The sequence below is a fragment of the Streptomyces sp. NPDC046900 genome (genome assembly GCF_040644975.1).
Lineage (GTDB): Bacteria > Actinomycetota > Actinomycetes > Streptomycetales > Streptomycetaceae > Streptomyces.
In genome coordinates this window covers 1-56,438 of record NZ_JBEYXD010000040.1, presented here as the reverse complement: position 1 = coordinate 56,438, position 56,438 = coordinate 1, and the positions used below count along the sequence as shown (strand labels likewise).

Below are 56,438 nucleotides of genomic sequence, written 5' to 3'. Positions count from 1 at the left end.
GTACGGGTTGCGCGCCGACTCGTCCGTCCGGTGCGCCCGACCCTTCTTGATCACGGGTTCCACGGGTGCGGATAGCATCCGGCGCATGGAGCCGCAACTGCTGCACCGCGTCACCGACGGGGTCGCGACCGTCGTCATCCACCACCCGGCCAAGCGCAATGCGATGACGGCCGGCATGTGGGAGGCGCTGCCGCCGCTGCTCGAGACGCTGGCCGCCGATGCGGCCGTCCGGGTGCTGGTGCTCACCGGTGAGGGCGGCACGTTCTGCGCGGGCGCCGACATCTCCACGTTGCGGGGATCGCCGCAGCGCGCGCAGACCCTCGCCGTGCTCGCCGAGGAGGCGCTGGCCGCGTTCCCGAAGCCGACCCTGGCGGCGATCCGCGGCCACTGCGTGGGCGGTGGGTCACAGCTCGCCGCCGCCTGCGACCTGCGGTTCGCGGAGGAGGGCGCCCTGTTCGGGGTGACGCCGGCCAAGCTCGGCATCGTGTACCCGGCCTCCTCCACCCGCCGGCTGGTGTCGCTGGTGGGTCCTGGCGCGGCCAAGTACCTCTTGTTCTCCGGTGAGTTGATCGACGTGGCACGGGCACTGCGGACGGGCCTGCTCGACGAGGTGCTGCCCGAGGGCGAACTCGCCAAGCGGGTCTCCGAGTTCACCCGTGTGCTCGCCTCCCGTTCGCAGCTGACGCAGGCAGCGGCCAAGGAGTTCGCGAACGGGCGCACGGACCGGGACGCACACTGGGCCGAGCAGGCACGCGGCAGCGACGACACCGCGGAGGGCGTCGCGGCGTTCCTGGAGCGCAGGCAGCCGCGGTTCACCTGGACTACGTCAGGATGAAGCGGCTCTTCGTACGGAACTCCGCGACGAGGTGCGCGGGCGCCTTGTCCGGGGATCCCGCGTCGTAGGGCGGCTGCGGGTCGTACTCGGTCAGCAGTTGTACGGCCTGGGCGTGCTCGTCGCCCGCGACGCGGCCGAGCAGGGTGAGCCCCATGTCGATGCCGGAGGAGACGCCGGCGGCGGTGACGTACTTGCCGTCGAAGACGACGCGTTCGCCCGTGGGCTGCGCACCGAACTGCGCGAGGAAGTCCAGGGCCAGCCAGTGCGAGGTGGCGCGGCGGCCCCGGAGCAGCCCTGCGGCGGCGAGCAGCAGGGAGCCGGTGCACACGGATGTCGTCCAGGTACTGGTGGCGTCTGCGGAGCGCAACCAGTCGAGGAGTGCCTCGTTCTCCATCTGCGGGGTCTGGCCTGGTCCGCCGGGGACGACGACGATGTCCGGGGCGGGTACCTCGGCCAGGGTCCGGTCGGCGGTGAGCGCGAGGGCGCCGGTGTCGCTGCGCACAGGCCCGGACCGCTCGGCGACGAAGACGGTCTCCGCGTCCGGGAGCCGGCCGAGGGTCTCGTACGGGCCCACGGCGTCGAGGGCCGTGAACCGGTCGAAGAGAACGATCGCGATCTGCATGGGCTTCCTTTCGGTCAGGGGCGGTTGCCGTGTGATCCGAGGTGATCAGTGGGTGGCTGCCGGACGGAAGCGGCGCCGGTACTCCGCCGGGGCCGCGCCGAGTGCCTTCACGAAGGCGCGGCGCATCGCCTCGGGGGTGCCGTAGCCGCTGGCGCGGGAGATCTGTTCGATGCCGTCGGCGGTGTCCTCCAGGAGGCGCCGGGCGTGTTCGAGGCGGACGCGGTCCACGTAGCGGCCCGGCGTCATCCCGGTCTCGGCCTGGAATGCGCGGGCGAAGTGCCGGGGCGAGAGCCGCGCGCGGGTGGCGAGTGTGTCCACGCAGAGGTCGTCGCCCGGGTGCTCGGTGATCCACTGCTGGACTTCGCGCAGGGGTTCGCGCCGCGCCGTCTGGGCGGCGAGCTGGGCGCTGAACTGGGCCTGGTTGCCGGGGCGGCGCAGGAAGACGACGAGGTGGCGGGCGATGGCCAGGGCGGCCTCGCGGCCCAGGTCCTCCTCAACGAGGGCCAGAGCGAGGTCGATGCCCGAGGTGACGCCGGCCGAGGTGGCGACATGACCGTCGCGTACGTAGATGGGGTCGGGGTCGACCTCGATCTCCGGGTGGTTGCGGGCCAGCGTGTCGCAGTAGGCCCAATGGGTGGTCGCACGGCGGCCGTCGAGGAGGCCCGCTCGGGCGAGGAGGATCGCGCCGGTGCAGATGGAGACCAGACGGCCGGCGTGCGGACCGTGCTCCCGCAGCCAGTCCACCAGTCGCGGGTCGGGACTCCGGGTGCCCTGGCCGCCCGGGACGATGAGCGTCTGCGGAGGGGGCGCCTCGGCCAGCGCATGGTCCGGGACGAGTGTGAGGCCGCTCGAGGTGCGGACGGGGGCACCGTCGAGTGAGGCGGTGACGATGCGATACGTGCCGGGAGAGCCGGTCTCGGCACCTGCGAAGACCTCGACCGGACCGGTGACGTCGAGACTCTGCACAGCGTCGAAGAGGACGACCAGGAGGGTGCGCATGACCTCGATTCTTGGCGGAGCCCAGGATGGCCGCAAGGACGAGCAGCCCACCTTTCCTGCCATCGTGATCCCGGCCGTTCCCTGCGTACCGACCAGTCGGTAACGTGCCGGGCATGACCACTCCCCTTCCGGAGCGCGCCGGGCGGCGCTGCCACAACGTGATCAATCCGCTGCACTCGACGCACTACTTCTCACCGGATCTGGACCGGGAACTGACCGCTTTGGGCCTCGCCGACCGGAGGGCTGCCTACTTGGCGGTCAGGGCCGCCGCGATGGGGCCGGTGGGAGCAGGCGTCGTGACGGCGACGTTCTACAACTTCCGGCCCGGGATGGTGGCGCTGCACCTGCCTGCCGTGTGGGAGACGTCCCGGCCAAAGGCGGTGCTCGCCGCCCGCATGCGCGCCGTCGACGCGACACTGCGGCGGCTGCTCGGCGAGGAGTGCGTGGCTTCGAAGGACATGGCGGAGGCCGCGGAACTCGCACTGCGCGCGACAGAGGCCTGCACCGCACACGCCCGCCCGCTGTACGCCGCGCACGCCGACCTGCCCGTGCCCGAGGAGCCGCACCTGGCGTTCTGGCACGCGGCCACGCTCCTGCGGGAGCACCGCGGGGACGGCCATGTGGCGGTGCTGCTGGGCGCGGAACTCGGTCCGGTCGAGGCACTGGTGACGCACGCGGCGACCGGCAAGGGCATGGCCCCGAAGTGGGCCCTGGCCACGCGCGGCTGGAGCAGGGAGGACTGGGACGCGGCGTCCGCGCGGCTGCGCGAGCGCGGGCTGATCGACGCGGACGGCGAGCTGACCGAACACGGCACCGCACTGCGCAAGGAGTTGGAGGTGCAGACCGACCGCCTCGACCGGGCTCCCTACGAACACCTCGGTGCCGCGGGCGTCGAGCGGCTGACGGAGCTGGCGGGCGGGCTGCTCGCCGCGGTCCTGGTGGCCGGGGCCTTTCCCCAGGGCATGACCGGCAAGGGATGAGGTACCCGGACGTCGTATCGGCGGACACGCCGGGACGGCGAAAGGGAGTTCTGTGGTCCGTGCGATCGCAGACGTGCTGCGCCGGACGGTCGATGCCGTCGCCGCCGTGGTGACCCTGCCGTTCCGGGCTCCGGCCCGGCTGTCCTGCGGGGTCCCGGCCACGGCGCGGGGCGGCGCCCGCCGGGTGCGGGGAGCCGGTCGCGCGGGGCGGTCCAGTGGCGGAGACCGCCCCGCGCGACCCGAAACCGCCCGTGTTCCCGCCCTGAGCTCCCGCTGTCGGTGCGACCTGCCACAATTGCCGCGCAACCTCAGTGGAGAAGGCGGTACGGGATCGTGACGACACCCCTCGTAGGGTCCATCGAAGGCAGGATCGCCGAGGAGCTCGGCGTACGGGAGCGGCAGGTGAAGGCCGCGGTCGAGCTGCTCGACGGCGGTTCGACGGTGCCCTTCATCGCCCGCTACCGCAAGGAAGCGACCGAGATGCTCGACGACGCGCAGCTGCGCACGCTCGAGGAGCGGCTGCGCTATCTGCGGGAGCTGGAGGAGCGGCGCACGGCGATCCTGGAGTCGGTGCGCGAGCAGGGCAAGCTCACCGACGAGCTGGAGGCGCAGATCCGGGGCGCCGAGACCAAGGCGCGACTGGAGGACATCTACCTCCCCTACAAGCCGAAGCGGCGCACCAAGGCGCAGATCGCCCGCGAGGCGGGGCTGGAGCCGCTGGCCGAGGGCCTGCTCGGCGACCCGACGGTGGAGCCGCTCGCCGCGGCCGCCGCCTTCGTCGACGCCGACAAGGGGGTGGACGATCCCCAGGCCGCGCTCGACGGCGCACGGGCGATCCTCACCGAGCGCTTCTCGGAGGACGCCGACCTGATCGGCGAGCTGCGTGAGCGGATGTGGGTGCGCGGGCGCCTGGCCGCCAAGGTGCGGGAGGGCAAGGAGGAGGCGGGCGCCAAGTTCGCCGACTACTTCGACTTCGCCGAGCCCTTCACCGAGCTGCCCTCGCACCGCATCCTCGCCATGCTGCGCGGCGAGAAGGAGGAGGTCCTCGACCTCGTCCTCGAGCCCGAGGAGCCGACGGACGGCCCCTCCTCCTACGAGGGGATGGTGGCCCACCGCTTCGAGGTCGCCGACCGCGGCCGCCCCGCCGACAAGTGGCTGCTCGACACGGTCCGCTGGGCCTGGCGCACCCGCATCCTCGTGCACCTCGGCATCGACCTGCGGCTCCGGCTGCGCACGGCCGCCGAGGACGAGGCCGTCACCGTCTTCGCGGCCAACCTGCGCGACCTGCTGCTCGCCGCCCCGGCCGGCACGCGGGCCACGCTGGGCCTGGACCCCGGGTTCCGTACGGGTGTGAAGGTGGCCGTGGTGGACGCGACCGGCAAGGTCGTCGCCACCGACGTCATCCACCCCCACGTACCGGCCAACAGGTGGGACGAGGCGATCGCCAAGCTGGCGCGCCTCGCCAAGGAGCACGCGGTCGAGCTCGTCGCGATCGGCAACGGCACGGCCTCCCGTGAGACCGACAAGCTCGCCGGTGAACTGATCACCAAGCACCCGGAGCTGAAGCTCACCAAGGTGATGGTGTCGGAGGCCGGCGCGTCGGTGTACTCCGCTTCCGCTTTCGCCTCGCAGGAGCTGCCGGACATGGACGTGTCGCTGCGCGGCGCGGTCTCCATCGCCCGCCGCCTGCAGGACCCGCTCGCCGAGCTGGTGAAGATCGACCCCAAGTCCATCGGCGTCGGCCAGTACCAGCACGACCTGTCCGAGGTGAAGCTGTCCCGCTCGCTGGACGCGGTGGTCGAGGACTGTGTGAACGGCGTGGGCGTGGACGTCAACACGGCGTCGGCCCCTTTGCTGGCCCGGGTCTCCGGCATCTCCTCCGGGCTCGCGGAGAACATCGTGGCCCACCGTGACACCAACGGCCCGTTCACCTCGCGCTCGCAGCTGAAGGGCGTGGCGCGGCTCGGCCCCAAGGCGTACGAGCAGTGCGCGGGCTTCCTGCGGATCCGCGACGGCGAGGACCCGCTCGACGCCTCCAGCGTGCACCCGGAGGCGTACCCGGTCGTCCGGCGCATGGTGAAGACCGCGGGTCAGGAAGTGGCCTCGCTGATCGGCAACACGTCGGTGCTGCGCTCGCTCAAGGCGTCCGAATTCGTGGACGAGACGTTCGGTCTGCCGACCGTGACCGACATCCTCAAGGAGCTGGAGAAGCCGGGGCGCGACCCGCGGCCCGCGTTCAAGACGGCCACCTTCAAGGAGGGTGTGGAGAAGATCTCCGACCTGTCCTCCGGCATGATCCTGGAGGGCGTCGTCACGAACGTCGCCGCCTTCGGCGCCTTCGTGGACATCGGCGTCCACCAGGACGGCCTTGTGCACGTCTCCGCGATGTCGAAGACCTTCGTCAAAGACCCGCGGGACGTGGTGAAGCCGGGCGACATCGTCAAGGTGAAGGTGCTGGACGTCGACATCCCGCGCAAGCGGATCTCGCTGACGCTGCGTCTGGAAGACGAGGCGGCTCCTGCCCAGCAGGGCGGCGGCGGGCGCCAGCAGCGTGGCGGGCGTGCCCCGCAGCAGCGGCAGCCCCGCCAGGGCGGCGGATCCCGGCAGGCGCCCCCGCCGGCCAACAGCGCGATGGCCGACGCGCTGCGCCGCGCGGGCCTGCTCGACCCGAAGAACGGCCGCCGCTGAACCCACCGGGCCCGGACCCCTTCCATGAACGGGGTCCGGGCCCCTGGGGCGCCGTCACGCGTCGCGCGGAACGCGTGCACCGCCTGCCGAAGATGCCAGGAACGATGGACTCTTCGTGGGCTCCGCGGACGACCGCATCAGGCTTCGAGGCGGATCTTCACCTGGACCCGCGGGGCATCACAGGACGTCGGCGAGTCGGTCCACCTGCGCCGGGTCGAGGCCGTAGCAGTACAGCATGACCTCATCGGCACCGAGGCCGGAGAAGCCGGCGATCGTGTCGCGGATCTCGGCAGGCGTGGTGAGCATGCCGGCGACCATCCGGTCGGCCATGCCGGTGAAGGTGTAGTACGCGTGCATGGCCGCCCGTGCCTCGTCGATCATCTCCTGCGGACCGAGCGCGACATCGACCTGGGCGACGATGCGGGGCTCGCCCGCACGGCCGTGCTCCCGCCAGTACCGCCGGACGGTGTCGAACAGGCCGTCCGCCCAGGAGAGCGGCGCGGCGGCGAGGAAGCCGTCTCCCCATCGCGCGACGCGTTCGAGGGCGACGGGCTTGAAGCCGCCGAAGAGCACCTCGGGGCCACCGGGACGGGCGGGCAGCGGCCCGATCGGCCCGGCGCCGTCACCGTACGACTCGCCGGACCACAGCCGGCGCAGCACCGCCATCTGCTGGTCGAGGCGCCTGCCCCGGGTACGGATGTCGACGCCTGTGACCTGGTGGTCGTCGTCCCTGCCGCCGATGCCGAGACCGAGCACCAGCCGGCCACCGGTCATCCGGTCCAGGGTGGCCGCCTGCTTGGCGAGCAGGGCGGTGTCGCGCAGCGGGGCGAGCAGCACCTCGGTCTGGACGCGGATGCGGGAGGTGGCACCCGCGAGGACGGCGAGCGCCACCAGGGGTTCGGGGTTGTGGTAGACGAGCCGGTCCAGCAGGCCGAGGGTGCTGAAGCGCCCGGCCTCCGCCTGCCGGGCCCAGGTGAGAAGAGTGGCCGGGTCGCCGATGGGCAGGCCGATTCCGACGTTCATGAAGGAGACCTCCGAGAGGAAGGGTCGACAAAGTAGGCTGCCGCCCCTCCGGCACCTCATCGAGGTGGGACGCTCCCGCTCTGCGGCGTACTTCCGGGGGAACGTCTCGTCGAAGTGAACTCACTCTAGAGCGCTCGGTGTTCGGCGAACAAGCCGATGGGCGACCGCGGCCGCCGACCGACCGGGGTCCCTAGCGCTCCGTCACCTTGCCGTCCGCCACCTCCAGGCGGCGATTCACCCGCACCGCGTCCAGCATCCGGCGGTCGTGGGTGACCAGGAGCAGTGTGCCTTGGTAGGAGTCCAGGGCCGACTCGAGCTGCTCGATGGCCGGGAGGTCGAGGTGGTTGGTCGGCTCGTCGAGGACGAGGAGGTTGACGCCCTGGCCCTGGAGCAGGGCGAGGGCGGCCCTCGTGCGCTCGCCCGGCGAGAGGGTCGCCGCCGGGCGCAGGACGTGGTCGGCCTTCAGCCCGAACTTGGCGAGCAGGGTGCGTACGTCCGCCGGTTCCGTGTCCGGGACCGCGGCGCAGAACGCGTCCAGCAGGGGCTGGGGGCCGTGGAACAGCCCGCGTGCCTGGTCGACCTCGCCGACCAGGACGCCGGAGCCGAGAGTGGCATGGCCGGCGTCCAGGGGGACGCGGCCCAGCAAGGCGCCGAGCAGTGTCGACTTGCCCGCGCCGTTCGCGCCCGTCACCGCGACCCGGTCCGCCCAGTCCAGTTGCAGGGACACCGGACCGAAGGTGAAGTCCCCTCGCCGTACCTCCGCGTCCCTCAGTGTGGCCACGACCGCGCCCGAACGCGGGGCCGCGGCGATCTCCATGCGCAGCTCCCACTCCTTGCGGGGCTCCTCGACCACGTCCAGGCGTTCGATCATGCGCTGGGTCTGCCGGGCCTTGGCCGCCTGCTTCTCGCTGGACTCGCTGCGGAACTTGCGGCCGATCTTGTCGTTGTCGTTGCCCGCCTTGCGCCGGGCGTTCTTCACGCCCTTGTCCATCCAGGAACGCTGCATCTGGGCCCGGTCCTGGAGGGCGGCCTTCTTGTCGGCGTACTCCTCGTAGCCCTCACGGGCGTGCCGACGGGCCGTCTCGCGCTCCTCCAGGTAGGCCTCGTATCCGCCGCCGTACAGGTTGATCTGCCGTTGCGCGAGGTCGAGTTCGAGGACCTTGGTGACCGTGCGGGTGAGGAACTCGCGGTCGTGGCTGACGACCACCGTCCCGGCGCGCAGTCCGCCGACGAAGCGTTCCAGGCGCTCCAGGCCGTCCAGGTCGAGGTCGTTCGTCGGCTCGTCGAGCAGGAACACGTCGTAGCGGGACAGCAGCAGTGAGGCGAGCCCGGCGCGGGCCGCCTGACCGCCGGACAGGGACGTCATCGGCTGGTCGAGACCGACACCGAGGCCGAGCGAGTCGGCGACCTCCTCGGCTCGTTCGTCGAGGTCCGCGCCGCCGAGCCCGAGCCAGCGCTCCAGGCTCACCGCGTAGGCGTCGTCGGCACCGGGCGTGCCGTCGACGAGCCCCTGCGTCGCCTCGTCCATCAGCCGCTGTGCCTCGGCCACCCCCGTACGGCGCGCCAGGAACGCGCGGACCGTCTCGTCCGGCCGCCGCTCCGGCTCCTGCGGCAGATGGCCGACCGTGGCGGTCGGCGGGGACAGGCGCAGCTCGCCGCGCTCCGGGGCGATCAGTCCGGCGAGCATCCGCAGCAGGGTGGACTTGCCGGCCCCGTTGGCTCCGACGAGTCCGATCACGTCACCGGGGGCGACGACGAGGTCGAGCCCGGAGAAGAGCGAGCGGTCGCCGTGCCCGGCGGCGAGGTCCTTGGCGACGAGAGTGGCAGTCATCAGAGAGCCGATCCTAACCAGCGCGGGACGCCCGGCCCAATCACACCGGGCGTCGACCGGCCCGGTGGGACGGCACACCGGTGCCGGTACCGGCGCAGGGCGCCACCGCCGCCGTGGGGCCGGGCGGTCAGGGCCCCGCGGGGCCGAGCCGTGAAGCAGGCGGCCGGGCCCGTGGGCCCGGCCGCCTCTCGTGCCGCCAGTGGTCGGCGTCCGGCAGCCGTCGCTCGATCAGCGGCCGTCTCCCGGAACACGGTGGAGGGTGTCCGGGTGCCGCACGCCGTCCAGGCCGGTGGGCGCGGGAACGGCGGACGAGGAGCCGGAGACCGCGCGGGCGAACGCGGCCGCCCCGCCGACGAGCGGCACGCGGGCCGACGTACGGGCGAGGTCGACGGTCAGCGTGGGGGTGGTGGACGGAGGGTCGATGAGGTCCTTGTCGGTGCCCGCGACGATCAGTGCGAGCCGGTGGCCCTTGGGGACGACATGGTCGGTCGCGGCCAGGTCGAGCGTGATCCGGTACGCCCGGCCCGGGGTGAGCGGTACGCCCTTGCGGTCCGAGGCGTAGTTGCCGAGGTCCGCCCAGCCACGGCTGAACACGGTGAAGCCGACGTCCGCCTTCTTGGCCTCGGTGGCCTTGAAGCAGGCGCTGTCACCGGCCGTGCTCGCGCCTCAGCAGGTGCGGCCGGTGAGCGTGGTGATGCCCTCGCCGGAGTCGGCGTAGTCCCGGATCGTGTCGGGGCCGAGGTCGACCAGCACGGCGGAGAGATGAGCCGTGGAGGTGGTCGGGGTGACGGTGACGGTCACGGTGGAGGAGCCGGACACGCGCAGGTCCCTCGACAGGGGCCGGGTGACGAACCCGGCCTTGCCCGGGGTGGACTCGTCGATGTGCGCGGCCCAGTCGGTCTCGCTCAGCCGCGGGTCGTCGGTGAAGGTCTCGGTGCCCGTGCCGCTGCGCAGGCCGAGCGCGCCGACACCCGCCTGGGAGCCCTGCCCCGGACGCAGGGTCGTCGTCGCCGTGCCCCGCGGCGGCCAGAGGGCGGAGGTGGCCCACTGGTCGGGGTGGCGCTCGATGTCGGCCATGGGCTCGCGGTCGATGCCGTTGTCGTAGCCGAGGAGTTCGTGGTCGAACCAGCGGTGCAGGGTGTCCACCCATGCCCCGCGCCGGTAGTCGAAGGGGTCGACGTGGCCCGTCTGGGACAGCCAGATCTTGCGGTGGACCCCGTTCTTCGCGAGGGCGTTCCACCACTGGCCGAAGTGCTTCGTGCGGACGTTGAGGTCCTGCATGCCGTGCACGAGGAAGACGCTGGCCCGCACCTTGCTCGCGTCCTTGACGTAGTCGCGCTCGGTCCACAGAGGCGTCCAGTCACCGGTGCGGGGCGCCCCGTCGACGAGCTTGTGCTGCACGGCGGCGCACTTGGCGCGGGCGGCGGGGCTGTCGACATAGTCGGAGAGCCAGTCGGGCCCCGAGTCGTACAGGGGCGCGCCCTTGGCGAAGTAGTAGTCGTACCAGGAGGAGATGGCGCTGATCGGCACGATGGTCTTCAGGCCCTTCACGCCGGTGGCGGCGACGCCGTTGGCGATGGTGCCGTCCCAGCTCTTGCCGATCATGCCGGTGTTGCCGTTGGTCCAGGTCGCCTTGGCCCGGGTGGAGCCGGTGCGGGTGGTGTAGCCCTTGGCGCGGCCGTTCAGCCAGTCGATCACGGCCTTGGCGGACTGGATGTCGGAGCGTCCGCCGACGTCCACGCAGCCGTCGGAGCGATTGGTTCCGGCCAGGTCGACGCCGACGAACGCATAGCCGCGCGGAACGAAGTAGTTGTCGTAGAAAAGCGGCATCTGGACGACGTGGCCTGCGGCGTCGTACGTCTTCAACTGGTTCTCGTTGCCGCGCCCGCAGCAGGAGTAGTACGGGCTGGCGTCCATGATCACGGGGATCTTGCGGCCCCGCGCGGCGGGTTCGCGCGGCCGGACGATGTCGACGGCGACCCGGTCGTTCCTCCCGTCGCCGTCGCCGTCCAGCCCGGTGTCGACCCAGACGGACTCACGGACGGCGTTCTCGTACGAGTAGACGGGCCGGCTCTCGCGCGGCGCACCGTGGGCGGCCGACGGGGTGAGGAAGGCGGCCAGCAGGGCGGCCACGGCCGCGGTCGCGAGCTGTCGCCAGATCGTGTGGCGCGTGCGTTTCGGCATGCGCGGGACGGTACAGGTGACAACTCGCGTTCAGAAGAGGGCAACTGACGGCGTGGCGGACGGACGGGACCGTATGGCCGGGAAGGCACTGCGGGACGGTTGCGGTCATGACGGCCGGATGGCGATCGTGTGACAGGGGGCGCCATGGACATGCCTGGTCTCACGGGGACTGAATAGGGTCCGAACTTACCTCGTGCCCCTATGACTTGGAGCTCTCGTGCACCGCAGACTCATCGCCCCGGGCGCGCTCGCGGCGGCTTCCCTGTTGCTGGCGATCCCGGCATCGGCGGTCGGCTTCCAGCCCGGCGCACCGGGTATCGGCGACCCCTACTACCCGTACTACGGCAACGGCGGATACGACGTCTCCCACTACGACCTCCGGCTCACCTACCAGCCGCAGACGGACGACCTGGCGGGCACGGCGACCATTCTCGCCACCACCACGCAGAACCTCTCCCGGTTCGACCTCGACTTCCTGCTGGACGTGAGCGAGGTGCGGGTCAACGGCGCGAAGGCGGCGTTCGCCACCTCCGGCCAGCACGAACTCCAGATCACCCCGGCCACCCCGCTGCCCAAGGGCACGCCGGTCACCGTCGTGGTCCGCTACAGCGGCGTGCCGTCCACCAAGAGCGCGTACGGCTTCACCACCTGGCACCGCACCCCGGACGGCGCGGTGGCGGCGGACGAGCCCGAGTCGGCGTGGTGGTGGTACCCCAGCAACGACCATCCGCTCGACAAGGCGACCTACGACGTGTCGGTGGCCGTGCCGGACGGCACGCAGGCGATCTCCAACGGCACGCTCCAGTCGACGAGTTCGAAGCTCGGCTGGACCCGCTACAACTGGCGGTCCAACAGGCCGCAGGCGACGTATCTCAGCACGCTGGCGATCGGCAGGTTCGACATCACGACCGGGCAGACGTCGGACGGCGTGCCGGTCGTCAACGCCTACAGCAAGGACCTCGGGGACAACGACGGGGCCGCGCGGGCGAGCGTGGAACGGACCGGGGAGATCGTCGACTGGCTGACCGGCTACTTCGGGCCCTACCCCTTCAACTCGGTCGGCGGGTACGTCCCGAACACGACGACCGGGTACGCCCTGGAGACGCAGACCCGCGTGTACTACAGCCCCAAGCAGTTCGCGAACGGCTCGAACACGTCGGTCGTCGTCCACGAGCTGGCGCACCAGTGGTACGGCGACGACGTGTCGTTGAAGGGCTGGAAGGACATCTGGATCAACGAGGGCTTCGCGCGGTACGCGCAGTGGCTGTGGTCGGAGCACGAGGGCGAGGGCACGACGCAGGAGCTGGCGGACTACGTGTACGCCTCCCATCCGGCCGACGACGCGTTCTGGACGGTCAAGCCGGGTGACCCGGGCCCGGACAACCAGTTCGACACGGCGGTCTACGACCGGGGCGCGCTCGCCATCCAGGCGCTGCGCAACGAGGTCGGCGACGACGCGTTCTTCGCCATCCTGAAGGGCTGGCCGAGGCAGCACCCGTACGGCAACGCCTCGGTCGCCGACTTCCAGGCGTACGCGGAGAAGGTGTCCGGAAAGCCGCTGGCCGCACTCTTCGACACCTGGCTGTTCCAGCCGTCGAAGCCGTCCGCATCGGCGGCACGGACGGCGGCCGTGACACGAGCGGCCACCGCTCCCGTCGCACCGAAGTCGTGGAAGAAGATCGAGACGACGAACGACGTGCACGGCGGCTGACCAGCCGCGTTCCGCCGGAGTCCGGGCCGGACACCCATGGTCCTACCGGTCCGGCCCGGGGTCCGGTTCCGCGCCCACGCCGCGGAGCCGGACCCCGGGGCGGCCAGAGGATGCCTGCCGTCAGCCGTCGAGGTCGTAGACCGTCACGCGTATCCCCCGCTTCACCAGCCGCTCGACGACGAGCGGCTCCACACGGGCCCAGCTGCCACCCGCCAGCCCGCACCCGATACGCGGCATATGGACGGACGCACCGAGTTCCACCGCCTTGCCGGCCAGCGCCCCGAGCGCCGTGTCGATCGCCTCGTACCGCACGGGCACGCCTTTGCCGCCCCTTCGAATCCCCCGCTGCCCGATCATGTTGGCGACCCATACGTCCGGCTCGACCCGGACGAACTGGACCGCGCCCAGGCCGAAGTCGTTCGCCGCACGGTCTCGGTGCCAGGCTCGGTACGCCTCCTCCGGCTCGGGCCAGCGGTGCGACAGGGCGAGGACGAAACCCCTTCCCCAGCCCCCGATGTCGTTGCAGACGTGGGCGATCAGCCTGACGCCCCCGCCGGACGGCGCGGTGGCGTCACCCCGGACATAGGTGATATCCGACATGACGCCACCGTAGGGGCCGCCACTGACAGCGGCCCGTCAGCCGTTACTTCGTGAAGTCGGACAGTTCCCGGTCCGCGGCGTCCGAGATCCTGCGGCGGAGTGCGAACCAGCCGCCGACGAGCAGAACGGCGATCACGGGGATGAGCATCAGCGTCTTGCGGCCGACCTCGGGGTCGTTCCACATCAGGCCGAGCACGGCCAGCAGGAAGGCGATCGTGACGATCTCCGTGACCGGGCTGCCGGGCAGCCGGAAGGACGGCCGGGCGACGAGACCCGCCTTGGCACGGCGGACGAAGACCAGGTGGCAGACCATGATGATCACCCAGGTGCTGACGATCCCGAGGGACGCCACGTTCAGCACGATCTCGAATGCCTGGCTCGGCAAGCGGTAGTTCAGCACGACGCCGAGCACGCACACGGCACAGGTCAGCAGGATGCCGCCGTAGGGGACCTGGCTGCGGTTCATCCGGGCCGTGAACTTGGGCGCGGAGCCGGCCATGGCCATGGAGCGCAGGATGCGGCCCGTGGAGTACAGGCCGGAGTTCAGCGAGGACATCGCGGCGGTCAGGACGACCAGGTTCATCACGTCGCCCGCCCCCTGGACGCCGATCTTCGACAGCACCGTGACGAAGGGGCTCTCGTCGGCGGAGTACACCGAGCCCGGCAGCAGCAGCGCCAGCAGGACCACCGAGCCGACGTAGAACAGGCCCACACGCCACATGATCGAGTTCACCGCGCGCGGGACGACCTTCTGCGGCTCGGCGGTCTCGCCCGCCGCGACGCCGACCAGCTCGAGGGCCGCGTACGCGAAGATCACGCCCTGCATCACCAGGACGACGGGCATCAGGCCGTGCGGCAGGATCCCGCCGTGGCCGGTGATCACGCTCAGACCCGGCGTCTCGCCCCCGACCTTGTGCTGCGTGGCCAGCAGGAAGATGCCGACGAACATGAAGCTCACCAGCGTGGCGACCTTGATGATCGCGAACCAGAACTCCATCTCGCCGAAGATCTTCACCGAGATCAGGTTCACGGCCAGGACGACCGCGAGGGCGATCAGGGCGAGCACCCACTGCGGGACGGAGGTGAAGAAACTCCAGTAGTGGGTGTAGAGCGCGATGGCGGTGATGTCGGCGATACCGGTCGTCGACCAGTTGAGGAAGTACATCCAGCCGGCGACGTAGGCGCCCTTCTCACCGAGGAACTCACGGGCGTACGACACGAAGGAACCGGACGACGGCCGGTACAGGACCAGCTCGCCGAGGGCGCGGACGACGAAGAAGGCGAAGACGCCGCAGACCAGGTAGGCGACGGCCAGTGCGGGACCGGCGTTGTGCAGTCTGCCGCCGGCGCCCAGGAACAGACCGGTGCCTATGGCGCCACCGATCGCGATCATGTTGACGTGGCGGGCCTTGAGGTCCTTGCTGTAGCCGGCGTCGCCTGCATCCGCGGGCGTCCGGGCGGCATCGGTGCGGGATGCGGCCACGGCCGTGTTCACGGCGTCCTTGCTCACGAGTGGATCTACTCTCTGGTGCGCCCGGCGCAGGGATGGTGCGCGGGTGTCCGGATCGGGGCATGGTCCGGCCACCCCTGACGTGGCACAGACCAAGGCGTCACCTTCCCGCAGAGATCGCCCCGCACGCGGTGGCGGACCTCACAGAGCGGCACATCTCACGTGATCGTTACCTGAACATCACCCGCCGGCCATATTGCATTCGACTGTTCGCCATGTGGTCGTGATCGGGCCCTACTGGTGTCACAGTTCTGGTGAGACAGCGATACTGCTGTACATGACGACCGAGACCGAGGAGCAGACGCTCACCGTCGACGAGCTCGCCGCGCGCGCGGGCGTCACGGTCCGCACCGTCCGCTTCTACAGCGCCAAAGGGCTCCTCCCACCGCCCGTGATCGGCCCGCGGCGCGTGGGTCACTACGGTCCCGGGCATCTGGCCCGGCTGGCGCTCATCGAGGAGCTGCAGCACCAGGGCATGACCCTGGCGGCGATCGAGCGCCATCTGCAGCAGTTGCCGGCGGACGTGAGCGCCCGGGACCTCGCCCTCCACCGCGCCGTCGTGGCGTCCTGGGGGCCGGACACGGTGGAGACCCTGCCCCGCGAGGAGCTGGAACGGCGAGCGGGGCGGCCGCTCGGCGCGGAGGACCTCGAACTGCTCACGGCGATGAACGCGGCCGTACCGGACGAGGACGGTACGTATCGCGTGGACCCGGGCCTGCTCCGGCTCGGGGTCGAACTCCTCGATGTTCCCTTCGGCCTGGAGACGATCCTCGCGGCCCGGGCCGCGCTCATCGAGCATTCGCGCGCGGCGGCACGCGAGCTGTCGCACCTGTTCCGCGACGCGGTCGCCGAGCGCGACTCCACCGCCGTGAAGTCCCTGTCCGCGCACATGCACCCGCTGGTGGTCCAGGCCCTGCTCACCAGCTTCCAGCGCTCCCTGAAGGAGGAGCTGCGGGAGTGGCTCACGGACGGAGGACCCGCGGGAGACTCCTGATCCCCGCGGGTCCCCGAGCCGCACCGGCCCGCGTCAGCGCGCGTCGGTGAAGCGCTCCCCCTTCTCCGCCTTCTCCACCAGCAGCGCGGGCGGCGTGAACCGCTCGCCGTACCGCTCCGCGAGTTCCCGCGCGCGGGCCACGAAGCCCGGCAGGCCGCTCTCGTAGCCGTTGATGTACTGCAGGACGCCACCGGTCCAGCCGGGGAAGCCGATGCCGAAGATCGAACCGATGTTGGCGTCGGCGACGGAGGTGAGCACGCCCTCCTCAAGGAGTCGGACGGTGTCCAGCGCCTCGGAGAACAGCATGCGCTCCTGCATGTCCTCGAAGGGGATCGTGTGGCCCGGCTTGGTGAAGTGCTCCCGCAGCCCGGGCCACAGCCGGCCGCGCTTGCCGTCCTCGCCGTACTCGTAGAAGCCGGCGCCGCCGCTGCGCCCGGTGCGGCCGAACTCGTCGACCATGCGGTCGATGACGGCCTCGGCCGGGTGCGGGGTGTAGGTGCCGCCCGCCTCCTGGACCGAGCGCTTCGACTCGTTGCGGATCTTCCGCGGCAGGGTGAGCGTCAGCTCGTCCATCAGGGAGAGGACCTTGGCCGGGTAGCCGGCCTGGGCCGCCGCTTGCTCGATGGACGCGGGCTCGATGCCCTCGCCGACCATCGCGACGCCCTCGTTGATGAAGTGGCCGATCACCCGGGAGGTGAAGAAGCCGCGCGAGTCATTGACGACGATCGGCGTCTTGTTGATCTGCCGGACCAGGTCGAAGGCGCGTGCCAGCGCCTCGTCGCCGGTCCGCTTCCCCTTGATGATCTCGACGAGCGGCATCTTGTCGACGGGCGAGAAGAAGTGCAGTCCGATGAAGTCGGCCTGCCGCTCCACACCGTCGGCGAGTGCGGTGATCGGCAGGGTCGAGGTGTTGGAGCACAGCAGCGCGTCGGGCTCGACGATGTTCTCGATCTCCTGGAACACCTTGTGCTTGAGCGCCGGGTCCTCGAAGACCGCCTCGATGACCGCGTCGCAGCCCGCGAGGTCGGCGGCCTCGGCGGTGGGCGTGATGCGGGCGAGCAGCGCGTCCGCCTTCTCCTGGGTCGTACGGCCCTTGGCGACCGCCTTCGCGCACAGCTTCTCGGAGTAGCCCTTGCCCTTGACGGCCGCCTCCAGGGCGACGTCCTTGAGGACGACCTCGATACCCGCGCGGGCGCAGGAGTAGGCGATGCCCGCGCCCATCATCCCGGCGCCGAGGACGGCGACCTTGCGGACCTGTCGGGGCTCGATGCCCTGCGGGCGGTTGGCGCCGGAGTTGACGGCCTGAAGATCGAAGAAGAACGCCTGGATCATGTTCTTCGCGGTCTGCCCCGTGACCAGCTCCGTGAAGTACCGCGCCTCGATGGTCAGGGCGGTCTCGAAGTCGACCTGGGAGCCCTCGACGGCGGCCGCGAGGATGTTGCGCGGGGCCGGGTAGGGGGCGCCGTTCAGCTGCTTCTTCAGGTTGGCTGGGAAGGCGGGCAGGTTGGCGGCGAACTTCGGGTTGGACGGCGTACCGCCCGGGATCTTGTACCCCGGCTTGTCCCAGGGCTGCTGGGACTCGGGGTTGGCGTCGATGAAGGCGCGGGCCTTGTCCAGCATCTCCTCGCGCGTGGCGGCCACCTCGTGGACCAGGCCGTTCTCCAGGGCACGCGCCGGCGAGTACTGGGTGCCCTGGAGCAGCACCTTCAGCAGGGCGTCGGTGATGCCCATCAGGCGGACGGTGCGGGTGACTCCGCCGCCCGCGGGGAGCAGACCGAGGGTGACCTCGGGCAGGCCGATCTTGGAGCCGGGGGCGTCCAGGGCGATGCGGTGGTGGGAGGCGAGGGCGATCTCGTAGCCGCCGCCCAGGGCCGCGCCGTTGATCGCCGCGACGACCGGCTTGCCGAGGGTCTCGATGCGGCGCAGGGACTTCTTGATCGCGACACCCATGTCGAACGCCTGCTGGGCGTCCTCCGGGCCGGCCTTCATCATGTCCTTCAGGTCGCCGCCCGCGAAGAAGGTCTTCTTGGCGGAGGCGTAGATGATGCCGCGGATGGAGTCCTTCTCGGCCTCGGCGCGCTCGGCGACCGCGGCGATGGACTCCTTGAACGCCTGGTTCATGGTGTTCGCGGACTGGTTGGGGTCGTCGAGGACGAGGGTGACGATGCCGGTGTCGTCCTGTTCCCAGCGGATGGTGGTGGACTCAGTGCTCATCAGGGGTGCTCCGTAAGATCCGTTCGATCCGTTGGGGGTGGTCAGACGCGCTCGACGACGGTGGCGATGCCCATGCCGCCGCCCACGCACAGCGTGGCCAGCCCGTACCGCTTGTCCTGCCGCTCCAGCTCGTCCACCAGCGTGCCGAGGATCATCGCGCCGGTCGCGCCCAGCGGGTGGCCCAGGGCGATGGCGCCCCCGTTGACGTTGACCTTGTCCAGCGAGATCCCCATGTCCTTGACGAAGCGCAGCACGACCGCGGCGAACGCCTCGTTGATCTCGATCAGGTCGATGTCGTCGATCGTCAGTCCGGCCTTGGCGAGCGCCTTGCGGGTGGCGGGCGCGGGACCGGTCAGCATGATGGTCGGCTCGGAGCCGGAGACCGCCGCGGAGACGATCCGGGCGCGCGGGCGCAGCCCGTACCGCTCGCCGACCTCCTTGGAGCCGATGGCGACGAGCGCCGCGCCGTCGACGATGCCGGAGGAGTTGCCCGCGTGGTGGACGTGGTCGATCTGCTCGACCCAGTGGTACTTCTGCAGCGCCACCGCGTCGAAGCCGCCCAGCTCGCCGATGTCCGCGAACGACGGCTTGAGCTTGGCGAGGGAGTCGGCGGTGGTGCCGGGCCGCATGTGCTCGTCGTGGTCGAGGACGACGAGCCCGCTGCGGTCCTTCACGGGCACCACGGACTTCTCGAAGCGGCTGTCCTTCCAGGCGGCCGCGGCCCGCTCCTGGGACAGCGCCGCGTACTCGTCGACGTCCCGGCGGGAGAAGCCCTCGATGGTGGCGATGAGGTCGGCGCCGATGCCCTGCGGCACGAAGTTGGTGGCCATGTTGGTCATGGGGTCGGCGAACCAGGCGCCGCCGTCCGAGGCCATCGGCACCCGCGACATCGACTCGACGCCGCCGGCGAGCACCAGGTCCTCCCAGCCGGAGCGGATCTTCGCCGCCGCCAGGTTCACGGCTTCGAGGCCGGAGGCACAGAAGCGGTTCTCCTGGACGCCGGCGACGGTGTCCGGCAGTCCGGCGGCGATCGCCGCGATCCGGGCGATGTCGGAGCCCTGGTCGCCGACGGGGCCCACGACACCGAGCACGACGTCGTCGATCGCGGCCGGGTCGAGGTCCGGGAAACGCCGCCGGACCTCGTGGATGAGTCCGGTCACCAGGTCGATGGGCTTGGTCCCGTGCAGGGCGCCATTGGCCTTGCCGCGTCCGCGCGGGGTGCGGATCGCGTCGTACACATACGCTTCGGTGCTCACTGGTCAAGCCTTTCGGGGAGGGTCAGCCGAGCAGGGAACGACCGATGATCTCCTTCATGATCTCGGTGGTCCCGCCGTAGATGGTCTGGATGCGGCCGTCGGTGAAGGCCCTGGCCACGCGGTGCTCCGTCATGTATCCGTAGCCGCCGTGCAGTTGCAGACAGCGGTCCGCGACCCGCTTCTGCAGTTCGGTCGCCCACCACTTGGCCATGGAGGCGTGCACGGCATCGAGTTCCCCCTCCGCGTGGTCGGCGATGCAGCGGTCCAGGAAGGTGCGGGTGACGGCGCACTCGGTCGCCATCTCCGCTATCTCGAAGCGGATGTGCTGCAGCCTGCCGAGCGGACGTCCGAAGGCCTCGCGTTCCTTGACGTACTCGGTGGTGATCTCCAGCACGTGCTCGGCCGCGGCGATCCCGGCGACGGCGATGTTCAGCCGCTCCTGGACCAGGTTCGTCATCAGGTGCCCGAAGGCGCCGTTGAGGTCGCCGAGCAGGTTGTCCTTGGGCACCCGCACATCGTGGAAGAACAACTCGGCCGTGTCCTGCGCCTTCTGCCCGATCTTGTCGAGGTTACGGCCGCGCTCGAAGCCCTCCATGCCACGCTCGACCACGAGCAGCGAGAGGCCGTGCGCCCCGCCCTCGGGGGTCGTGCGGGCCACGACGATCACCAGGTCGGCGAGGATGCCGTTGGAGATGAAGGTCTTGGAGCCGTTGAGGAGCCAGTGGTCGCCCTTGTCCTCGGCACGTGTCCTGATGCCCTGCAGGTCGGAGCCGGCGCCGGGTTCGGTCATGGCGATGGCGGTGATGAGCGAGCCGTCGCAGAAGCCGGGCAGCCAGCGCCGCCTCTGCTCCTCGGTGGCCAGGCCCGTCAGATACGGGCCGATGATGTCGTTGTGCAGTCCGACCGCGAGCCCGGACGCCCCGGCCCGGGTGAACTCCTCCACGAGCACGGCGCTGTAGCGGAAGTCGTCCGTCCCGCCGCCCCCGTACTCCTCGGGCACCGCGAGTCCCAGCAGTCCCTGCTTGCCGGCCGCCCGCCAGGCGGCACGGGAGACGATGCCGTCCTTTTCCCACTGGTCGTAGTGGGACAGCACCTCCCTGGCCAGGAAGGCACGCACGGTCTCGCGGAACGCCTCGTGCTCGGCCCCGTAGATCTGCCGCTTCATCCGGCGTACGCCCTCCTCACAGCCAGCCCTTGACGGTCTCCATCAGCCGGGCCGGATCCGGGCCGACCGGCGTGACGTTCAGCATGTCGACCCCCGCTGCGCGGAAAGCCCCGACACGCGGCGACCCGGACGGCGTCCACGCCGGCCGACTCCAGCACCGCGGCGTCGTCGGCCGCCCGCCGGGGGTCGGACGCGTAGTCGAGCGGGATCGAGAGCTCCATCAGTCGCCGTCCTGGAGTAGCCGGGGTACGTCCCAGTCGCGTGCCACGTCCGCGGTGTCGGCGCCGGGTTGCGCGGGTCCGCTGCGCACGGAGGTATGGGTCACCGAGAAGCGGGGCGCGGGCGCCGGCTGGGTGAGCCCGCCGTGGTCCGTGAAGGTGCCGCGGGCGGCGAGATGGGGGTGCGCGGGGGCCTCGCGCAGCGAGAGGACCGGGGCCACGCACGCGTCGGAGCCCTCGAAGACCGCGGTCCACTCGTCGCGTGTACGGGTCTTGAAGCGGGCCGCGACCACCTCCCGCAGCTCGCCCCAGTGGGCGACGTCCTTGCGGGCGGAGGCCTGGTCCTCGACGCCGAGCAGCTGCACGAACTCCTCGTAGAACTGCTGCTCGAGTGCGCCGACGGCCATGTACTGCCCGTCGGCGGTCTCGTAGGTGCCGTAGAAGGGGCAGCCGCCGTCCAGGAGGTTGGCGCGGCGGCGGTCCTGCCAGGATCCGGCGGCGAGCATGCCGTGGATCATCGAGGCCAGATGCGCGGCGCCGTCGACGATGGCCGCGTCCACCACCTGTCCGACGCCCGTCGCGCGCGCGTGGTGGAGGGCGGCGAGGATGCCCACGACCAGGTAGAGGGAGCCGCCCGCGTAGTCACCGACGAGGTTGGCCGGGATCGCGGGCGGCGCGTCCGGGTCACCGATCATGCCGAGGGTGCCGGTGAGCGCGATGTACGCGATGTCGTGTCCGGCGCGCGGGGCCAGCGGGCCCTCCTGGCCCCAGCCGGTCATACGGCCGTAGACGAGCGCGGGGTTGCGCGCGTGGCAGGTCTCGGGGCCGACGCCGAGGCGTTCGGCGACGCCGGGGCGGTAGCCCTCGATGAGGACGTCCGCGCGGTCGACGAGGTCCAGGACGCGGGCCGGGCCGTCCTCGGCCTTCAGGTCGACGATCACCGAGCGCTTGTTGCGGTTGGTGACGTCGTACTCGGGGTTGATGGCGAGCCCCGATCCGTGCGGGCGGTCCACACGGACCACGTCGGCGCCGAGGTCGGCGAGGAGCATGCCGGCGAACGGGCCCGGGCCGATGCCCGCGAGCTCGACCACGCGCACGCCGGCCAGGGGGCCGTGCCCCGGCGTCCTTGCCACTGCCATCAAGCCCCCAGCTCCGTGACACAACCGATGTGACACCGACGATGTTAAGAACGTGTTGCAGTCTCGGCAATACTCACACGAGCAAGCGCTTAGTCAAATTCGCCACACCACCCACCGGCGGCCCGCGCACCCCGACCTCGTCGACCGGCCGGTCGCGTCTCACGCTAGCCTCGGCCACCGACAACGGCGCGGGCTGAGAGGTGTCATGGGCAGGCTGAAAACGGATCGCACGTACGACATCGTGCTGTTCGGAGCCACCGGTTTCGTGGGTGTGCTCACCGCGGAGTACCTTGCCGAGCACGCGCCCGAGGGGCTGCGCTGGGCGGTGGCCGGGCGCAGCACCGAGAAGCTGGAGCGGCTGTGCGAACGGCTCCCTGGCGGCACCGCTCCCGGAGTACTCCAGGCGGATGTATCGGATCCGGAGTCACTGCGCGAACTGGCCGGTCACACGCGCGTGCTCGCCACCACGGTGGGGCCCTATCTGGAGTACGGCGAGGAGCTGGTGGCGGCCTGCGCCGACGCGGGCACCGACTACCTGGACCTGTCCGGCGAGGCCGAGTTCGTCGACCTCATGTATGTGCGGCACGACGCACGCGCGCGGGAGACCGGGGCCCGGCTCGTGCACTCCTGCGGGTTCGACTCCGTTCCGCACGACCTCGGGGCCTTCTTCACCGTGCGGCAGCTCCCCGAGGGCGTGCCGCTTGCCGTCGACGGATTCGTCCGCTCGCAGGCGATGTTCTCGGGCGGCACGTTCGCCTCCGCGCTGGGCCAGATGGCGCGCGGCCCCCAGATGCTTGCCGCGGCCAGGGAGCGCGGGCGCCACGAGCCCCGCCTGCTGGGGCGCCGGGCACAGGCGCCGCTGGGAGCCCCGCGGTTCGCCAAGGAGGTCGGGGCGTGGGCGCTGCCGCTGCCCACGATCGACGCACAGGTGGTGCGCAGGTCGGCCCGGGCGCTGCAGCGGTACGGGCCCGACTTCCGCTACCGGCACTACGCCGCCGTCGAGACCCTGCCGTACGCCCTGGGCGGTGTCGCGGCCGTGAGCAGCCTGTTCGCCGCCGCCCAAGTGCCGCCCGCCCGCCGATGGCTGTCGGGGCGGATCCGCCCCGGGGACGGGCCGAGCCCGCAGCGGCGGGCGAAGAGCTGGTTCTCGGTGCGGTTCGTGGGCGAGGGCGGCGGACGGCGCGTGTACACCGAGGTCGCGGGCGGCGATCCGGGGTACGACGAGACGGCGAAGATGTTCGCAGAGTCGGCCCTGAGCCTCGCCCTCGACGACCTGCCGTGCACGTCGGGGCAGGTCACGACCGTCGAGGCCATGGGTGACGCGCTCATCGACCGCCTCCGCGCGAGCGGCATCACCTTCCGCACGGCGGCCCTGCGGTAGGGCTCGCTCCCAGGGGCTGTTCGCACGTCCTGGTCTGCGCTGTCACCACGGTCACGCAGTTCCTCCGATACCGGGGTGCGTCCACCACCCGTGGGGCATGATCGGGGCCATGGAGCATCCGCATCCGGCGAGCACCGAGGCCGCTGTCATGGCGATCCGTGAGATCGCGCGGGAGTACAACCTGGCGATCACCGTGACCGACGACATCGGCGCGGACCAGACGTCCCGCCGTACCTCGGCGGGGGTGTTCACGGTCCTCGACCCGGACGGCTCGCTGCCGCACGAGGCCTTCGTCGAGCTGGGGGCTCTCCTGCCATGACCGTCCGGATCTTCCCGGAGGGCGACGCGAAGATCACCGTCGACGGCGTGGACTTCGAGGACGTGCCCCGGGACTCCGTCCCGGCGTTCCTGCGGTCCGTCCACGGCGGTCTTGCCTACGTGAAGGGGAGACTCTTCCCGCCCGGCAGTTGGCTGATCGTCCCCTTGCCCGGTGATGAGACCTACAAAGAGCTGATCTTGCGCAGCACGCTGAGCCCCTGGCTCGCGCGCAGCGTCAGCGGCTAGGGATTTCCCGCTACGACATGCCGTTGCGGACCCGGGGCGCCTGCCGTCGATCAGCTGCCCCCTGGTCCGCGCCGCGGTCGGCCGTGCCGCTCGCCCGCCCTTCGGCGCACGCCCTAGAAGGGCCACTCCAGAAGGGTGTAGATCATCCCCCCGATCCAGGCGAGTCCGGCGAGGGCCGCGAGCAGCAGTGAGACCGTCACGGCGCGCTCGACGGCCTCGACGGGATGACTCGCGGACTTGGGGGCACGGTGCGTTGTCATGGCCCCAGCCTGCCGAGCGATGTGATCCGGCCACATCCGTGCGCGTACTCAGTCGCCGTACTCAGTCGGCGTGCGCGCCGGATCGGGCGACCGCCTCCTTCAGGGCCGCGCGGCACAGGGCGTCGGCCCGACGGGTCGACTCCGGGACGCGGAACCTCGGGGCGAGCGCGAGGGTGTGGGCGCAGGCGTTCTGGAGGCTCACCCGGTGGCCCACGGAGACGAACACCGGCTTGACGCCCCGCTGCGTGCGCAGGGCCCGGCCGACCTCCTCGCCGTCCGCGAGCAGCGGGCTCGTGCTGCCGCGCGCGGCGGCCGGCTCCGCGTAGGTGAAGGTGAAGGGGTTCTTGGCCACGCCGATCGTGGGCAGTCCCGTGAGGACCCCGAGGTGGCTCGCCAGGCCGAAGCGGCGTGGATGGGCGAGACCGTAGCCGTCGCAGACGACGAGCCCGGGATCGCCGCCCAGGGCCCGCAGTGCCGCCAGGACCGTCGGGATCTCGCGGAAGGCCAGCAGACCCGGGACATAGGGGAACGACACCTCGCCGACGGCTGTGGCCTCGGCCACCACGGCGAGCGTCGCCGCGTCCAGGGCCACGGCCGCCGCCGCGACCACTCCGCGTTCGTCGTCGTAGGCGACGTCGACCCCCGTCACACGGCCGGTACCGGGCGCCGGCCCCGGTTCGTCGAGCACCACCCGGCCCCGCAACTCGTCCTGCACGGCACGGGCTTCGGCTTCGGTCGCGGGCCAGCCCGCGGGGATGCGCACGGTCGTCATGGTGCTGTCGAGCGTACGACCCCGCGGTCCGCCGTCACTTGCGGCCCAGAGCCCGCTGCAGCTCGCTCTTGTTCATGTCGGAACGGCCGCGGATGCCTCGCTGTTTCGCCTCCTCGTACAGCTGGTCGTACGTGGGCCCCTGCGAGCCCTGGCCCGAGCGCAGACCGCCGCGTCTGCCGGACGACATGTCCTCGGTCGACGTGCGGCTCGCGGTCCTGGACTCGCCGGAGCGGGCGCGCTCCTTGTTCACGGTCCGGGCCGCGATCTCCTTGGCGCGCTGCTCGCTCTCCCCGCGGTCGCGCGCGCTTTCCTTGATGTGCTCGTACTGGCGTTCCCGCTTGGCGCTGGAGCCGCGTGGCATGACCTCACTTCCCTTCCGGATCCGGGTCCCGCCGAGTACCCGTTCTCACCGGAATCACGGTCAGGGCTCGAGCCGGGCCACGCGTCCCTTCTCGCCGGAGGCCCAGCACCCCCGGTCCGGGGCGCAGTCCACGGTGTCGTACGACCCCGTGTCCACGGTTTTCCAGGTGCGGCCGCCGTCCGTCGTGACGTCCGTGCCGGTCGGGCCCACGGCGAGCGCGGCCGTTCGGCTGTGCGGGAGCCAGGTGACGCCGGAGCGGTAGGCGGGCGGCGGCTCGGTGGCGGGCTTCCATGTGCGGCCGCCGTCGCCGCTCACGGATGCCGCCTGTGGTGACGGCTGGTCGGCGCGGTAGTCGCCGCCGACCGCGATGCCGTGAGCGCGGTCACGGAAGGCGAGGGCGAAGACGCCGCGCGCCGGATCGCCCGCCGGGACCGGTGTCTCGGCGGCCGTCCAGGTCAGTCCGCGGTCGGCGGAGTGCAGCACACGCGCGCGTGCGCCGCCGCCCGTGGCGAGCCACACGTCGTGCTGGCCGGAGGCGACCAGACACTGGCCACTGGCCGCGAATCCGGCCTCCCCGTCCTGGGCTTCGGGCATCCCGGCAGCGGGCAGGACCGTCCAGGAACGGCCACCGTCACCGGTGGACAGGATGCGGAACTTCCCGTCGACCGGGTCGCTCATGGCGAGGCCATGACGGCGGTCGAAGAAGGTGAGGCAGTCGTAGAAGGCCCTCGTGTCAGTGTTGCGGAAGGCCTCGGTCCAGGTCGCCCCGCCGTCTTCGGTGCGCAGGATCCGGGATGCCTCGGCCTCGCCGATGGCCAGGACCACCGCGCGCCGCGCGTCGAACGCCTCGACGTCCCGGAACTCCAGGTCCGCGGCGCCCGGCGGGGAGACGTTCCGCCAGTGAGTGCCGCCGTCGGTGGTGCGCAGCACGGTGCCCTTGGATCCGGCCAGCCAGGCGGTGTCCCGGCCGACCGCGGACAGGCCGCGCAGGCGCACGTCCGTGCCGGTGTCCTTGAGTTGCCAGTGCGGCGCCGGCCGCTGCCCTCCGTGCGCCTGCGCGGGTGCCACCCCCAGTGCGGCGAGCGCCGCCGCGGCGAGTCCCACGGCCACCGTCCAACCCCAACGCCTCATGTTCCCCATGCCCGTCATGGCGCGCGAAGCTAGTCCACTCCCCCGGCGCCGTCCAGATGGCCCGCGACGGGAACCGTGCCGACGCACCGGGTGTCCTCCCGAATACCCCCGCGGAGCGCGGGACACCGCATCGAACCCCTGTGGATCACCTCACGGGCATGGACCCGGTGACAGAGGTCACTCGCATTTCATGTGCACGGATTGGCTCATTCCATCGTCTCTTCAAATGCCGTGCACCATCCGCCCGAAGTCCGTCCAGCCGTCACAAGGGAGCAAGGTGTTGTCCACCGTCATCGAGCAGCCCGTGGAGGCCCGTCTCGTCGCCGCCGCACCGCGGATGCCGAGCATTCCGGCCACGCTCCATTACGACCGGCGCGACCCGTTCGCCGTCCGGATGACGTTCCCCGCCCCGGCCACCCTGGAGGGCGTCGAGGTCTGCTGGACCTTCGCCCGCGAGCTCCTCAGCGCCGGCCTGGAGGGCCCGGAGGGCCACGGCGACGTCCGGGTGCGGCCGTACGGCTACGACCGCACCGTCCTGGAGTTCCACGCCCCGGAGGGCACCGCCGTGGTGCACATCCACTCGAGCGACGTACGGGACTTTCTGCAGCGGAGCACCGAGCTGGTGCCCGTCGGCCTGGAACACCTCCAGGTGGACCTGGACCACGACCTCGCGGAGCTGATGCGGGACGCCTGCTGAACCCGGCGCAGTCCGGCCAGGCGCGCATCCGGCCGGCGCCGGCGGTTCGGCGACCGCGTGCACCCGGCCGACGTGGCCGCGCCGCGACGTCCGTCGTATCCCCCGCACTCGCCCCTCAGGTGTCGCCGCGAACGGCCGCAGGCACACCCGGCGAATTCAACGACCCCTGCCCAGCAGTGCGTTGAGCTCCTCGTAGCCGCTCCCACCGGCCAGTTCCCCGTACGTCCCCGCGTCCAGCAGCTCCCGCGCGGCGCGGTGGACCAGTCCGTGCACGGCCTGCGCGAGTGCCGACCCGGCGCTGACCCGGGCGACGCCGAGCGCGGCCAGTTCACCGACGGCGGGTGCGCCGGGTCCGACCAGCACGTTCAGCGGACCGTCGATGCCCTCGGCGAGCGCTTTCACGATCCCCGGGTCGACGGCCCCGGGCACGAAGACGCCGTCCGCCCCGGCGGCAAGGTAGGCGGCGGCCCGCTCCAGTGTCTCCGACAGTTCCCCGGCGCCCCGCAGATAGGTGTCCACGCGGGCGTTGACGAACAGCGGCACGCCGGCCGCGTCGGCGGCCTGCCTCGCTGTGGCGATACGTTCCGCCTGCTCGGCGGCCGGCCGCAGCGGGGCGTCGCCGCCGTACAGACCGTCCTCGATGTTCACACCGACGGCGCCCGCGGCGAGCACCGCCCTGATGGTGTCGCCGACGCCCGCGGCGTCGTCCGCGTAGCCGGTCTCGATGTCGGCGCTGACGGGCACGGCCACCGTGCTTGCGATCCGCGCGATCGCCGCGAGGGCGTCGTCACGGGACAGCCGGTCGCCGTCGGCGGCGCCGAGTGCCCAGGCGAGCCCGGCGCTCGTGGTGGCGACGGCGGTCGCGCCCGCCTGTTCGACGAGCCGCGCACTGGCCGTGTCCCAGGCGTTCGCCAGGACGATCGGACGGCCGGGCACGTGGCGGGCGCGGAAGGCGAGAGCCTGCTCTCGCAGAAGGTCATGACGGTTCATGGAGCCCAGCCAACCACTGGGCGCGGCGCCGTGGCTGGCAGAGATCCGACGTGTACGCGCGGCGCAGCGCCTCAGGTGCCCACGCCCGTGGCAGCGGCTGCCGTCACCGCCACGATCATCGCCGAGCGCACCTCCCGGACGATCTGCCGCAGCGCGGGCGCCGCGGCCCCGCTGCGCTCGGTCAGCGCCTCGATGCGCTCCCTGCGGCGCTTCTGGTCCTCGGGGGTCACCACCGTGCGCAGTCCGGCCGCGGCGGCCAGGGCCGCGAGGGCCGCGTCCCGGTCGGACACCTCCGCGACGGGCACCGGGCCCGCGATCACCTGCCGCACCTCCTGCTGCAACGCCTCCGCCACCTGCACCCCTTCCAGGGCGTACTCCACGGACGGGAAGAGGCCGAGCACCCTCTTCTTGCCGGCGCGCAGCAGGCCGTCGGCGGCGAGCTGGGCGCGCACCGCGTCGAGGGTGACCCTGGCGTACTGGGTCACCCAGGTCTTCCACGGGCGGGGCATGGACTCCTCGACGAGTTCGAGGAGGCCGTCGAGGGCGAGGTCGCCGGTGCGGGCGTCGAGGTCGGCGGGCGTCGCGATGCCCTCCACGTCGACCAGCAGTTCCCGCTGGGCCAACTCGGTGAGGGCACCCGCCCGCACCAGGTGCGCGAGCCGGGCCGCGCCGGTGAGCCTGAGCTTGGTGGTGTCCCAGGCCAGCAGGTACAGCCGGGCGGGCAGCGAGGTGGAGCCGTCGGGCACGGGGCCTCCTTGCGCACGGTGCGGCGGACGCGGCCGGTCCGGTCACGGGCCGCACGGCGGTCGCGGACCCGGGGGTGGTCCGTTATTCCGTTGACACCTCAGGTACCCGTTCCTACGGTGTTCAGCGGTCCTGTTGCCGCCGATTGGAGAAGGACGTTGCTCGTCTGAGGTCCTGAGACACCGCTCACTGGACGCTTTTCCGCGTCCGTGTGTCGCGTGCGACCTCGGCATTCGAGCCGTCCGTCCTGCGGAGCAGGGCCCTGCCTGTTCGTGGCCCCTCGCCCTCGCGGTGTCTCTCACGCGTTGCCCCCATCCCTTCCGAGCGACCGCGAGGCCCTTATGTCACACATCCCTTTCCTCTCCTGTACGTCCCTGTCCTTCTCCTGGCCCGACGGAACCGCCGTCTTCGAGGAGCTCCACACCGCGTTCGGGGCCGGCCGGACCGGGCTCGTCGGGGTCAACGGGTCGGGGAAGTCCACCCTGCTCAAGCTGATCGCCGGTGAGCTGGCGCCCTCCTCGGGGACCGTGCACGTCACCGGCGAGGTCGGCCACCTCCCGCAGAACGTCACGCTGGACACCTCCCTGCGTGTGGACGAGGCGCTCGGCATCGCCTCGACCCGCGCCGCGCTGCACGCCATCGAGGCGGGCGACGCCGCCGAGGAGCACTTCGCCGCCGTCGGCGACGACTGGGACGTGGAGGAGCGCGCCGAGGCGATGCTCGGCGAACTCGGACTCGGCCACATCGGTCTCGACCGCACCATCGGCGAGGTCTCCGGCGGCGAGTCCGTTCTGCTGCGGCTGGCAGCCCTGCTGCTGCGCCGCCCGGACGTGCTGCTGCTGGACGAGCCCACCAACAACCTGGACCTCTACGCGCGCCGCAGGCTGTACGCCGCCGTCGAGGCCTGGTCGGGGGTCATGGTCGTGGTCAGCCACGACCGGGAACTGCTCGAACTGGTTGACCAGATCGCCGATCTGCGTTCCGGGGAGGTGACCTGGTTCGGCGGCAACCTCTCCGCGTACGAGGAGGCGCTGGCCGTCGAGCAGGAGGCGGCGGAGCGCATGGTGCGCGTCGCCGAGGCGGACTTCCGCAAGCAGAAGCGCGAACTGGCCGACGCCCGGACCAAGCTGGCCCGGCGCAGGAAGTACGGCCAGAAGATGTGGGACCAGAAACGCGAACCGAAGATCGTGATGGGGGCGCGCAAGCGGGCCGCTCAGGAGTCCGCGGGCAAGCACCGCATCCTGCACGAGGAGCGGCTCGCCGAGGCCCGGGAGCGGCTGGACGAGGCGGCCCTGGCGGTACGGGACGACGACGAGATCCGCATCGACCTGCCGCACACGGCGGTGCCCTACGGACGATCCGTGCTGACGCTCCGGGAGCTCGAGCTGACGTACGGGGCGCGTGTGGAGGGTGCCTTCGAGCTGCACGGCCCCGAGCGGATCGCGCTGATCGGGCGCAACGGCGCGGGCAAGTCGACCCTGCTGCGCACCATCGCGGGCGAACTGGAACCGGTCGGCGGGGAGGCGACGGCGCATGTGCCGCTGCGTTTCCTGCCGCAACGGCTGGACGTCCTCGACGACGGTCTGACGGTCGTGGAGAACGTGGCCCGGTTCGCGCCGGACGCCACCGGCAACCGGATCCGGGCGCGCCTGGCCCGCTTCCTGTTCCGGGGGGCACGGGCCGACCAGCCGGCCGGGACCCTGTCGGGCGGCGAGCGGTTCCGCGCCGCGCTGGCCGCGCTGATGCTCGCCGAACCGGCGCCGCAGCTGCTGATGCTCGACGAGCCCACGAACAACCTCGACATGGCGAGCGTCCGGCAGCTGACCACGGCCCTGGAGTCGTACGAGGGGGCGCTGATCGTGGCGAGCCACGACGTGCCGTTCCTGGAGTCGATCGGGATCACACGCTGGCTGCTGCTGGACGGGGTTCTCACGGAGACCGAGCCGGAGGCCCTCACAGATCCCGCCTGACGCCCGCGGACGCGAAGGGCGGTCGCACCGCAGTCGGCCCCCGGGGCTTTGTCCCCGGGGGCCGGGCCTGCATGATGGCGGGCGAAACCATCAGCCGAGACGGAGTTGCACGTGCCCAGCAAGAAGGCCCTCATCCGCCGACCGAGCCAGCGCCTCTCCGAGGGGCTGGTGACGCATATCGAGCGGGAGAAGGTGGACGTCGACCTCGCGCTCGAGCAATGGGAGGCGTACGCGGAGGCATTGCGTACACACGGCTGGGAGACGATCGAGGTGGACCCGGCCGACGACTGCCCGGACTCGGTGTTCGTCGAGGACGCGGTGGTGATGTACAAGAACGTCGCGCTGATCGCCCGGCCGGGCGCGGAATCCCGGCGCGAGGAGACCGCGGGCGTCGAGGAGGCCGTGGCCCGGCTGGGCTGTTCGGTGAACTGGATCTGGGAGCCGGGCACCCTCGACGGCGGCGACGTCCTCAAGGTCGGCGACACGATCTATGTGGGCCGCAGCGGGCGCACCAACGCGGCCGCGATCCAGCAGCTGCGCGCCGTCTTCGAACCGTTGGGCGCCCGCGTGGTCGCGGTGCCCGTCACACGGGTGCTGCATCTGAAGTCGGCGGTCACCGCGCTGCCCGACGGCACCGTCATCGGCCATGTGCCGCTGGTGGACAAGCCGGCGCTGTTCCCCGGTTTCCTGCCGGTCCCGGAGCAGTCCGGCGCGCACGTCGTGCTGCTCGGCGGCGGCAAGCTGCTCATGGCGGCAAGCGCCCCCAAGACGGCCGAACTGCTCACCGACCTCGGCCATGAACCGGTGCTCGTGGACATCGGCGAGTTCGAGAAGCTCGAGGGCTGTGTGACATGCCTCTCCGTGCGTATGCGGGAGTTGTACGTCTGACGGGATGACACCTCACCCCCGCCGTGTGGACCCCTCCGGTCCACAGGGACTTGGGCATGCCCGGGACCAGCCATGGCGCCTGCCCGTCGTTCCGCGCCGGGCAGCGGCTGAGCAGTGCCTTTACAGCGCACTTAACCTACGGGTTCGTAACCTACGGCTACGTAGCCTACGATCCCGTAAGTTCCGGCAGTCCTCGCCGGTTTGCTCAGCGTCCCCCTGGAGTTCCTGTGACGATCACCTCTCCCCACCTCGGCAGCCCCTCCGTCTGGACCGACGCCCGGCTGCTGTACGCGCTGGAGGAAGTGGTCGAAAACGAACTGAACCGGCATCTCAAGGCCGCCAAGGACTGGATGCCGCACGAGTACGTGCCCTGGACCGAGGGACGCAACTTCCCCGGCTTCTTCGAGGACGGGGTGACCTGGGACAAGGAGCAGTCGAAGGTCACCGAGATCGGCCGTATCGCGCTGGTGGTGAACCTCCTTACGGAGGACAACCTCCCGAGCTACCACCACGAGATCGCCACGCTCTTCGGCCGCGACGGCGCCTGGGGCACCTGGGTGCACCGCTGGACCGCCGAGGAGGGCCGGCACGGCATCGTGATGCGCGACTACCTGCTCGCCTCGCGCGCGGTCGACCCGGACAAACTGGAACAGTTCCGTATGGCCCACATGAGCGAGGGCTTCGAGTCGGACAACGGGCACTCGATGCTGCACTCCGTCGCGTACGTCGCCTTCCAGGAGCTGGCCACCCGCATCTCGCACCGCAACACCGGCCACCAGTCGGGAGACCCGGTCTGCGACCGGATGCTGGCCCGTATCGCGACCGACGAGAACCTGCACATGGTCTTCTACCGGAATCTGCTGAAGGCCGCGTTCGAGATGGCACCCGACCCGACCATGCAGGCGGTCCGGGACGTCGTGGTGAACTTCCGTATGCCCGGCCACGGGATTCCGGGTTTCGAGCGCGCCGCCGCGCAGATGGCGATCGGCGAGGTCTACAACCTGCGCATCCACCACGACGACGTGCTCCAGCCGGTGCTGCGCTTCCTGAAGGTCATGGAGATCGACGGCCTCGGCCCCGAGGGCCGCAGGACCCAGGAGGAGCTGGGCCTGTTCATGGGCGGGCTGAACGCCGAGGCCACGAAGTTCGACGAGAGGCTCGCCGCCCGCAAGGCCCGGCAGGCGGCACGCAAGGAGGCGTAGCCCGCGGCCCGGCCGCGAACGGCACGGCGGGGAACGCCGCTTGAGCGACGTCTCGGTGGGGCGGGGATCGGGGCGCAGGTACGCATGGTCGGTCCACCGGAGCGCGGTCGGCCATCCGGCGGTTGACGGCCGGATGGCTGACGCCGCAACAGGGCAGAACGTTTCCGCAGTAATCGCCACGTCGCGCCACCCTTTCGGCGGGGTAGAAATATCTACCACCATGAATATGCCGGGTTGGCGTTCCCCGCGGGCGCCCGCACGGCACAGTCCCTGTCGTACGCCTGGTCGCCGGGTGGCGCCCTTGGAGCGGGTCATGATGAATGCGATGTGGATGCAGGGCGTGGAGTGGCTGGCTGCCGCCGCGTCGGACCCTGAGGCGTGCAAGCGGGAGTGGGAGCTCGGGGACGGCACTGTGCTGCTGGAGGCCGGACGCCGCTGGGACGTGGTGAGCGTCCCCCGGCAACTCGGCCTGCTGACCCTGGACATCCTGTGGTACGACCCGGTGCGGACGCCCGGACCTACGCTGGTGGACTCGGCCGCGCACCGGCTGGGTTTCTTCGTGCCGCCGGATCCGGCGGGCCACTGGGTGGGGACCGGGATCCGCCATGTGAGCAAGGGGTCCTGGGTCGCCGTGCCTCCCCCGTACCGGCCGGCGGGCTCGGTGGAGTGGATCGTCCCGCCCGACGGAAGCGGGATGCTGCACCCGCCGCTCGCACTGGAGGTCGCGCTGCGCCGAGCCCAGGAGACGCTGGCCGTACTGGCACCCGTCAGCGCGGACTAGGCGGCGCCGGGCCGCCGGCCCGGCCTCCGGTCGGCCACCGCAACAATCCAGCCGCGCGCACGCAGCGTCGCGCTCCTACGCGGCCTCGTAGGAGCCTGCCCAGACCTGCCCTAGGCCGCCTCGTAGTGGTGCGCGTCCGCGCCTCGCCATTTCACCCACGCCGGGTCGTCGAGCACGTCCTCGTCATCGGGCAGGCCCGCCCGCCCGAGGAACTCGATCAGATCTTCGTCGGAGAACGCGATCCCCAGACTCTCCCCGCGCGTGGTCACCCGGCGACCGCCGGTGCCCGACGGCGGGTGAACGGTGACAGGAGCCCGTCCGGACATGTCTCCAGCATCGTCCTGTGCGCCCCATGGCGCATCCGGACGGGCCGTTCCGTCTCTTCCGTGCTCGTCCGAGCGCCGTAGCTGCATCCGCTCCTTCTCGGACAGCCCGCCCCAGACGCCGAACCGCTCGTCGTGGGCGAGCGCGTATTCGAGGCATGTGGAGCGGATCTCGCACAACCCGCAGATCCGCTTCGCCTCGCGCACCGAGCTGCCCGGCTCGGGAAAGAAGAAATCGGCCCCCGTCTGCGCACACAGCGCCTGGTCCTGCCAGGCGATGTCGGTCGCAGTGATTGCTTCGATGTGCATGACCTGAGCGTGTCGCGCGGCGACAAACGTTCGATCAACGCGGGATCAACGGCCCCTCCGGGTGCCCCGCCGTACAGCGCTCGATGATGTCGCCGCGGCGGGGGCGGCGCACGGCGGCGCGCGGAGAAACATGCGGGAAAGGCACCACCATAGCGGTCGCCACCCGCGCCCGGGCGCGTCCCGTCACTCCCGCAGCGAGTGTCGGTGGGCGGTGCAAGACTCGGCAGTGCAGACAACGGGAACCCTTGAAGGGGGAGTCATGCTCACCACCCGTTTCGTCAACGGCGCCCCGAACTGGCTGGATGTCGGCACCCCCGACATCGACGGAGCCATCTCCTTCTACGGCGGTCTCTTCGGCTGGCAGTTCCAGTCGGCGGGGCCGGACGCCGGGGGCTACGGCTTCTTCCAGCTCGCCGGCAGGACCGCCGCCGGCGGTATGCAGACCACGCCCGAGCAGGGCCCGCCGTCCTGGTCCGTCTACTTCCAGAGCCCCGACGCGGAGGCCACCGCGAAGGCGGCCGAGCAGGCGGGCGGCAGTGTGCTCGTCCGGCCCATGGACGTCATGGGCCAGGGCCATATGGCCATCCTCGCCGACACGGCCGGCGCGCCCTTCGGCATCTGGCAGCCGGGCCTGACCAAGGGCATCGACGTGGCCGGCGATCCGGGCTCGCTGTGCTGGGCCGAGCTGTACACCCCGGACGTCGCCCGCGCCGCCGCGTTCTACAACCAGGTGCTCGGCTGGGAGGTCGAGGGCGTGCCCTTCCCCGGCGGCACGTACACATGCATCAGCCCCGAGGGCGGCGGCCCGGACGCCATGTTCGGCGGGCTGGTCTCGACCGCCGACGATCCCGCGGAGGCGAAGTCGGGCCCGCACTGGCTGGCGTACTTCGAGGTGACGGACACGGACGCCTCGGTGAGCAGCGCTCAGGAGCTCGGCGGCACCGTCCGGATGCCCGCCACAGACGTGGCGGGTGTGGGCCGCATCGCGCGACTCGCCGATCCGTACGGGGCACGCTTCGCGCTCATCAAGAGTGCACCGCAGCAGTCCTAGCGGGGCCGGCGCCGTAAGGGCGGCGCGAGGCGCGCGGAGCCGGGCATCCGATCCTCGCCCTTGGTGCCGCCCGCGGCGCCGGACCGGCCAGCTGACGGTCCGGCGCTTTCGCACCGTCAGCCCTCCCGCGGCTACGCGGAGACCCGCCGCACCAAGGTCGTCGGCAGCACCACGCTGGACAACACACCGCTCATACCGGACCCGCCGTCCGCGTCGGGCGTGGCGCCCCGCCGGTCGAGGGAGCGCACCAGCAGCCGGGCCATCAGACGGCCCATCTCCTCGATGTCCTGACGGATCGTCGTCAGCGGCGGGTCGGTCTGCTCGGCGACCGGCAGCATGTCGTCGAAGCCGATGACGGCGACATCCTCCGGCACCCGGCGTCCCTGCGCACGCAGCACCCGCAGGGCGCCGGAGGCGGAAAGGTCGTTGGCGGCGAAGAGCGCGTCCAGATCGGGGCACCGCTCCAGCAGCTCCCGCATCGCGCGTTCGCCGCCGGCCGGGGTGAAGTCTCCTTCGGCGACGATCCCCGGATCGGCATCGACCATGACGTCCCGGAACCCGTCGAGCCGGTCGACGGCGGAGGTCTGGTCCAGGGCGCCGGTGATGTGCGCGATGCGGCGGCGGCCGAGCCCCACGAGGTGGCGTACGGCCTCACGGGCCCCGCCGCGGTTGTCGCTGTCCACATAGACCGTGCTCCGGGTGCCCTCGCGCCAGCCGGGCCGCCCGCCGAACACCGTCGGCACCCCGGCCCGCTGGACCAGTTCCGGCAGCGGATCGTCGAGGTGCAGGGAGAAGACGAGGGCGCCGTCGACATGCCCGCCTGCGAGGTAGCGGCCGACCCGGGCGTGGTCGGCGCGGCCCTCCGTCAGGAGCAGCACGAGCTGGGAGTCATGGGCCGTCAACTCCTTGCTGATGCCGCGCAGTTGCAGGGCGAAGAAGGGGTCGGCGAAGACCCGGGTCTCCGGCTCGGCGATCACCACGGCGACGGCGTCGTGCCGCCTGGTCACCAGGCTGCGCGCGGCCTGGTTGGGCACATACCCGAGTTCCTCGACGGCACGGCGCACCCGCTCGATGAGAGGCTCGCGTACTCCGTCGCCACCGTTGACGACCCTGGACGCGGTGGCCCGCGAGACCCCGGCCCGGGCAGCGACGGCCTCCAGCGTGGGACGCGGAGCGCTCTCGGTCACTTCGGGACTCCTCCTCGGCGGGTGCCGATCAGGATAGCCCGGGCAGTCCAGGGGGCTGAGAGCGCTCACCGGCCGAGAGGGAGCCGCCCACGCGGCGGTGCTCGAGGCGCCGGCGACTAGTGCTGGTGCGGTTCGTACCTGGGGACACTCCCGTCCGGTTCCCGCACGATGAACAACCCGGCCATGCCGTGGTCGGCGTGCCGCTGTACATGGCAGTGGTACATCCATGCGCCCGGTCCGCTGCCCTCGCCCGCGATCACCTGGAAGCCGAAGGAGTCCCCAGGTCCCACGATCCGGTTGTCGATGATCTGACTCGGATCGTCGGGTCCGGTGAGGAGGCCCGTACGGTTGTGCGCCCAGCGGTGACCGTGCAGATGGAACGTGTGGTAGAGGTCGCCATGCGTGATCATCACGAACTCCACGCGCTCCCCGACGGTCGCCAACAGGTCGGGGCCGGCATGCTCCATCTGATTGATCATCATTTCGTTGAAGACGATGGTGTGGATCCTGTCGGGGAGGAGATCACCCTCGCGACGTACGATCACCGGTCCGTACAGGCCCTTGCGAATGCCCAGCGTGCCGTGGTCCGTGCCGACCACGTGGTCGTGGTAGTGCCAGTAACCGGCGCTGCCCTCCCGCCAGGTGCCGTCCTCGCGACGGCCGGGGCGGTGGGTGCGCCAGGTGTAGGTGCGCTTGCCACCCGGCTTCACACTGCTCCTGGTGGTCTTCGTGCCGTCCTCGAAGATGTCGTAGTCCAGACCGTGCACATGCAGGCTCGCCTCGACGTCCATCGTGTTCTCGAACTCGATGTGCAGCGTGTCGCCCTCGTTGATCTCGATCAGCGGCCCCGGGACGGTCGCACGGCCCCTCGTCAGGCCGTAGCCCATCCCGCCGCCCTTGAGCTTCTCGGCGAACATCTTGATGTACCGGACGTCACCGCCGTCGCGCGCGGTCTTCGCCCGCTTGACGGTACCGACGGCCTCGGGGCCCAGCGAGAACGTCGTCGCCACGGTCGCACTGCCCAGCAGCATCCGCCGATTGAAGCTGCGTCTGTCCATACCGGGGTTCCCCTCCTGCACGGAATTCACGGAGACGAGCCGCCAGGACGAACAGGAAGGACAGTAGCGGCACCCGGTGATTTTATGCATATGAAGGATAAATCATCGGTATCTCAGTCATATCGGCGCGTTAAGGGCTCCGCTGTCCGGTGATCCGCCGTCAGCAGGGAGCGGCATGGCGTGCGGTGTCCCGGCGACGCCGCGTCAGGGGCCGATGGCGTCCGCCGGGTCGGGGATGGGTGGCGTCCAGTGGGTCAGAGGGCGGGGGGTGTCTCGGGACTGCCCTGTGTGCCTTCTTTGCGGGCCCGGCTGGGCTGCACCCGCTTGGGCTCGCCCGGCATCTTCGGGTACTCGGGCGGATAGGGCAGGTCCCCGAGGCCGTGGTCGTGCTCGTCGCGGCGGGCCAGTTCGAGGAGCGCCTCGAGGGAGAAGGCGTGGTCGTCCATGTCCGCGTGGACGTCACCCAGTTCGGCGAACCGGCCGGGCATGGTGGCCAGGTCGAAGTCGTTCGGCGCCACGTCGTCGACCTCGTCCCAGCGCAGCGGCGCGGACACCGGGGCGTTCGGCCTGGGGCGGACGGAGTAGGCGGAGGCGATGGTGCGGTCGCGCGCCGTCTGGTTGTAGTCGACGAAGATCTTCTCGCCGCGCTCCTCCTTCCACCACGCGATGGTCACGTGCTCGGGCATCCGCCGCTCCAGTTCGCGTCCGACGGCGATCGCGGCCCGGCGCACCTGGGTGAAGGTCCAGTGCGGCTGAAGGGGCACGAAGACGTGCAGCCCCCGGCCGCCGGAGGTCTTGGGCCAGCCCCGCAGTCCGCCGAACTCGTCGAGCACGGCGCGCAGTTCGTGTGCGGCGCGTACCGCGTCGCCGAAGTCGGTGCCGGGCTGCGGGTCGAGGTCGATGCGGAGTTCGTCCGGGTGGTCGACGTCGCCCTGGCGCACCGGCCACGGATGGAACGTCAGTGTCCCGAACTGCGCGGCCCAGACGACGGCGGCGACCTCGGTGGGGCACATCTCGTCGGCGCTGCGGCCACTCGGGAAGGTGATGTGGGCGGTGGGGATCCAGGCGGGCATGTGTTTGGGCGCCCGCTTCTGGAAGAAGGACTCGCCCGTCACGCCGTCCGGATAGCGCTCCAGGGTGGTGGGCCGATTGCGCAGGGCGCGCAGGATGCCGGGCCCCACGGCCATGTAGTACTGCGCGAGGTCTAGCTTGGTGAAGCCGCGCTCCGGAAAGAAGACCTTGTCCGGACTGGACAGCCGAACCGCCCTGCCCCCCACGTCGAGCTCCACCGCATCACCCATGGGAGCCACGGTAGGCGCAGCGACCCCGCCCTGCACACTGGGCGAACCGCACCATGTGGCAGCAGAATCGGAGGCATGGATCTGCCGGTGATGCCACCTGTGAAACCGATGCTCGCCAAGTCCGTGGCGACGATCCCCCCGAACATGCAGTACGAGGCGAAGTGGGACGGGTTCCGGGCGATCGTGTTCCGCGACGGCCCCGAGGTCGAGCTCGGCAGCCGTACCGGAAAGCCCTTGACCAGGTACTTCCCCGAACTGGTAGAGGCGCTGCGGGAGCGCCTGCCCGAGCGCTGTGTGATGGACGGCGAGATCGTGATCGCACGCGAGGGGCACCTCGACTTCGACGCGCTGACCGAGCGGATCCATCCGGCCGACTCCCGGGTGCGGATGCTCGCGGAGAAGACCCCGGCCTCCTTCGTGGCGTTCGATCTGCTGGCGCTGGACGACTCCTCGTTGCTCGGCGTGCCGCTGAGCGACCGGCGCCCCCTGCTGGAGCGGGCGCTGTCCGGGGTGACGCCGCCCGTGCACCTCGCGCCGGCGACGACGGACCGCGCGGTGGCGGAGCAGTGGTTCCAGCAGTACGAGGGCGCGGGCCTGGACGGAGTGATCGCAAAGCCGCTCACCCTGCCCTACCGGCCGGACGAACGTGTGATGTTCAAGGTCAAGCACGAGCGCACGGCCGACGTGGTGGTCGCGGGCTACCGCTTCCACAAGAGCGGCCCTGTCGTCGGTTCGCTGCTGCTCGGCCTCCACGACGACCAGGGCACCCTCCAGCATGTGGGGGTGTCCGCCGCGTTTCCCATGAAGCGGCGCGCGGAGCTGGTGCAGGAGCTGGAGTCGTTGCGGATGGACGATGTCTCGGGGCATCCGTGGGCGGCCTGGTCGGACGAGGTGGCGCACGAGACGGCCCGGCTGCCGGGCGCCCCCAGCCGCTGGTCGGGCAAGAAGGACCTGTCCTGGGTGCCGCTGCGGCCCGAGCGGGTGGCGGAGGTGGCGTACGACCACATGGAGAACGGCGTGCGCTTCCGGCACACCGCGCGATTCCGCCGCTGGCGCCCCGACCGCACTCCCGAGAGCTGTACGTACACGCAGTTGGAGGAACCGGTGCGCTACGACCTCGCGGAAATCCTCGGCACCCCTCGCTGACGCTCTCCGCCCGGCCGTTCCTCGTCCGGGCGGTCATCCACGCCACAGTTCTTCGTTGTCCTCTCGCCGTTCCGTCCCCGAGGCGTACGCTGCACGCGCCCCTTCGCACGATCGGTGCAGAACGGGTATGAGCACTATTGAACTTATAAACGCATAATCGATGCACAGGCTTTCGTGGGCGGTGGGCATGCGGCGGACAGCGCGGACACGGCACGGCGTGGCGGCGGTACTGCTGACGGTCGCCATGACGGGCTCCCTCCTGACGGCGTGCGATTCGGGCGGCGGCAAGGGCGGAAGCGCCGAGAGCGAGCCCCCGCAGGGGCAGCACCAGCAGGGCGGCGGCCGGACCCCCGCGGGACCTGAGGGCCCGGTGCTCGCCGTGAAGATCGACAATGTGTCCGCGGCCCGGCCGCAGACGGGCCTGGACCAGGCGGATCTCGTCTACGCGGAGCAGGTCGAGGGCGGTCTCAGCCGGCTGATGGCGGTGTTCGCGACCAAGCTGCCGGCGGTGGTCGGCCCGGTGCGCAGCGCACGCGAGTCGGACCTGGAACTGCTGGGGCAGTTCCACGACCCGACGCTCGCGTTCTCCGGTGCGCAGCACAAGCTCCTTCCCCTCATCGACAAGGCCCCGCTGAACCCCGAGCCGCCCGACAAGAACTCGAGTGCCTACTTCCGGGACAACGGCAAGGCGGCACCGCACAACCTCTATCTGCGGCCGCAGAAGCTGATGGGGACCGCACCGGGCGCCGCCGCTCTGACGACCGGGTTCCACTTCGGTGCCGCACCGTCCGGCGGAACTCCGGTGACCGGCCGCACGGTCCGCTTCCCCTCCGCCCGCTTCACGTTCACCTGGTCCGAGCAGCTGCACCGCTGGCTGGTGGCGATGGACGGGACGCCGACGGTCACGACGGACGGCAAGCGGGTGGCTCCGGCGACGGTGGTGGTGCAGTACGTGCGGGTGCGTGAATCCCAGTTCCACGACGTGCTCGGCAACTACTCGCCGTACTCGGAGACCGTGGGCTCGGGGAAGGCCCAAGTGCTGCGCGACGGGCGGGTGTTCGACGCCGACTGGAAGCGGCCGTCCGCGCCGGAGGGCACCCGGTTCACGACGGCGGACGGCAAGCCGGTGAACTTCGCGCAGGGCCAGGTCTGGGTGGTGCTCGCGGCGGAGTGAGCCGATGTCCGGACGACCGGACCGGGCCGGCCGGGACCGCACCGTCGAGTCATGGCGACCGGGCCCCGCACGGCCGGACCACGGCGACCCGCCAGTGACCCTCGTCCACCACCGCCGAACCGAGCGGTCCTACGCCCGGCGCCCCACGCGGCGTTCGAGCGCCGTGCCCGCGTCGGCGCGGGCGGCGGCGAGCCCCTCGCGGGCCTCCTCGGCAGAGTCGAATCCCAGGGCGGCCGCGATCGCCTCCCAGGCGACGCCGCCCCCGAGCAACGCCTCCACGGCCGCACCGACGGCGACCACCGTCTCCCGGCGGGCCCGGTCGAGTTCGGCGAGCGTACGCAGCAGGTCCGGTGCCGTCGCGGCGTCCGCGAGCCCGCCCTGCGCCGCGTGCCGTGCCTGGTCGGCCGTGACCCACCAGTCCGCTGCGGTGTGCGGGGAACGGGTGACGACGGTGCGGTCCACGGTGGTGCCGCCTTCCTTCCGGGGTACGCATACAGCGCCTGCCGAGGCCCCCCAGTCTAGGTCGGCGATCCGCCCAGTGACGCTTCCGGTCCGCTGAACGGACCAACGGAAGGGTCCGCGCCCGTCGCTCCAGTCCCGGTCACCCTTCGAAGGGCAGCCCCACCCGCACCAGCTCACGCGCCGCCGCGGTCAGTCCGTCCGCGAAGCGCCGTATGCGCTCGTCGGTGAACCGGGTGCTCGGCCCGCCGAAGGAGAGAGCCGCGGTCACCGCTCCGGCGCGCCCCCTCACCGGCACAGCCACCGCCGACAGCCCCTCCTCGCGTTCTCCGTGACTGGTGGCGTAGCCGAGCGTCCGCGCCTCCTCGATCCAGGCGCGCAACGTGTCCAGATGGGCTGCCCCGTACGGCGAGGACTCCGCGACGCGGCGCAGCAGGGCCTCCGGGGCGTCCAGCAGCAGCGCCCTGGAGACGCCGCCCGCCCACAGCGGAAGCTCGTCCCCGACCCGTACGACCTGCCGCAGGGACTGGGGCCCCTCCTCCTGCGCGATGCAGACCCGGCGGATGTCGCGGCGGACGTACAGATGCACCGTCTCCCGGTGCTCCGCGGCCAGTTCACGCAGTATCACCGCCGCCGCAGGCGGCAGTCGCCAGGCTTGTTCGGCGAGCCGGGCCCAGCGCAGCAGGGCGGGGCCCGCGATATGGCGGCCGTGTTCGTCGACCCAGAGCAGACCGTTGAGCCGGAGGGTGCCCAGCAGGCGCAGCACGGTCGTCTTGGGCAGACCGGACGCGGCGACGATCTCGCGGATGGACAGCGCGGGACGGCTCTCTTCGAGGAGACCCAGGATGTCGATCGCCCGCTGGACGGTGCGCATGCCCGCGGGTTCGGCCTCGGCTGCCATCGCTGATCCTCTCCGCCCTGGACCGCGGCACGGCCCGGCTGACGCCCTCGCATCTGCACAGTACTGCGAGCGGGTCCGCTGGGCGGACCTCCTCAGGCCTGGGTGGCCGGGAGGGGAGGCGCCGGGTTGCGCAGGCTCTCGGCGGCCTCCGAGACCCGCCGGATGAGGTCGAAGAACTGGGACTGCTCCTCGGCGGACAGCGGAGCCAGGAAGACCTGGTTCATCCGGGCCGTGCGCACCGTCAGCCTGCGGTGCGTGCGCAGTCCCTCGTCCGTGAGGCGCAGCAGGAAGCGACGGCCGTCCTGCGGGTCGCGGACCTTGTCGAGGAGGCCCCGGCGGCCGAGCCGGCTGATCACCTCGGCGATGGTGGACCGGTCGAGGCCCACCCGCTCCCCCACGGTGCGCTGGTCGAGCCCGGGCTCGGCGACGAGCGCGTTGAGGACCGCGAACTGCGGCGAGGTGATCTCCTCCGAGACCATCGTGTTCCACAGCAGGTAGTGCGCCTGCTGCAACCGCCGGGCCAGGTGCCCCGGGTGCGTCGAGAGGTCCACGGCGGCCATGCGCGCTCCCTGGTCATTTTTGTAGGTGCACTGAACGATACCGCCAAGGACACGACTCTCCATGAACGACGCTCCCGCCAGGCGTCGGGACACACGGGGCCTTGACGCCCTATCTCGACAGTGGCAGCGTGAGAGCAACCTCGCAGAAATACTCAGTGCCCTGATTAATTGTTGATCGGGACGCCACGAAGAGATGGGGCTTCACGGATGGACAAGGTGGTCGCCTCTGCCCTGGAGGCGGTGGCCGATGTGCCGGACGGCGCATCGCTGGCGGTCGGCGGGTTCGGATTGAGCGGTGTGCCGAACGTGCTGATCGAGGCGCTCTTCGAGCGGGGGGTCGCCGGGCTGAGCGTGGTGTCGAACAACTGCGGGGCGATGGAGTCGGGGCTCGCGGTGCTGCTGGCGGCGGGCCGGATCGCCCGGGTGACCGGTTCCTACATCGGGGCCAACAAGGAGTTCGCCCGCCAGTACCTGGCCGGGGAGCTGGAGGTCGAGATGATCCCGCAGGGCACGCTGGCCGAGAGGCTGCGGGCCGGCGGTGCCGGAATCCCCGCTTTCTACACCCCCGCCGGGGTCGGCACCCAGGTCGCCGACGGCGGGCTGCCCTGGCGCTACGACGGCTCGGGCGGGGTGGCACTGGCGTCTCCGGCCAAGGAGGTCCGCGCGTTCGACGGAGTGGACCACGTGCTGGAGCGCTGCATCCGCACCGACTTCTCCCTGGTCCGTGCCGCGCGGGGCGACCGGCACGGCAACCTCGTGTTCAACAAGTCCGCCCGCAACTTCAACCCCCTGGCGGCCATGGCCGGCAAGGTCACCGTCGCCGAGGTCGAGGAACTGGTGGAGCCCGGCGCGATCGACCCGGACGCGGTGCATCTGCCGGGCATCTTCGTACAGCGGGTGGTGGCCCTCACCCCGGAGCAGGCCGCCGACAAGAGGATCGAGCGGCGCACGGTGTCCGCGCCTCCGGCGCCCGGGACGGTGCGCGGCTGATGGCCTGGACGCGCGAACAGATGGCCGCCCGGGCCGCACGCGAGCTGAAGGACGGCCAGTACGTCAATCTCGGCATCGGGCTGCCGACGCTGATCCCCAACCACCTTCCCGACGACGTCGAGGTCGTCCTCGAATCCGAGAACGGCATCCTGGGCACCGGCCCCTATCCCACCGACGACCTGGTCGACCCCGACCTGATCAACGCCGGGAAGGAGACCGTGACGGTCCTGCCCGGTGCCTCCTTCTTCGATTCGGCGCTGTCCTTCTCGATGATCCGCGGCGGTCACATCGACGTCGCCGTCCTGGGCGCCATGCAGGTCTCCGCGAAGGGCGACCTGGCCAACTGGGCCGTGCCCGGCAGGATGATCACGGGGATCGGCGGGGCGATGGACCTGGTGCACGGCGCCCGGACCGTCATCGTCGTCATGAGCCACACCGCCAAGGACGGTTCACCGAAGATCCTCGAGGAGTGCACGCTGCCGCTGACCGGCAGGGCCTGCGTGGACCGGATCATCACCGACCTCGGCGTCCTCGACGTGACCGGCGCCGGGCTGGTCCTCGTGGAGACCGCACCCCAGGTGGCGGTCGAGGAGATCATCGCCAGGACCGACGCCGCCCTGACCGTCGCCAAGGGCCTTGAGTGAACACGTCCGTGCATCGGCGTGGGCCCGTACCGCCCGTACCCCGCCCCCGCCCCCGCCCCCGCCCTCGAACGCTAGGAACCCCCATGGCTCTCACCCAGCACGACATAGACCTGGAGATCGCGGCCGAACACGCCGCCTACGAGAAGCGGGTCGCCGACGGCGCACCCCTCGAGCACCACCCGCGCCGGGACTACGCCCCCTACCGTTCCTCCACGCTGCGCCACCCCAAGCAGCCGCCGATCGCCGTCGACGTCACCAAGGACCCGGAACTGGTCGAGCTGTCCTCACCGGCCTTCGGCGAGCGCGACATCACCGAGATCGACAACGACCTCACCAGGCACCACCGGGGTGAGCCGATCGGTGAGCGGATCACCGTCTCCGGGCGCCTGCTCGACCGGGACGGGCGTCCGGTGCGCGGTCAGCTCGTCGAGATCTGGCAGGCCAACTCGGCCGGCCGCTACGCCCACCAGCGAGAGCAGCACGAGGCACCGCTGGACCCCAACTTCACCGGTGTGGGCCGCACGCTCTCCGACGCCGACGGCTTCTACCGCTTCACCACCGTCCAGCCGGGCCCGTACCCGTGGCGCAACCACGTGGGCGCCTGGCGCCCGGCCCACATCCACTTCTCGGTCTTCGGGACGGCGTTCACCCAGCGGCTGGTGACACAGATGTACTTCCCGAACGACCCCCTCTTCCCGTACGACCCGATCCTCCAGTCCGTGACGGACGACGCCGCCCGGCAGCGCCTGGTCGCCACCTACGACCACAGCCTGTCCGTGCCGGAGTTCTCGCTGGGCTACCACTGGGACATCGTGCTCGACGGCCCGAACGCCACCTGGATCGAAGAAGGACGCTGACCCACCATGACGAAGATCGACACAAGCAGCCCCGAGAGCGTGCTGCCGACACCGTCGCACACCGTCGGCCCCTTCTACGGCTACGCCCTGCCCTTCCCTGGGGGCTCCGACATCGCCCCGCTCGGGCACCGGGACCAGATCACCCTTCACGGGCACGTGTACGACGGCGAGGGCGAGCCGCTGCCCGACGCCTTCCTCGAGCTGTGGGGCCCCGACCCGGACGGCAACGTGCCGCAGGTGGACGGCTCGATCCGGCGCGATCCCGCCACCGGCGGCTATCTGGGCCGCAACGGCGTGGAGTTCACCGGCTGGGGGCGCGTCCAGACGGACGCCAACGGCCACTGGTACGCCCGTACGCTGCGGCCCGGAGCGCGCGGGCTGAGCGCGCCGTACATCAGCGTCTGCGTCTTCGCCCGGGGCCTGCTCATGCACCTGTTCACCCGGATCTACCTGCCGGTCGACGAGGCGGCGCTCGCCGCCGATCCGCTGCTGGGACGGCTGGAGGAGGACCGCCGGGACACGCTGATCGCCGTGGCCGAGGACAACGGCACCCACCGGTTCGACATCCGCCTTCAGGGCGAGGGCGAGACGGTCTTCCTGGAGTTCCAGTGACGCCGGGGCCCTTCGGCCGGGAGGTGCCCCCGGCAGAGCCCGACGCCGGTCTGCTCGCCCCCGGGTGGACCGACTCCCCCGCCGCGTCCGCGACGAGCGACCTCGCCTGTCTGCGGGCGATGCTCGACGCCGAAGCCGCGCTGACCCGGGCCCAGGCCGCCCTGGACCTGGCCCCGCGGGCTGCCGCGACGGCGGTGACCGAGGCGGCCCGTGCGGACCGCTTCGACGTTCGCTCCCTCGCCCGGCGCGCCCGCGGAGGCGGGAACCCGGTCATCCCCCTGGTCGCCGATCTGACCGAGGCGGTCGGCGCGGAGTACGGACCGTACGTCCACCGGGGCGCGACCAGCCAGGACATCATGGACACAGCGACGATACTGGTCGCCGTGCGCACCCTCGACCTGGTGCTGTCCGACCTGGAACGTACGCAGCGGGCGCTGGCCAGGCTCGCCGCGGACCACCGGGACACCGTCATGCCCGGCCGGACGCTCACCCAGCACGCCGTGCCCACCACGTTCGGGCTGAAGGCGGCGGGCTGGCGGGCGCTGGTGCTCGACGCACGGGACCGCGTACGGACCGTACGGGAGCAACTGCCCGCGCAACTGGGCGGCGCGGCAGGCACCTTGGCGGCGTTCACCGCGTACGGCGCCCGTGACCCCCGGGCACTCACCGCCGCCTACGCGCGGGAACTGGGTCTCGCCGAACCAGAGTTGCCCTGGCACACCCTGCGCACCCCGATCGCCGACCTGGCCGGCGGACTCGCCTTCACGGCCGGAGCGCTGGGCAAGATGGCCGCGGACGTGCTGACGCTCTCCCGTACCGAGGTCGCCGAGGTCGCCGAAGGCGCGGGCGGCGGCTCCTCCGCGATGCCGCACAAGGCGAACCCCGTACGGGCGACGCTGATCGCGGCGGCCGCCCGGCGGGCCCCGCAACTCGCCGCCACGCTGTACGGATCCCTGGCCGCGGAGGACGAACGCCCCGCCGGGGCCTGGCACGCCGAGTGGGAGCCGCTGCGCGATCTGCTGCGGCTGGCCGGCGGCGCCGCGCGTGACGCCGTGGAACTGGCCGAGGGGCTTCGCGTGCACACGGACGCCATGCGCGCACACCTCGGCCTCACCCACGGGCTGATCGTCTCCGAGCGGCTGGCGGCTGAGCTGGCCCCGGTGGTGGGCCGCGCCCGTGCCAAGGAGCTGCTCACCGAGGCCGCCCGGCGGGCCCGCACCGAGGGCCGCCGTCTCGCCGAAATCCTCGCCGACGAACCGGAGTTGAAGGACCTCGACGTGGAGGTCCTCACCGATCCGGCCCGTTACACCGGGGCCGCCCCGGCCCTCACCGACCGTGCCCTGGAGCGCTCGTGACCGCCAAGCTTCCCTACCACCACGCCGAGGGCGCCCCCACCGCTCCCCCGCTGCTCCTCGGACCGTCCCTGGGCACCTCCTGCGCCCTGTGGGACAAGGTCGCACCCGAGTTGTCGGCCGACCACCGAGTGGTCCGCTGGGATCTGCCGGGCCACGGCGGTTCCGCCCCGGACCTCATCGGCCCGGGCGCCACCGTCGCCGATCTGGCCGGGCTGGTGCTGGGACTCGCCGACGCGCTCGGCGTGGACCGCTTCGCGTACGCCGGGGTGTCGCTCGGCGGAGCGGTGGGGCTGCATCTCGCCGTGCACCACCCCGAGCGGATCTCCTCGCTCGCCGTCGTCTGCTCCTCCGCGCACTTCAACGGCGCGGGTCCGTGGCAGGAACGGGCCGCGCTGGTCCGCCGGGAGGGGATGGCGCCGGTGGCGGCGACCGCCGACGCACGCTGGTTCACGGCCGGGTTCACGGTGCCCCGGCTCGTCCAGGACCACCGGAAGGCGGACCCCGCCGCGTACGCCGCCTGCTGCGACGCGCTCGCCGCGTTCGACATCCGTGACCGGCTGCCGTCGATCACCGTGCCGACGCTGCTGATCGCGGGCCGCGAGGACCCGGCGACTCCCCCGGCGCATCTGCGGGAGATCGCGGACGCGGTGCCCGGCTCTGCCCTGGTGGAGATCCCGGGCGCCTCGCACCTGGCGCCGGCGCAGTGCCCGGAAGCCGTCCTCACGGCCCTGCGGGCGCACTTCTCCGGCACTCCCCGGCGGGGCATGGCGGTGCGCCGCGAAGTCCTCGGCGACGCGCACGTGGACCGGGCGCAGACGCGCCAGACCCCCTTCACCGCCCGGTTCCAGGACTTCATCTCGCGCTACGCCTGGGGCGAGATCTGGACCGACCCCACGCTGTCCCGCCGCGAGCGCAGCATGATCACGCTGACGGCGCTCGTCGCGTACGGCCATCACGACGAGCTGGCCCTGCACGTCCGGGCGGCCAGACGCAACGGGCTCACTCCCGAGGAGATCGGCGCGGTGCTGCTGCATACGGCGGTGTACTGCGGCGTCCCGGCGGCGAACTCCGCCTTCGCGGTGGCGCAGCGGGTGCTCGCCGAGGAGGAAACCGCCCAAGGGTGACCCTGCTGGTCGTAGCTTCAGCAGCACCCCCATGCCGCCCGGACGCGTGCCTAGGGTGGGGGCATGCCGACTGTTCTGATCACCGGCGCCACCTCCGGTCTCGGCCGCTACATCGCCTTCGAGCTGGCCCGCTCGGGACACCTGGTCCTCGCCCACGGGCGCGATGCGGGCCGCACCGACCAACTCGTCGCGGAGCTGCGCACCGAGGGCGAGGCCGAGGGGTTCGTCGCCGATCTGGCCTCGCTCGCCCAGGTGCGGCGGCTCGGCGAGGAGGTCGCCGCCGCACATCCCCGCCTCGAGGCCCTGATCAACAACGCGGGTGTGGGCGGCGGTCCGCGCGGGTCCGGCCGTGAGGTCAGCGCCGACGGGCACGAGCTCCGGCTCGCGGTCAACTATCTGGCGCCGGTCGCCCTCACCCGCGCCCTGCTGCCACAGCTGAAGGCGGGCGCTCCCGCACGGATCGTCAACGTCGGCTCGGCGGGCCAGGAGCCCCCGGACTTCGACGACCCGGAGCTGACACGCGGCTACAGCGGCATGTCCGCGTACTGCCGCAGCAAGTTCGCCCTCGCAGCGCACACCTTCGCGCTGGCCGAGGAGCTCGGGGACAGTGGTGTCTCCGTGAACGTGCTGCACCCCGCCACCTACATGGACACCGCCATGGTCCGCGAGGGCGGCATCGCCCCGTGGAACACGGTGGCCGACGGTGCGCCCGGGGTGCTGGCCCTGGCGACCCGGGACCTGGGCACCGGCGGCTACTTCGACGGCACCCGTCCGGCACGGGCGCACGAGCAGGCGTACGACCGGGAGGTGCAGCGGCGGCTGGCGGCGGTCACCGGCCAACTGCTCGCGCTGTAACGGGACTTCAGCGCAGCCCCCGGCCGTTGTCGAGCACCTCCTGCGCCCGGGCCGCCAGTCCGTCGGCGCCGCACGACCGCGCCAGCGTCAGACCCCGGCTCAGTTCCGCCACGGAGCGCGCCGCGATGCCGTACTCCACACGCGCCGCCGCGTGCCCATAGGCACAGGGCGAGGACTCCAGGTAGGTCACCGCCTGGGCGTGCAGCGTGACGGAGCGCTGGCCCGTCTCCAGAGCGGCGGCGACGCGCAGGGCCTCGCCGATCGCCGTGTCGGTGCCCAGCAGTTCGGCCTGACGGCGGACGGTCGCGGCAAGCTCGGCGGCACGGCGCGGGTCCTCGGTGGCGAGCGCGCGGGCGAGGTCGCCGGCCCAGGGCGCCAGCACGGTGTTGTGGCCGCGTCCGGCGCACGCCTTCTCGGCGGCCTCCAGTTCGTTGACGCCCTCCTTGGTCCGGCCGACGGCGATCAGGAGCCGGCCGCGCACGGACCGGGTGTCGGGCAGCACGATCGTGGACGGATAGGGCGGTGCGAAGCCGTACCGATCCGCGATCGACCAGGCCTCCTCGACATGCCCGCGGGCGAGCAGGGTGTCGACGAGCCCGCAGGTCGCGGACCAGTACAGGGGCAGCCCGCGGCCGACACGCTCGGCCAGGCGCAGGGATTCGCGCAGGGAGGTCTCCGCGTCCCTGAGGCGGCCCCGTCTGCGGTGGGCGAGTCCGACGTAGGCGTGCGCGAGGGAGAGGTGGCCGCCGCTCCAGCCCGCGGACTCATAGGCGCGCAGGGCCTCGCTGAACAGGCTCTCGGCCCGGTCGAGTCGGTCCGTGTAGGCGTAGGCGCTGCCCAGCATCAGCAGCAGTTCGATGCCCCACTCGGTATCGGTCCAGCCGAGTCCCGGGGCGAGGCGGCCGTTGACGAGGGCGCGGTCGCACAGGTCCACGACCTCCTCGGCGTTCTCACCGTGGGTCATCGCGTCGAAGCCGCGCAGGATGAGGAGCGCGCGCTCGGAATTGTCCCGCCCTGTGCAGGTGCGGGCCAGGTCGGCCAGCTCCCGGGAGCGGGCCGGGGAGTCCTCCTCGGCCGCGTGGATCCCTTCCCACATGTAGTGGACGGCCTGGAGACGCATGCGTGAGGGGCCGGGTTCGAGCCGGGCGGCCTCGGCGTCGACGGTGCGGACCGCCTCGTTCAGCTGGTCGTTGTGCAGCAGGGCCTGGGAAAGCCGGTAGACGGCGCTCACCCGGTCCTCGCCCTCGAGGCCGGACATCGCGAGCGCCGCCTGGAGGTAGTCGATGGTCGTGGCGGGCGAGGTCAGCAGCGTGGCGCAGCCCAGTTCGTAGAGGACGTGCGGGTGCACCTGGGGCAGCGGCGGTTCCACCAGGGCGCGCTCCAGGCAGCGGCGGGCGGCGTCGGGCGCGCCGACCGCGAGGTGTTCACGGGCGGCCTCGCGCATCTGCTCGACGAGTTCCTCGTCGTCGTCCGGGTGGACCTCGAGGAGATGGCGGGAGGCGGCCGCCGCGCCGAGCCCGGAGTCGGTGACGACCTGTGCGGCGATGCCGTGCATCGCGGTGCGCAGTCCGTCGGGGATCGAGCGGTAGACGGCGCTGGCGATCAGCGGATGGACGAACTCCAGCTCGCCGCCGTCCGCCTGACGGACCGCCGGGTCGGGTTCGCTGAGGATGCGGGCCGCGCTGAGGAGTTCGGCGCAGCGCCCCGCCTCCGTCGGGCTCATGGTGGCGAGCCGGGCCACCAGTTCCACGGTGATGCCGGTGCCCAGGATGGCCGCCGCCCAGGCGAACCGGGTGGCCTCGATACCGAGGCCTTCGAGGCGGGCCACGAGTCCGTGGCCCCGGGCCGAGCGGTTCAGGGCGCGCAGTTCTGCGGCGGAGGACTCGACCGGTTCGAGCTGGCTGTCCTGCACCTTGGCGAGGAGTTCGACGGTCTCGTACGGGTTGCCGCCGGTCACGGCCCACACCTCGCGGCAGAACGGGGCGTCGGCGTGCGCACCGAGGGTGGCCCGGGTGAGTCCGGCGGCCGCATCGGGGGTGAGCGCGGTCAGGGTGCGGACCGGGCGGCGCGCGGCCGCGGCGACCAGGTCCAGATGGCGTGAGCCGTCACCGGCGACCTCGCCGGGGCGCAGCGCGACCACGACGAGCACGCGCAGTTCGTCGAGGCGTTCGCAGAAGGCGGCCAGCCAGTGCAGGGTCTCCTGGTCGGCCCAGTGCGCGTCGTCGACGATCAGGACCAGCGGCCACTCCCGTTTGGCGAGCCGGGAGACGGCCGCGACCAGGCCGTCGCACACGCCCTGCGGGTCGGCCTGGCGGTCACCGGGTTCGGCTATCCCGAGGGCCGGGCCCGCGACGTCGTACCAGTCACCGAGGTACTCGCGCGCCTCCTCCGGCATCAGTGACAAAAGCGCGGGCTGGAGCAACTGCCGTACGACATTGAAGGGGACGGACGTGACGGTCTCGCCGCCGCGTGCCGACCAGACCGTGCAGCCGCGCCTCTCCGCGATACGGCGCGTCTCCGCGAGGATCGCCGTCTTGCCGATGCCCGCCTCCCCGTCGAACACCAGCAGGCTCCCCGACTGCGTGGGCGCGGCGTCGTCACGAAGCGCGTCGACCGCCTCGGTGACGACGGCGAGTTCCGCGTCGCGTTCCCACAGGGAAGCCGTGGCGGCCCCGCCGGGCCGTGCCTCCGTCATCCCGGTACCTCCCCAGGTCGCCCAAACGACGTACAGGCATTGAGCCTAGTCGCCCCCGGGCCCAGGCGGAGGCAGGTCGGAGCACCTGTTGCCGTCATGGGTGACGCAGGGTGTTCCGGGGCGACGCGACGGCCCGCCGACCAGCCGTGGTGAAAGTAAATGTCAGTAAAGTCCCCTGAAAATGAAGCAAACTTTCCGGGGCCAAGGGGGCTCGTGGGGTGTCGCGGCCGGGGCTCTCATCCCTCTTTCACGCATGGCTTCTACGGTGGAGCCATGACGCAGGTGACTCCTCCCGGGTGGTACCCCGACCCGGGGCAGACAAGTGACGGGCCCGCCACCGAGCGCTGGTGGGACGGCGGGGCATGGACGGATCGGATCCGCCCCGCGGAGCCGGCCGCAGCGTGGGGTCCACCGGCGCAGCCGCAGGCCGGCGCAGCCGGGCGAACCGAGCCGTACGCCCTCGTCCCCCATCCGGGAGCCCCGCCGGCCCCGGCGAGGCGCGGCGTGCGCACCGGGCTGGCCGTCGCGGTGGCGGTACTGGTCCTCGCGGGAATCGGCGGTGGCGTCTACACGCTCACCGCGAACGACGGCAACGGCGGCAACTCCGCGCGTGCTCAGGGCCCGGGCGGCTCCGGCGGCCAGGAGGGTCAGGGCGACCCGGGTGGGCAAGGGGGCCAGGACGGTGGTCCCTTCGGCGGCCAGGGCCGCGGTCCCTTCGGGGGCCAGGGCGGATCCGGCGGTTCGGACGGTGCGACTCCCGCACCCGGTGAGTCCGGTCAGCCGCGGACCGAGGACGGGTACGCCACCGACCCGTTCAACGGCATCAGCATCCCGGTGCCGGACGGCTGGAGCGGCGGAACCATCGAGGGCGGGGCCTCGATCCAGTCGAAGGTCGAGTACAAGTGCCCGGGTGACACGTCGCAGAGCTGCAACACCGGTGGGGCGTACTCGGCGTCCGCCCGGGCCCAGGGTCTGACCGCCGGCACGGCGGAGGCGGCGGCGAAGCAGGACATAGCCAAGAACGCCCAGGAATCGTACGGTTCGTCCTACGGCGGGATCACCTCGCACGAGGTGCTGGCCTCCAAGGCGGTGACCGTGGCCGGGCAGCAGGGCTACATGGTCCGCTGGAAGGCGATCACCAGTAAGGGCGCCGACGGCTATGTCGAGTCGCTGGTCTTCCCCTCGCCCGCGGGCACCGGCCGGCTCGTGGTCGTCCGCTTCGGCATCGACGTCGGGGCGAACGCGCCGAAGCCCTCGGTGCTGGACCGGATCACCGCGGGGATCAAGGCCGTGTCGAGCGGCAACGGACAGAGCGCCTAACCGCCGTCACCCGGGCCCGGCCGGAAAAGATGCGGCCGGGCGGGGCTCCTCTCCGCTCCGGAGGAACCCCACCCGGCCAGGTGCGCCGCCCCCGTCCCCACGGTGCGGCGCGAGCGGGCCGCCGTCCTGTCATCCCTCGGACGGCGGCCCGGGTCTCATGTCAGTCCGAGCATCGGCAGCAGTACCGACTCGACGAAACGCACGAGGTAGTCCTCGTCCGCGTACCGCCCCTCGAGAAGCGGACGGACTCGCAGGACGCCCAGCAGCTGTGCGGGCACGTACGGGAGCGCCGGGTGGTCGGCGGGCACCTCCCCGCGCTCGACGCCACGCCGGACGATCTCCTGCAGTGCCTTGATCTCGGGCTCGATCAGGGCTTCGCGCAGCGCCTTCGCCAGTTCCTTGTCCTGCATGACGGCGTGTCCGAGGGCCTGGAACAGCCTGGTGTCGCGCGCGGACCAGTCGGCCGCGGTCCGGGCGGCGGCCCGCAGATCCCCGGCGAGCGAACCGGTGTCGACGCCGATGAACCGCGGGCAGCCGTTCGCCCTGATCGCCGCCGCCACGAACTGGGGCTTGGTCTTCCACTGCCGGTACAACGTGGACTTGCTGCAGCGGGCGCTGGCGGCGACGCCCTCCATGGTGACCGCCTCATAGCCGCACTCGCGGATCTGGTCGAGCACGGCGTCGAAGAACTCCTGCTCGCGCTCGGCCGTGAGCTTGGAGCGGCGCGAGGCGGCAACCGTCTCCGGTGCCTCCGCTGCCTGCGACGTCATGACTTCGCTCCTCGGTCGTGGCCCCGGCCCGTGGGCCGCTTCACACCAGTATATCGATACGCCAGTGTACCGGTACGCGAGCGTATCGGTACACTGGCGTATCGATGAGCCTTGGACAGGACCCACTCGTCTGTCGAGTGGACCCTTTCCTGGGCTCACCACGCACCACCCCACGCACGTCAGCAAAGGGGCCGGGGGATGGATTCCCGTACCGAGCCTGAAAGAGGAGAGGCGGCCGCGATACACCGGCCGCCTCTCACCCGCGAGCTCCTGCTGGTCGCAGGTCTCTTCCTCGTCTACAAATTCGGCCGGCAGCTCGCGAACGGGCACACCGCCGAGGCCTTCCGCAACGCACACCGGGTCTGGGACTGGGAGCGCTCCCTCCATCTGCCGGGCGAGGGCGCCATGCAGTCCGCACTGCTGCACAGCACCGCCCTCGTCCGCACGGCGAACATCTACTACGTCGCCGTCCACTTCACGGCCACCATCGCCTTCCTGGTCTGGCTCTACATACGGCGCCCCGACCACTACCTGTGGGCCCGCCGGGTCCTCGCGCTGCTCACCGGCGCCGCGCTGGTGCTGCATCTCACATTTCCGCTCGCGCCGCCGCGGATGCTCGACGTGGCCCACCTGGTGGACACCGGGCAGACGTACGGGCCGACGGTGTACGGGGCCAGGCCCGCGACCGACTCGATGGCCAACCAGTTCGCCGCCATGCCCTCGCTGCACTTCGGCTGGGCACTGATGGTCGCGATCGGCCTGATCGCGGCGACCCGGTCGCGGTGGCGGTGGCTGTGGCTGCTGCATCCCCTGCTGACCCTCACCGTGATCGTCGGCACGGCCAACCACTACTGGCTGGACGCGATCGTCGCCGCCCTCCTGCTCTGCGTGGCACTGGCCCTGGTGCACGCGCCGTCGCCGGCCTCCCGGGGCAAAGCCACTCCGGTGGCGGGGTACGTGCCGTCGCCGAGGCGGGCCCAACCCGCGAGGGCGAACCGCTCCGCACTGGTGGGAGCCGGCCAATGAGCGCCACCGTCCTCGCCCTCGTCCTGTCACTGGTATCCGCCGTCGCGTACGCGGCCGCGGCGGTGGCCCAGGAGCGGCTCGCGGCCCGGACCTCGGGCACCGGTGTGCTGCGGCTGCTGACGCACGGCGCCTGGTGGTGGTCGGTCGTCCTGAACGCCTCCGCCGCGCTGCTGCACGTGGCCGCCCTCAAGTTCGGCACGCTGACCCTGGTGCAGCCGCTCGGCGCGCTCACGCTGGTGGCGGCGGTACCGCTCGGGGCGCGGGCGGCCGGACGCCGGGTCAGCCCGGTGGAGTGGCGGGGCACCGTCCTCACGCTGCTGGGTCTGAGCGCGCTGCTGGTGACCGCCTCCGGACCGGAGCCCGACCACATACTGAGCCTCCCGCAGGCGCTGGCCGTGGCCGGCGTCACCACCGCGGCGATCGGAGTGCTGTCCGCTCCCCGCTCCGCGGGCGCCCGACCGGGCCTGCGGCACGCGACCTCGTCCGGCTTCGCCTCCGGGGTGGCCTCGGCGCTCACCCAGACGGTGACGGTGGCGGCGACGGACCGTTCGGGACCGCTGCTCGACACACAGGTCGTGGTGGTGGCGCTGCTGGTGGCGGCCTTCGCGACGGCCGGTCTGCTGCTGTCGCAGGCGGCGTACCGCGACGGCCTCGGCGCACCGCTCGCGGTGGTGACCCTCGCCAACCCGGTCGCCGCTGCGGTGATCGGCCTCTCCCTGCTGGGCGAGCGACTCCAGGGCGGCGCGGCGGGCCTGCTCCTCGCGGCCGCCGGGGCGGCGCTGGCCTCCTGGGGTGTGGTGACGCTGTCGCGGTCGGCGCCCACGCTCGTCCCGCCTCCGGCGGGCGGTGGCCAGACGGTCGTGCCGGTCCTCGAACTGAAGCCCCGGCCGGTCCCCTACGAGCCGACGTTGCTGCCCCAGCAGCCGGCGTCCGCACCGCCGGAGCACCTCACAGCGCTGTGAACGAACGGACGGCGGGGGGGGGCGCGGGGGGGTAGCGGGCCCCCCCCGC

The 56,438-nt window shown here is 71.7% G+C and carries 48 protein-coding genes and 4 pseudogenes; 26 read left to right on the top strand and 26 right to left on the bottom strand.

Annotated features, from left to right (window positions below; genetic code table 11):
- The first annotated feature begins 85 nt into the window (after nt 1-85).
- Nucleotides 86-835, top strand: a complete 750-nt coding sequence (locus ABZ904_RS30690; RefSeq protein WP_361826864.1) for an enoyl-CoA hydratase-related protein — start codon at nt 86-88, stop codon at nt 833-835.
- On the opposite strand, the gene ABZ904_RS30685 is transcribed toward ABZ904_RS30690, so the two are convergent.
- Together ABZ904_RS30685 and ABZ904_RS30680 are read right to left on the bottom strand one after the other, a co-directional pair.
- Nucleotides 822-1,457: a DJ-1/PfpI family protein gene (locus ABZ904_RS30685; protein ID WP_361826861.1), complete on the bottom strand. Its 636-nt coding sequence runs from the start codon at nt 1,455-1,457 to the stop codon at nt 822-824. The genes ABZ904_RS30690 and ABZ904_RS30685 overlap by 14 nt on opposite strands.
- Before the next feature lie 45 nt (nt 1,458-1,502).
- Nucleotides 1,503-2,456 (bottom strand): GlxA family transcriptional regulator, encoded by a 954-nt coding sequence (locus ABZ904_RS30680; protein WP_361826858.1) that lies wholly within the window; start codon nt 2,454-2,456, stop codon nt 1,503-1,505.
- Nucleotides 2,457-2,569: 113 nt separating this feature from the next.
- Here ABZ904_RS30680 and ABZ904_RS30675 point away from each other — a divergent pair, with 113 nt between their 5' ends.
- The 3 genes and pseudogenes from ABZ904_RS30675 (at nt 2,570) to ABZ904_RS30665 (ending at nt 6,124) form a co-directional block, all read left to right on the top strand.
- The gene (locus tag ABZ904_RS30675; RefSeq protein ID WP_359399428.1) at nt 2,570-3,436 is read left to right on the top strand and encodes a hypothetical protein; all 867 of its coding nucleotides are present in this window, start codon (nt 2,570-2,572) and stop codon (nt 3,434-3,436) included.
- A 52-nt stretch (nt 3,437-3,488) separates the two neighbouring features.
- Nucleotides 3,489-3,608: pseudogene (locus ABZ904_RS30670) on the top strand (LPFR motif small protein); the annotation flags it as partial.
- A gap of 161 nt (nt 3,609-3,769) precedes the next feature.
- Nucleotides 3,770-6,124 carry a Tex family protein gene (locus ABZ904_RS30665; protein ID WP_359399430.1) on the top strand — a complete coding sequence of 785 codons (2,355 nt, stop codon included), beginning with the start codon at nt 3,770-3,772 and terminating at the stop codon, nt 6,122-6,124.
- Nucleotides 6,125-6,301: 177 nt separating this feature from the next.
- Here ABZ904_RS30665 and ABZ904_RS30660 read toward each other — a convergent pair whose 3' ends face one another.
- From ABZ904_RS30660 to ABZ904_RS30650, 3 genes and pseudogenes are all read right to left on the bottom strand, one after another.
- The gene (locus tag ABZ904_RS30660; protein ID WP_360998940.1) at nt 6,302-7,147 is read right to left on the bottom strand and encodes an LLM class flavin-dependent oxidoreductase; all 846 of its coding nucleotides are present in this window, start codon (nt 7,145-7,147) and stop codon (nt 6,302-6,304) included.
- A 190-nt stretch (nt 7,148-7,337) separates the two neighbouring features.
- Complete coding sequence (locus tag ABZ904_RS30655; RefSeq protein WP_360998938.1) at nt 7,338-8,978, bottom strand: ABC-F family ATP-binding cassette domain-containing protein; 1,641 nt, start codon at nt 8,976-8,978, stop codon at nt 7,338-7,340.
- Nucleotides 8,979-9,206: 228 nt separating this feature from the next.
- Nucleotides 9,207-11,162 (bottom strand): annotated as a pseudogene (locus tag ABZ904_RS30650) (Xaa-Pro dipeptidyl-peptidase).
- Between the two features lie 217 nt (nt 11,163-11,379).
- On the opposite strand from ABZ904_RS30650, the gene ABZ904_RS30645 reads away from it, so the two are divergent.
- Nucleotides 11,380-12,873, top strand: a complete 1,494-nt coding sequence (locus ABZ904_RS30645; protein ID WP_360998935.1) for a M1 family metallopeptidase — start codon at nt 11,380-11,382, stop codon at nt 12,871-12,873.
- Nucleotides 12,874-12,993: 120 nt separating this feature from the next.
- Here ABZ904_RS30645 and ABZ904_RS30640 read toward each other — a convergent pair whose 3' ends face one another.
- Nucleotides 12,994-13,473 (bottom strand): macro domain-containing protein, encoded by a 480-nt coding sequence (locus ABZ904_RS30640; RefSeq protein WP_361826852.1) that lies wholly within the window; start codon nt 13,471-13,473, stop codon nt 12,994-12,996.
- A gap of 43 nt (nt 13,474-13,516) precedes the next feature.
- Nucleotides 13,517-14,983 carry an amino acid permease gene (locus ABZ904_RS30635; protein ID WP_360998933.1) on the bottom strand — a complete coding sequence of 489 codons (1,467 nt, stop codon included), beginning with the start codon at nt 14,981-14,983 and terminating at the stop codon, nt 13,517-13,519.
- A 277-nt stretch (nt 14,984-15,260) separates the two neighbouring features.
- Between ABZ904_RS30635 and ABZ904_RS30630 the strand changes: the two genes are divergently transcribed.
- Nucleotides 15,261-15,977, top strand: a complete 717-nt coding sequence (locus tag ABZ904_RS30630; RefSeq protein WP_360998931.1) for a MerR family transcriptional regulator — start codon at nt 15,261-15,263, stop codon at nt 15,975-15,977.
- A 33-nt stretch (nt 15,978-16,010) separates the two neighbouring features.
- Here ABZ904_RS30630 and ABZ904_RS30625 read toward each other — a convergent pair whose 3' ends face one another.
- The 4 genes from ABZ904_RS30625 to ABZ904_RS30610 all read right to left on the bottom strand — a co-directional run bounded on the left by ABZ904_RS30625 (nt 16,011) and on the right by ABZ904_RS30610 (nt 21,969).
- Entirely contained in the window at nt 16,011-18,191 is a 2,181-nt protein-coding gene (locus tag ABZ904_RS30625; protein WP_360998929.1) for a 3-hydroxyacyl-CoA dehydrogenase NAD-binding domain-containing protein, read from the bottom strand.
- Between the two features lie 41 nt (nt 18,192-18,232).
- Nucleotides 18,233-19,447: an acetyl-CoA C-acetyltransferase gene (locus ABZ904_RS30620; RefSeq protein WP_359399446.1), complete on the bottom strand. Its 1,215-nt coding sequence runs from the start codon at nt 19,445-19,447 to the stop codon at nt 18,233-18,235.
- Nucleotides 19,448-19,469: 22 nt separating this feature from the next.
- On the bottom strand, nt 19,470-20,612 hold the full coding sequence (locus ABZ904_RS30615) for an acyl-CoA dehydrogenase family protein (protein ID WP_360998927.1): 1,143 nt from the start codon (nt 20,610-20,612) through the stop codon (nt 19,470-19,472).
- A 220-nt stretch (nt 20,613-20,832) separates the two neighbouring features.
- A complete protein-coding gene (locus ABZ904_RS30610; RefSeq protein ID WP_360998925.1) occupies nt 20,833-21,969 on the bottom strand; it encodes a CaiB/BaiF CoA-transferase family protein in 1,137 nt (378 codons plus the stop codon).
- A gap of 205 nt (nt 21,970-22,174) precedes the next feature.
- Between ABZ904_RS30610 and ABZ904_RS30605 the strand changes: the two genes are divergently transcribed.
- Nucleotides 22,175-23,350, top strand: a complete 1,176-nt coding sequence (locus tag ABZ904_RS30605) for a saccharopine dehydrogenase NADP-binding domain-containing protein (RefSeq protein WP_360998923.1) — start codon at nt 22,175-22,177, stop codon at nt 23,348-23,350.
- A 109-nt stretch (nt 23,351-23,459) separates the two neighbouring features.
- Nucleotides 23,460-23,914 (top strand): annotated as a pseudogene (locus ABZ904_RS30600) (hypothetical protein).
- Nucleotides 23,915-24,027: 113 nt separating this feature from the next.
- On the opposite strand, the gene ABZ904_RS30595 reads toward ABZ904_RS30600, so the two are convergent.
- The 4 genes from ABZ904_RS30595 to ABZ904_RS30580 all read right to left on the bottom strand — a co-directional run bounded on the left by ABZ904_RS30595 (nt 24,028) and on the right by ABZ904_RS30580 (nt 26,456).
- Nucleotides 24,028-24,174, bottom strand: a complete 147-nt coding sequence (locus tag ABZ904_RS30595; RefSeq protein WP_359399454.1) for a hypothetical protein — start codon at nt 24,172-24,174, stop codon at nt 24,028-24,030.
- Between the two features lie 61 nt (nt 24,175-24,235).
- Nucleotides 24,236-24,946: an endonuclease V gene (locus ABZ904_RS30590; protein ID WP_359399456.1), complete on the bottom strand. Its 711-nt coding sequence runs from the start codon at nt 24,944-24,946 to the stop codon at nt 24,236-24,238.
- Nucleotides 24,947-24,980: 34 nt separating this feature from the next.
- Nucleotides 24,981-25,307 (bottom strand): plasmid stabilization protein, encoded by a 327-nt coding sequence (locus tag ABZ904_RS30585; protein ID WP_361001004.1) that lies wholly within the window; start codon nt 25,305-25,307, stop codon nt 24,981-24,983.
- A 60-nt stretch (nt 25,308-25,367) separates the two neighbouring features.
- Nucleotides 25,368-26,456 carry an oxidoreductase gene (locus ABZ904_RS30580; RefSeq protein WP_361826844.1) on the bottom strand — a complete coding sequence of 363 codons (1,089 nt, stop codon included), beginning with the start codon at nt 26,454-26,456 and terminating at the stop codon, nt 25,368-25,370.
- A 262-nt stretch (nt 26,457-26,718) separates the two neighbouring features.
- On the opposite strand from ABZ904_RS30580, the gene ABZ904_RS30575 reads away from it, so the two are divergent.
- Nucleotides 26,719-27,135 (top strand): SsgA family sporulation/cell division regulator, encoded by a 417-nt coding sequence (locus ABZ904_RS30575; RefSeq protein WP_361001007.1) that lies wholly within the window; start codon nt 26,719-26,721, stop codon nt 27,133-27,135.
- Nucleotides 27,136-27,291: 156 nt separating this feature from the next.
- Here the strand turns inward: ABZ904_RS30575 and ABZ904_RS30570 are convergent, their stop codons facing one another.
- Together ABZ904_RS30570 and ABZ904_RS30565 are read right to left on the bottom strand one after the other, a co-directional pair.
- On the bottom strand, nt 27,292-28,125 hold the full coding sequence (locus ABZ904_RS30570; protein ID WP_361826841.1) for an isocitrate lyase/phosphoenolpyruvate mutase family protein: 834 nt from the start codon (nt 28,123-28,125) through the stop codon (nt 27,292-27,294).
- A 71-nt stretch (nt 28,126-28,196) separates the two neighbouring features.
- Nucleotides 28,197-28,871, bottom strand: coding sequence for a GPP34 family phosphoprotein (locus ABZ904_RS30565; protein ID WP_361001012.1), 675 nt, complete (start codon nt 28,869-28,871; stop codon nt 28,197-28,199).
- A 339-nt stretch (nt 28,872-29,210) separates the two neighbouring features.
- Between ABZ904_RS30565 and ABZ904_RS30560 the strand changes: the two genes are divergently transcribed.
- The 4 genes from ABZ904_RS30560 to ABZ904_RS30545 all read left to right on the top strand — a co-directional run bounded on the left by ABZ904_RS30560 (nt 29,211) and on the right by ABZ904_RS30545 (nt 33,710).
- Nucleotides 29,211-30,839 (top strand): ABC-F family ATP-binding cassette domain-containing protein, encoded by a 1,629-nt coding sequence (locus ABZ904_RS30560; protein WP_361001015.1) that lies wholly within the window; start codon nt 29,211-29,213, stop codon nt 30,837-30,839.
- A 111-nt stretch (nt 30,840-30,950) separates the two neighbouring features.
- Complete coding sequence (ddaH, locus tag ABZ904_RS30555) at nt 30,951-31,727, top strand: dimethylargininase (protein WP_361001018.1); 777 nt, start codon at nt 30,951-30,953, stop codon at nt 31,725-31,727.
- A gap of 227 nt (nt 31,728-31,954) precedes the next feature.
- Nucleotides 31,955-32,929, top strand: coding sequence for an acyl-ACP desaturase (locus tag ABZ904_RS30550; RefSeq protein WP_361001021.1), 975 nt, complete (start codon nt 31,955-31,957; stop codon nt 32,927-32,929).
- Between the two features lie 313 nt (nt 32,930-33,242).
- Nucleotides 33,243-33,710, top strand: coding sequence for a hypothetical protein (locus ABZ904_RS30545; RefSeq protein WP_361001024.1), 468 nt, complete (start codon nt 33,243-33,245; stop codon nt 33,708-33,710).
- A gap of 395 nt (nt 33,711-34,105) precedes the next feature.
- On the opposite strand, the pseudogene ABZ904_RS30540 reads toward ABZ904_RS30545, so the two are convergent.
- Nucleotides 34,106-34,342: pseudogene (locus tag ABZ904_RS30540) on the bottom strand (WhiB family transcriptional regulator); the annotation flags it as partial.
- 259 nt (nt 34,343-34,601) lie between these two features.
- Here ABZ904_RS30540 and ABZ904_RS30535 point away from each other — a divergent pair.
- Nucleotides 34,602-35,393, top strand: a complete 792-nt coding sequence (locus ABZ904_RS30535; protein ID WP_361001027.1) for a VOC family protein — start codon at nt 34,602-34,604, stop codon at nt 35,391-35,393.
- A gap of 131 nt (nt 35,394-35,524) precedes the next feature.
- On the opposite strand, the gene ABZ904_RS30530 is transcribed toward ABZ904_RS30535, so the two are convergent.
- From ABZ904_RS30530 to ligD, 3 genes are all read right to left on the bottom strand, one after another.
- Nucleotides 35,525-36,580, bottom strand: a complete 1,056-nt coding sequence (locus tag ABZ904_RS30530) for a LacI family DNA-binding transcriptional regulator (protein WP_361001030.1) — start codon at nt 36,578-36,580, stop codon at nt 35,525-35,527.
- A gap of 116 nt (nt 36,581-36,696) precedes the next feature.
- Nucleotides 36,697-37,638, bottom strand: a complete 942-nt coding sequence (locus ABZ904_RS30525) for a multicopper oxidase domain-containing protein (RefSeq protein ID WP_361001033.1) — start codon at nt 37,636-37,638, stop codon at nt 36,697-36,699.
- A 254-nt stretch (nt 37,639-37,892) separates the two neighbouring features.
- Nucleotides 37,893-38,939 (bottom strand): non-homologous end-joining DNA ligase, encoded by a 1,047-nt coding sequence (gene ligD, locus ABZ904_RS30520; RefSeq protein WP_361001036.1) that lies wholly within the window; start codon nt 38,937-38,939, stop codon nt 37,893-37,895.
- A 75-nt stretch (nt 38,940-39,014) separates the two neighbouring features.
- On the opposite strand from ligD, the gene ABZ904_RS30515 reads away from it, so the two are divergent.
- Both ABZ904_RS30515 and ABZ904_RS30510 read left to right on the top strand, forming a co-directional pair.
- On the top strand, nt 39,015-40,085 hold the full coding sequence (locus tag ABZ904_RS30515) for an ATP-dependent DNA ligase (RefSeq protein WP_361001039.1): 1,071 nt from the start codon (nt 39,015-39,017) through the stop codon (nt 40,083-40,085).
- Nucleotides 40,086-40,245: 160 nt separating this feature from the next.
- On the top strand, nt 40,246-41,259 hold the full coding sequence (locus ABZ904_RS30510; RefSeq protein WP_361001042.1) for a DUF3048 domain-containing protein: 1,014 nt from the start codon (nt 40,246-40,248) through the stop codon (nt 41,257-41,259).
- Between the two features lie 129 nt (nt 41,260-41,388).
- Here the strand turns inward: ABZ904_RS30510 and ABZ904_RS30505 are convergent, their stop codons facing one another.
- From ABZ904_RS30505 to ABZ904_RS30495, 3 genes are all read right to left on the bottom strand, one after another.
- Nucleotides 41,389-41,721: a hypothetical protein gene (locus ABZ904_RS30505; protein ID WP_361001045.1), complete on the bottom strand. Its 333-nt coding sequence runs from the start codon at nt 41,719-41,721 to the stop codon at nt 41,389-41,391.
- Between the two features lie 139 nt (nt 41,722-41,860).
- Nucleotides 41,861-42,619 carry an IclR family transcriptional regulator gene (locus tag ABZ904_RS30500; protein ID WP_361001048.1) on the bottom strand — a complete coding sequence of 253 codons (759 nt, stop codon included), beginning with the start codon at nt 42,617-42,619 and terminating at the stop codon, nt 41,861-41,863.
- 92 nt (nt 42,620-42,711) lie between these two features.
- Nucleotides 42,712-43,179 (bottom strand): MarR family transcriptional regulator, encoded by a 468-nt coding sequence (locus ABZ904_RS30495; protein ID WP_361001052.1) that lies wholly within the window; start codon nt 43,177-43,179, stop codon nt 42,712-42,714.
- Nucleotides 43,180-43,386: 207 nt separating this feature from the next.
- Between ABZ904_RS30495 and ABZ904_RS30490 the strand changes: the two genes are divergently transcribed.
- The 7 genes from ABZ904_RS30490 to ABZ904_RS30460 all read left to right on the top strand — a co-directional run bounded on the left by ABZ904_RS30490 (nt 43,387) and on the right by ABZ904_RS30460 (nt 49,616).
- Nucleotides 43,387-44,169 (top strand): CoA transferase subunit A, encoded by a 783-nt coding sequence (locus tag ABZ904_RS30490; RefSeq protein WP_361001055.1) that lies wholly within the window; start codon nt 43,387-43,389, stop codon nt 44,167-44,169.
- Nucleotides 44,169-44,813 (top strand): CoA transferase subunit B, encoded by a 645-nt coding sequence (locus ABZ904_RS30485; RefSeq protein ID WP_361826831.1) that lies wholly within the window; start codon nt 44,169-44,171, stop codon nt 44,811-44,813. Before ABZ904_RS30490 ends, ABZ904_RS30485 begins: the two co-directional genes overlap by 1 nt.
- 83 nt (nt 44,814-44,896) lie before the next feature.
- Nucleotides 44,897-45,670, top strand: coding sequence for a protocatechuate 3,4-dioxygenase subunit beta (gene pcaH, locus ABZ904_RS30480; RefSeq protein WP_361001061.1), 774 nt, complete (start codon nt 44,897-44,899; stop codon nt 45,668-45,670).
- A gap of 6 nt (nt 45,671-45,676) precedes the next feature.
- A complete protein-coding gene (gene pcaG / locus ABZ904_RS30475; protein ID WP_361001064.1) occupies nt 45,677-46,282 on the top strand; it encodes a protocatechuate 3,4-dioxygenase subunit alpha in 606 nt (201 codons plus the stop codon).
- A 23-nt stretch (nt 46,283-46,305) separates the two neighbouring features.
- On the top strand, nt 46,306-47,637 hold the full coding sequence (gene pcaB / locus ABZ904_RS30470; protein WP_361826888.1) for a 3-carboxy-cis,cis-muconate cycloisomerase: 1,332 nt from the start codon (nt 46,306-46,308) through the stop codon (nt 47,635-47,637).
- Nucleotides 47,634-48,761 (top strand): 3-oxoadipate enol-lactonase, encoded by a 1,128-nt coding sequence (gene pcaD, locus ABZ904_RS30465; protein ID WP_361826827.1) that lies wholly within the window; start codon nt 47,634-47,636, stop codon nt 48,759-48,761. The genes pcaB and pcaD overlap by 4 nt, the downstream gene beginning before the upstream one ends.
- A gap of 63 nt (nt 48,762-48,824) precedes the next feature.
- The gene (locus ABZ904_RS30460) at nt 48,825-49,616 is read left to right on the top strand and encodes an SDR family NAD(P)-dependent oxidoreductase (RefSeq protein WP_361826824.1); all 792 of its coding nucleotides are present in this window, start codon (nt 48,825-48,827) and stop codon (nt 49,614-49,616) included.
- Nucleotides 49,617-49,623: 7 nt separating this feature from the next.
- On the opposite strand, the gene ABZ904_RS30455 is transcribed toward ABZ904_RS30460, so the two are convergent.
- Complete coding sequence (locus ABZ904_RS30455; RefSeq protein WP_361001074.1) at nt 49,624-52,311, bottom strand: AAA family ATPase; 2,688 nt, start codon at nt 52,309-52,311, stop codon at nt 49,624-49,626.
- Between the two features lie 273 nt (nt 52,312-52,584).
- Between ABZ904_RS30455 and ABZ904_RS30450 the strand changes: the two genes are divergently transcribed.
- Nucleotides 52,585-53,631 (top strand): DUF2510 domain-containing protein, encoded by a 1,047-nt coding sequence (locus ABZ904_RS30450; protein ID WP_361001077.1) that lies wholly within the window; start codon nt 52,585-52,587, stop codon nt 53,629-53,631.
- A 155-nt stretch (nt 53,632-53,786) separates the two neighbouring features.
- Here the strand turns inward: ABZ904_RS30450 and ABZ904_RS30445 are convergent, their stop codons facing one another.
- A complete protein-coding gene (locus ABZ904_RS30445) occupies nt 53,787-54,401 on the bottom strand; it encodes a TetR/AcrR family transcriptional regulator (protein ID WP_361001080.1) in 615 nt (204 codons plus the stop codon).
- 198 nt (nt 54,402-54,599) lie between these two features.
- Between ABZ904_RS30445 and ABZ904_RS30440 the strand changes: the two genes are divergently transcribed.
- Nucleotides 54,600-55,427, top strand: coding sequence for a phosphatase PAP2 family protein (locus ABZ904_RS30440; RefSeq protein WP_361001083.1), 828 nt, complete (start codon nt 54,600-54,602; stop codon nt 55,425-55,427).
- The gene (locus ABZ904_RS30435) at nt 55,424-56,389 is read left to right on the top strand and encodes a DMT family transporter (protein WP_361001086.1); all 966 of its coding nucleotides are present in this window, start codon (nt 55,424-55,426) and stop codon (nt 56,387-56,389) included. Before ABZ904_RS30440 ends, ABZ904_RS30435 begins: the two co-directional genes overlap by 4 nt.
- Nucleotides 56,390-56,438: the final 49 nt, after the last annotated feature.

Coding starts and splice junctions, on each gene's coding strand:
- ABZ904_RS30630 (WP_360998931.1), top strand. CDS start 15,261: ATGACGACCGAGACCGAGGAGCAGACGCTCACCGTCGACGAGCTCGCC.
- ABZ904_RS30595 (WP_359399454.1), bottom strand. CDS start 24,174: ATGACAACGCACCGTGCCCCCAAGTCCGCGAGTCATCCCGTCGAGGCC.
- ABZ904_RS30680 (WP_361826858.1), bottom strand. CDS start 2,456: ATGCGCACCCTCCTGGTCGTCCTCTTCGACGCTGTGCAGAGTCTCGAC.
- ABZ904_RS30640 (WP_361826852.1), bottom strand. CDS start 13,473: ATGTCGGATATCACCTATGTCCGGGGTGACGCCACCGCGCCGTCCGGC.
- ABZ904_RS30450 (WP_361001077.1), top strand. CDS start 52,585: ATGACGCAGGTGACTCCTCCCGGGTGGTACCCCGACCCGGGGCAGACA.
- pcaG (WP_361001064.1), top strand. CDS start 45,677: ATGACGAAGATCGACACAAGCAGCCCCGAGAGCGTGCTGCCGACACCG.
- ABZ904_RS30545 (WP_361001024.1), top strand. CDS start 33,243: ATGATGAATGCGATGTGGATGCAGGGCGTGGAGTGGCTGGCTGCCGCC.
- ABZ904_RS30490 (WP_361001055.1), top strand. CDS start 43,387: ATGGACAAGGTGGTCGCCTCTGCCCTGGAGGCGGTGGCCGATGTGCCG.
- ABZ904_RS30615 (WP_360998927.1), bottom strand. CDS start 20,612: ATGAAGCGGCAGATCTACGGGGCCGAGCACGAGGCGTTCCGCGAGACC.
- ABZ904_RS30660 (WP_360998940.1), bottom strand. CDS start 7,147: ATGAACGTCGGAATCGGCCTGCCCATCGGCGACCCGGCCACTCTTCTC.
- ABZ904_RS30560 (WP_361001015.1), top strand. CDS start 29,211: ATGTCACACATCCCTTTCCTCTCCTGTACGTCCCTGTCCTTCTCCTGG.
- ABZ904_RS30585 (WP_361001004.1), bottom strand. CDS start 25,307: ATGCCACGCGGCTCCAGCGCCAAGCGGGAACGCCAGTACGAGCACATC.
- ABZ904_RS30510 (WP_361001042.1), top strand. CDS start 40,246: ATGCACAGGCTTTCGTGGGCGGTGGGCATGCGGCGGACAGCGCGGACA.
- ABZ904_RS30605 (WP_360998923.1), top strand. CDS start 22,175: ATGGGCAGGCTGAAAACGGATCGCACGTACGACATCGTGCTGTTCGGA.
- ABZ904_RS30455 (WP_361001074.1), bottom strand. CDS start 52,311: ATGACGGAGGCACGGCCCGGCGGGGCCGCCACGGCTTCCCTGTGGGAA.
- ABZ904_RS30690 (WP_361826864.1), top strand. CDS start 86: ATGGAGCCGCAACTGCTGCACCGCGTCACCGACGGGGTCGCGACCGTC.
- ABZ904_RS30685 (WP_361826861.1), bottom strand. CDS start 1,457: ATGCAGATCGCGATCGTTCTCTTCGACCGGTTCACGGCCCTCGACGCC.
- ABZ904_RS30500 (WP_361001048.1), bottom strand. CDS start 42,619: ATGGCAGCCGAGGCCGAACCCGCGGGCATGCGCACCGTCCAGCGGGCG.
- pcaH (WP_361001061.1), top strand. CDS start 44,897: ATGGCTCTCACCCAGCACGACATAGACCTGGAGATCGCGGCCGAACAC.
- ABZ904_RS30590 (WP_359399456.1), bottom strand. CDS start 24,946: ATGACGACCGTGCGCATCCCCGCGGGCTGGCCCGCGACCGAAGCCGAA.
- ABZ904_RS30535 (WP_361001027.1), top strand. CDS start 34,602: ATGCTCACCACCCGTTTCGTCAACGGCGCCCCGAACTGGCTGGATGTC.
- ABZ904_RS30525 (WP_361001033.1), bottom strand. CDS start 37,638: ATGGACAGACGCAGCTTCAATCGGCGGATGCTGCTGGGCAGTGCGACC.
- ABZ904_RS30580 (WP_361826844.1), bottom strand. CDS start 26,456: ATGACGGGCATGGGGAACATGAGGCGTTGGGGTTGGACGGTGGCCGTG.
- ABZ904_RS30445 (WP_361001080.1), bottom strand. CDS start 54,401: ATGACGTCGCAGGCAGCGGAGGCACCGGAGACGGTTGCCGCCTCGCGC.
- ABZ904_RS30485 (WP_361826831.1), top strand. CDS start 44,169: ATGGCCTGGACGCGCGAACAGATGGCCGCCCGGGCCGCACGCGAGCTG.
- ABZ904_RS30495 (WP_361001052.1), bottom strand. CDS start 43,179: ATGGCCGCCGTGGACCTCTCGACGCACCCGGGGCACCTGGCCCGGCGG.
- ABZ904_RS30515 (WP_361001039.1), top strand. CDS start 39,015: ATGGATCTGCCGGTGATGCCACCTGTGAAACCGATGCTCGCCAAGTCC.
- ABZ904_RS30625 (WP_360998929.1), bottom strand. CDS start 18,191: ATGAGCACTGAGTCCACCACCATCCGCTGGGAACAGGACGACACCGGC.
- ABZ904_RS30675 (WP_359399428.1), top strand. CDS start 2,570: ATGACCACTCCCCTTCCGGAGCGCGCCGGGCGGCGCTGCCACAACGTG.
- ABZ904_RS30610 (WP_360998925.1), bottom strand. CDS start 21,969: ATGGCAGTGGCAAGGACGCCGGGGCACGGCCCCCTGGCCGGCGTGCGC.
- ABZ904_RS30570 (WP_361826841.1), bottom strand. CDS start 28,125: ATGAACCGTCATGACCTTCTGCGAGAGCAGGCTCTCGCCTTCCGCGCC.
- ABZ904_RS30440 (WP_361001083.1), top strand. CDS start 54,600: ATGGATTCCCGTACCGAGCCTGAAAGAGGAGAGGCGGCCGCGATACAC.
- ligD (WP_361001036.1), bottom strand. CDS start 38,939: ATGGGTGATGCGGTGGAGCTCGACGTGGGGGGCAGGGCGGTTCGGCTG.
- ABZ904_RS30655 (WP_360998938.1), bottom strand. CDS start 8,978: ATGACTGCCACTCTCGTCGCCAAGGACCTCGCCGCCGGGCACGGCGAC.
- ABZ904_RS30460 (WP_361826824.1), top strand. CDS start 48,825: ATGCCGACTGTTCTGATCACCGGCGCCACCTCCGGTCTCGGCCGCTAC.
- ABZ904_RS30435 (WP_361001086.1), top strand. CDS start 55,424: ATGAGCGCCACCGTCCTCGCCCTCGTCCTGTCACTGGTATCCGCCGTC.